Here is a 55901-nt window from a genome sequence, read left to right as displayed (position 1 = left end):
GTAAACGCCTACTTGGGGGGATGGGACGGAACGGCGCTGGTCGAACTGCCACAGGGTGCGCTAATCAGCATGCAGGCCGACCCCTTGTTTGGCCACCTGGTGGTGCACCGGCCAGACCCGCCTGCTTATCTGTGCCTGGAGCCTGTCAGCCATGTGGCAGACGGCTTCAACCTCGCGGCCCGCGGGGTGGCAGACACCGGCACGCATCTGTTGGAACCTGGCGGCAGCCTGAGCGGCGAGATACGCTTTGCGACCCTGCCAAATCGCCCCTGAAAGGATATTGGAATGAGCCTGTCGACCACCCGCATCGTGGCGGCCCGTGTGACCCCCATCGCGTTCCGTGACCCACCGCTGCTGAATGTGGCCGGCGTGCATGAACCCTGGGCACTGCGCAGCATCATCGAGCTTGAAACCGCCGATGGCCGCGTGGGCCTGGGCGAAAGCTATGGCAATCTGGAAACACTGGAGCACCTGGCAAAGATCGCGCCCCAGCTCGTGGGGCTGGACCCTTTTGACCTCAACGCCCTGACCCGCGTGGTCTACGGCCTGGTGGGCAACAACCCCGATACCGGCGCTAGCTTCGCACCCGAAGGCGACAAGGCGCGCGCCAGTGCGCTGGCCGCATTTGAGGTGCCCTTCCTCGACCTGCAGGGCCAGATTCTGGACCGCCCCTTGTACCAGGTGCTGGGGGGAGCGGTGCGCCCCCACGTAGCCTATAGCGCCTATCTGTTTTACAAGTTTGCCCAGCACAAGGAAGACCCCGGTTACCCGGCCGACGACTGGGGCGAGGCACTCACGCCAGTGCAGTTGGTACAGCAAGCCCGCCGCATGATCGACAGCTACGGCTTTGGCTCCATAAAGCTCAAGGCCGGCGTGTTTCCACCCGAAGAAGAAATTGCCGGCCTGAAGGCCTTGCGGGCCGCTTTCCCGGGTTACCCCTTGCGGATCGACCCCAATGGAGGCTGGTCGGTGGCGACCACGCGCCGCATCATGCCCTTGCTGGCTGCCGAAGGCTTGCTGGAATACCTGGAAGACCCCGTCAGCACGCTGGAGGAAATGGGCGAAGTGGCTCAGTTCTCGCCCATGCCCCTGGCGACCAATATGGTGACCGTGGCTTTTGGCCACATCCCCAAAACGGTTCAGCTGGATGCTGTGCAGGTGATCTTGTCCGACCACCACTACTGGGGCGGCCTGCGGGCCACCCAGCACTTGGCGACCCTCTGCCGCACTTTCGGCATCGGCATTTCCATGCACTCGAATTCGCATATGGGCATCAGCTTGGCCGCCATGACCCATGTCGGCGTCACGCTGCCCAACCTCAGCTATGCCTGCGATACCCACTACCCCTGGCAGGAAGACGAAGTGATTGCAGGTGGCAAGCTGTCTATCCGCAACGGCGTGCTGGCACCGCCGCCAGGCCCGGGACTGGGCGTCACCCTGGACCGCCAGGCCCTGGCCCGACTGCACCAGAACTACCTGGACTGCGGCATCCGCAAGCGCGACGATGCGAAAGAAATGCGCAAGCACCAACCCGACTTCAACCCCCAGTGCCCCCGGTTCTAGCCTAACCGTCCCGCATGTAGTAGCCGGCTAACACCCAGCACGTGCGCCGCAGGCCAACAATGGACTCCCAACCACCCTTGAGGAGACGAATATGGCGGCGAAAAAGATACTCATGCTGTGCGGTGACTACTGCGAAGACTACGAGACCATGGTGCCGTTCCAGGCGCTGCTGGCCGTAGGTCACACGGTGCACGCGGTGTGCCCGGACAAGAAGGCCGGCGACCACATCAAGACAGCGATCCACGATTTCGAGGGCGCGCAGACCTACAGCGAAAAACCCGGCCACAACTTCACCCTGAACGCCACCTTTGCTGGCCTGGATGTGGCCAGCTACGATGCGCTGGTGATCCCCGGCGGCCGCGGCCCCGAGTACCTGCGCACTTACCCGGCCGTGGTGTCGGCGGTCAAGCATTTCTTCGAGGCCAACAAGCCGGTGGCGGCCGTCTGCCATGGCGCGCAGCTGCTGGCCGGCGCCGGCGTGCTGAAAGGCCGTACCTGCTCGGCCTACCCGGCCTGCCGCGCCGAAGTGGAGATCGCCGGCGGTACTTATGCCGAGATCGCCATCGATGCAGCGGTGACCGAGGGCAACCTGGTCTCGGCCCCGGCCTGGCCCGCGCACCCGGCCTGGATTGCGCAGTTCCTGGCCCTGCTGGGCACGCGTATCAGTTTGTGACCAGGCATTGACGCTGGGTATGCAGCCTCCGATGATGTGGGGCTGCATCCAGGAAATCCACCATGTGCCAAGTCTTCATCAGCGCCGACCCTACCTTGTACGACAGCCGCGCCCGCTCGGTGCGCCTGCATGGGGTGGCGACCAGCATCAAGCTGGAAAACCTGTTCTGGCAGGTGCTGGATGAAATCGCCCAGCGCGACGGCATGGGCGTGCCCCAGCTCTGCGCCAAGCTTTACGACGAACTGGTGGCCGAGCGCGGCGAGGTCGACAACTTCGCCTCTTTCCTGCGCGTCAGCTGCGGCCGCTACCTGGCTTTGCAGCTGTCCGGCGGCATCCCGCAAGACGCCAGCATCTCCATCCGCAGCCTGAATGCCCAGCAGGTGCTGGCGACAGAAGGGCACCGCAGCCTGCTGGCGCGGGCGGCCTGAGTTGACAATCGCTCTGCTATTGAATTAAGAGCTGTTAGCGAAGGTATCTCCTGCGCTACAGGCCTTTTTTATCTAAAAACTACTGCACCGCCCACCCGAGGCGTTTCAGATGGATCTTGGTCCAGCCATCGTCGAGTCGGCCGTTCTTGATCTCGCAGGCCGCAGGTTTGCTGGTGTAGCCGCCCAGCGCGTTCTTGGCGTACAGCTCCATCGACAGCACCGTGCCCTCTTTTTGCAGGTTGCGGTAGTAGGGGCTGCCGGGGTCCTTCAGCAGCGGCTTCAGGTATTCCAGGCAGATATCGGCTTCTGGCTCCAGGCCGCTGCGGCCTGCGCCCATGGGGACGGGCACGGGCAGGTCGGCTGGCGAGGGGGTGAGCGCGGGCGAAGGGTCTTTTTCCATCGACAGCGTGGCCGGGTCGATGGTGACGATGCGCGGGCGCGGAAAGTTGTGCATGGGCTGCGGCTGCGCGCTGTTGGGGCACACGGCCTGCTGGTAGCTGATCTTGCCGTCGGCGCCCACGCACTTCACCACCGCCAGCGCCGGGCCGGCGGCCAGGGCCAGCAGCGCGGCCAACAGAGGGAGCTTGGGGGCGGGCATGGGAGGCGGGCCTAGTTCAGCACCATGCTCAGCCGGCGCCGGTAGGTGGCGATCAGCTGGGCCTGCGGGTCCTGGGCGGTGACGGAATTGCCCGACAGCTCGATGCCGCCCGCCGACTTGGTGCCGGCGTCCGCGCTGGCCTTGGGCTTGGGCGGGGTCAGCAGTTCCAGGATGGCGACGAAGAGCTTGCGCGGGGCTTCATCGTTCCATTTCTTGTCGCGCATGATGATTTCCAGCAGCTCGTCCATGGCGGCGGTCCAGTCGCCCTGTGCCATCAGGATCTGGGACTTGGCGAAGCGCGCGTCGAAGTCGCGTTTGTTGGTGCTGATTTTGGTGTCAAAACCGGCGATGCCGCTGGCCTGTGCTACGTCAGAAGCTGCGAAATTGAGAGCATTAATCCATTGCGACAGGGCTTCGAAGCGCAGCTGCAGCGGGATGTATTTGAGAGTGGGCTGCAGTGCGGCCTCGGCTTCTTCGAGGTTGCCGGTTTCGACCAGCAGGCGCACATAGTCATAGCGGGCGTCGTCGTTGGCCGGGTCCAGCGCCAGGGCTTCGTGCAGCTTGTGCAGGGCGGCGTCGGTGTCGCCGGATTCCAGCAGGGCCTGGGCTTGCTCGGTTTCCGTGGGTTCTGTGTCCAGCGGCTCGCTTTCAGGCACATGCTTATTCAGGAATTCCTTGATCTGGCCTTCGGGAATCGCACCCTGGAAGCCGTCCACCGGCTGGCCGTTGATCAGCAGGATGCAGGTGGGGATGCTGCGGATGCCAAAGGCGGCGGCCAGCTGCTGCTCCTGGTCGGAGTCGATCTTGACCAGCTTGAAGCGGCCGCCGTATTCGGCCTCGACCTTTTCCAGCAGCGGGCCTATGACCTTGCAGGGGCCGCACCAGGGGGCCCAAAAGTCCACCAGCACCGGGGTGGTCATGGAGGCGGCAATGACCTCGGTTTCAAAGTTTTCGACGGTGACGTTGATCATGGTGGGGTCCCTGGGGGCAAAAAGTAAAATCGAGGTTTTGGCGCCCATCGTGGGCGCTCTTAGAACAAAGCCCTATGACTTCCATTCAAATTGGTGTGGTGATGGGTTCCAGCTCCGACTGGGACACCATGCAGCACGCGGTGCAGATTCTCCAACAGTTTGGCATCAGCTTCGAGGCCAAGGTGGTTTCCGCCCACCGCATGCCCGATGATATGTTCGCCTACGCCGAGGCCGCCGCTGGCCGTGGGCTCAAAGCCATCATCGCAGGCGCCGGTGGCGCCGCCCACCTGCCCGGCATGCTGGCCGCCAAGACCACGGTGCCGGTGCTGGGTGTTCCGGTGGCCAGCCGCCATCTGCAGGGCGTGGATTCGCTGCACAGCATCGTGCAGATGCCCAAGGGCATCCCCGTGGCCACCTTTGCCATCGGCACGGCCGGTGCGGCCAACGCGGCGCTGTTCGCCGTGGCCCTGCTTGCCAACGAGAGCCCGGCGCTGCGCACGCAGCTGGAGGCCTTCCGTGCCGCCCAGACCGAAGTGGCGCGCAATATGACCCTGCCACCCGCGCCCCACGCCCTATGAGCCAGGTCCTACTACCCGGTGCCACGCTGGGCGTGATGGGCGGCGGCCAGTTGGGCCGCATGTTCATCCACGCGGCCCAACGCATGGGCTATTTCACCGCCGTACTGGACCCCGATGCCCACAGTCCAGCCGGCCGTGTGAGCCACCACCACATCGCCACCGACTACATGGACGCCCCCGGCCTGGGCCAGTTGGCCGAGACCTGCGACGCCATCACCACCGAGTTCGAGAACGTGCCAGCGCCGGCCCTGGCCCGTCTGGCGGTGTACACCACGGTGTCGCCCGCGGCCGCGTCCGTCGCCATCGCCCAGGACCGTGCGCAGGAGAAAGCCCACTTTGTGGCCTGCGGCGTGCCTTGCGCACCCTATGCGGTGATTGAAACTGCGGCCCAGCTGGCCGCCGTGACCGACGAGCTGCTGCCCGGCATCCTGAAAACCGCCCGCATGGGCTACGACGGCAAGGGCCAGGTGCGCGTTTCCAGCTACGCCGAGCTGGCCCAGGCCTGGCTGGACCTGAAGGGCGTGCCCTGCGTGCTAGAAAAGATGCTGCCGCTGGCCGTAGAGTGCTCGGTCATCGTGGCGCGCGGCGCCGATGGCCAGATAGTCAACTTGCCAGTGCAGCGCAACCTGCACCGCGACGGGATTCTGGCCGTCACCGAAGTTTATGAAGAAAACATGCCTGCAGCGCAAGCAGAACAAGCGCTGACAGCTGCGAAATCCATAGCAAACGGCCTGAACTACGTAGGCGTGTTGTGCGTGGAGTTCTTCGTGCTGGACGACGGCAGCCTGGTGGTCAACGAGATCGCGCCGCGCCCACATAACAGCGGCCACGCCAGCATGGACTGCTGCGATGTGTCGCAGTTCGAGCTGCAGGTGCGCACCCTGGCTGGCCTGCCCCTGGTGCAGCCGCGCCAGCACAGCCCGGCGCTGATGCTGAATCTGCTGGGCGACCTGTGGTTTGTGCGCTCTGAAAAAGCCGCCACGCCCCCCTGGGCTGAAATTTTGGCCCTGCCCGGCGCGCATCTGCACCTGTACGGCAAGTCCGACGCCAAGCGTGGCCGCAAGATGGGCCACCTGACCATCACCGGCGCTTCGGTGGAAGCAGTGCGTGCCACCGCCTTGCAGGCAGCGGCGCTGCTGGGCATAGAAGCGTTTTGACCATGCTTTTGGACGGACGCGACCCGACCGCCATCCAGCAAGCTGCACAGACGCTGGCCGATGGCGAATTGCTGGGCCTGCCCACCGAGACGGTGTATGGGCTGGCGGCCGATGCGTCGAACGACGCTGCGGTGTCCAAGATATTCGCCGCCAAGGGCCGGCCTAGCGACCACCCGCTGATCGTGCACATCGCGCCCGACGGCCCTGGCGTGGCGCATTTCGCCAGCCAGGTGCCAGCCTTTGCCCAGCAGCTGATGGACGCGTTTTGGCCCGGGCCGCTGACGCTGATCCTGCCGCGCCGTGAAGGAGTGGGTACGGCAGCTGCGGGCGGGCAGGATTCGATCGGCTTGCGCTGCCCTTCGCACCCGGTGGCGCAAGCGGTGTTCCGCGCCGCTGCGGCCCTGGGTGTGGCCGGCGTAGCAGCGCCCAGCGCCAACAAGTTTGGCCGCGTCAGCCCGACCACGGCGGCCCATGTGCAGTCCGAGTTTGAAGACGGCCTGCTGGTGCTGGACGGCGGGCCCTGCGCCATGGGGATTGAGTCCACCATCGTGGACTGCACCCGTGGCGTGCCGGTATTGCTGCGCCCCGGCAGCATCAGCCGCGACCAGATTGAGCAGGCCTGCGGCCAGCCGCTGCGCTCCAAGGAAGACCTGGCAGCGCCCGATCCGCGTGCGTCGGGTACGCTGGAGGCGCATTACGCACCCAGCGCCAAGGTGCGGCTGATGGACACCAAGGTGCTGCAGACCGCGCTGGACCTGCTGGGCCAGGTGCAGGATGGCGTGCCCGGCTCGATCGGTGTGTATGCGCGCAGCGCGTTGCACAACCATTCGCGCCAGGCTCTGCTGCGTTCCATGCCGGACGACGCGGCGGCGGCGGCGCAAGAGCTGTTTGCCGCGCTGCGCAATTTCGATGCACAAGGCGTGCGGCTGATCTGGATAGAAACCCCGCCAGATACCCCGGAATGGGAAGGCGTGCGCGACCGTTTACAGCGTGCCGCAGCGGCTTGACCTGTCTTTACGCTCCGTTACCCGTGCCTCGTTAAACTACCCGATTGATTTTTGGAGTCCTCATGGCTATTTCTAGTTTGCGCCGGGCCCTTGTGTGGCTGGCATGTGCCTCAGCAACGCTGCTGACCGCCTGCGGTTCCAGCACGGTGGAGTCGCAACTCACGCCATCACGCATCATCGGCTTTGGCGACGCTTTCAGCGTGGTCACTTCCGGTGCCAGCTATACCGTGAATGATTCGGCCACCAATACCTGGCTGGCGCAATTCGCCGCTAGTTATGGCAAGACGCTGGACACTTCCCTGGTGTATGCGCAGGGCAATGCCCGCATCAGCGCCACACCCGATGCGGCTGGCAGCACCAGCACCTTGACGGTGACGCAGCAGATCGACAGCTTCCTGGCCAGCAACAGCCTGGGTTCGGACGACGTGGTGGTGATCAACGGCGGCATCAGCGATCTGGTGGTCGAAATGGCGGCCGTCACTGCGGGTACGGAGACCTCCGACACGATGCTGGCCAACGCCAAGCAATACGGTAAAGACCTGGGCGCGCAAGTGCGGCGCCTGGTGACCGCCGGCGGCAAGCACGTGGTGGTGGTCGGCCCTTACAACCTGGGTGTCAGCCCCTGGGCGACGGCGATTGGTCAGAATAGCTTGTTGAAGAGCGTTAGCAGCGCCTTCAATGAGGCCATGCTGGTGTCCATCGTGGATCTGGGCGAAACAGTGCTGTACGTGGATGCGGCCTATTACTTCAACCTGGTGCAGGCCACGCCCTCGTCGTACGGGCTGTCCAATAGCACCGACTTGGCGTGTACCTCTACGGATTCGGGTGCTGGCATTGGCACCGGCACGGGCCAGGTCAATTCATCCCTGTGCACCACCTCCACGATTGCTGCGATCACGGCCAATTCGGCGGGCACGACCTACGATCTGTATATGTTCGCTGACCGCCTGTACGTCACCCCGACCGTGCAGCGTCTGTTCGGTGTGTATGCCTATGGCAAGGTGCACGCACGCTGGTAAGCTTGCAGATAATCCAGACGTAAAAAAGCCGACCCTAGGGTCGGCTTTTTGTTGGGCTCAGCTATTTAAAACTTGTAGCCGACGGCGACCGCGACGGTCACCGGGTTCAGCGTCACGTCGATGGTCTGGCCGGTAGACAGCGTGCCGCGGGTCTTCACGAAGGTCTTGGCAATCATGCCGTCGATGAACCAGCGTTCATTCAAGGTCACCGTGCCACCCACCTGCACTGTCAGTCCCAGCTTGGATTCCAGCGACAGGGTCGTGGGGTTGCTGGACGAACCACCCGTGATGGCGGTCAGCACAGCCGTGCCCTTTTCCTTGTAGAACTTGGCATAGGTGGGGCCGCCGCCGATGTAAGGTCGGAACTGGGCGTTGGGTTCACCAAAGCGGTACTGGCCAAACAAAGACATGGGCAGCGCCTTGGTCTCACCGATCTTGCCGGCACCGGAGATGGCGCCTGCGCCATACAGATTGTGTGTGAATGGTGTCGCCAGAGGCAGATCCACGGCCCAGTGGTCGTCCACCATGTAGGTAATGCCACCACCCAGCTGGGTGTTGCCATTGGAGTCGATCTTGGTATGGGGCAGGCTGGAGGCCGACAGATCGCCGCTGTCTACAGCCGGTGTGATGTTGGTAATGCCGCCGCGCACCATCCAGGTACCTGCGGTTTGGGCTTGGGCTGCGCCAGCCATCAGCAGCAAGGCTGCTGCTAGGCAGGTGGTTTGGAATTTCATGGGGTTGTCCTTCTATCTTGACGGGTTACAGCCAGCCAGCGGCGGCCAATTTCAGGGCGACGAAGCGGTTCAGCAGCTTGTAGCCCGCGGGTGTGGGGTGCACGTCGTCGGCAAACTGGTAGGTGCTGACGTCTACGCCTGAAGTCAGGTTGCTGGAATTGCACACCAAGGAGGAGCCGGCCAATATGTTGCCGGTGGCAGAGCAGGTGGGGGTGGTGACATTGGTCAGACCGTACTGCGTTGGGTTGGCGTATTGGTCCATACCTTGGGTGTAAGCATCTGCCAGCACCACGCTGCTGGGCAGGGCGGCCTTGAGGGCGCTGTTGTAGGTGGTGACCATGGTGCCCAGCAGAGTTTGGCCCGAAGCGGTCAGGCTTTGGCCTCTGGGTGTTTGCACAATGTTGGGCACATTCACTACCACCACGTATTTGGCGCCCTTGCCCACCACCGAGGTTGTGATGTAGCCGGCCAATTCTGCTGCGGCAGTGGCCATGCCGGTGACGGCTTCGGTCGGTGCGGCCGAGGCGACAGCGGCGGCGGTGCCGCTTTGGATGGTGGCCTGCATGGTGGTGGACCAGCCCGCGGCAATCGCGGCGCCCAGGGCGGCCGTACGGGTGGTCGTGTTGTCGGTAGTGAGTAGCGTGGTGGCGGCCGAGACAGCGTTCAGGTGCATGAAGGCGTCATTCGCACCGGCCAGCACGGTGACCAGCTCGGTGCCCGAGAACTGGGTGACGCGCGACAAATGGTTGGCGATCTGGGTCTTGACTGGTACGGCTAGCAGGCCCACCGTGGAGACGCCCAGGCTTTGCAGGCCGACGCTGCTGGGGGCAAAGGTGGACGTTACCCGGGCACTGCCTTGTGCGTAGTTGGTGCAGCTGGTGTGTTCAGTGACGGCGACCGAAACAATGCCCGCTGTGACAAAAGCGGAGCTCGGCAATATGCCGGTTTCTGCTGCGCAAGGCGCGCTCAGGTTTAGTTGGCCAGCCAGGAATTCGGTCCAGTTCCGCGACGCGGTGGACGTGTTGTCGTTGACGGTCCACTTGCCACCGCCTACGGCCGCAATGGTGCCCACTTTGTACGTGCCCACATCGCTCAGGCTGTCGCCGAAGGACACCAAGGACGTGAAGGTAACTTTGGTGCTGGTTTCACTGCCGCCGCCGCCGCAAGCGGACAAGAGCAGGGCCGCGGTCAGGGCGGCAAGTTTTGTGGGATTCCAATGCATTGGGGGGCTCCTGTGGTAAAAAAGAACGGTCGTTCGTTTGTGTCGGATGTTACGCGGGTCGCTTGAATTTCCACAAAGGGTTAGTACGGATAAATCGGGTATCCATATGTGATTTATTCCTCTTTCACTGCCCATTCGACCAGCGCATCCAATGCCGGACGAGCGGCGGCCGCGTTGGCGTGGTTGACGATGCCCACTACCACATAGCGCCGCCCGCTGCGTCCGGTGGCATAGCCGGCTACCGAAGCGACGCCGTCCAGCGTGCCGGTTTTCAGCTGGGCGCGGCCCATGGCTTCAGGGGCCAGGCCGCGCTCGCGCATGCGCAGCGTGGTGCCGTCCACCCCGGCGATGGACAGGGATTGGGCCAACACCGCTCCATTCGGATGGCTGGCCGCGCGGCGCAGCAGCTGGCCCAGGGCGCGGGCGCTGGTGCGCTCTTCGCGGCTCAGGCCGGAGCCGTTCTCCAATGTGGGCGCGGGCACCTCACGGCCGATGGCGCGCGGCCACCAGGCGGCGATGACCGCGCGGGAAGCTGCAAAACTGCCGGGCTGGTCGTCGTGCGCGCCCAGGGTCAGAAAGACCTGTTGCGCCATCACGTTGTTGCTGAACTTGTTGACGTCGGCGATCAGCTCGCCTAGTGGTTGAGACGGTGCGTCCATCAGCCACTCGGCGGTGGGCGGCGTGCGGCCGTCGCGCACCATGCCGTCCAGCGTGCCGCCGGCACCCAGGTACAGGGCCTGCAGCACCCGGCGCGCAAAGCTGGCCGGGTCGCTGTAGGCCACGGGCCAGCTGCGTTCGCCGCAGCGCACCGGGTAGCTGCCCAGAAAGCGCACCTGGTTGGGGTCGGAAAAGTCGGCCTGCAGACTGCCGCGCCAGTCGCCGCAGACCTGGCTGTCCAGCGGCACCTGCGCGTCTATGCTCACGCCGGCCATCGGGGGCTCGCTGCGCACCTGCGCCGTGCGGCTGCCGGGCTCGGGCGTAAAGCTCAGGATCAGCGACTTGAAGTTGACCAGCAGTCCGTCCGGCGTGGCGTTGTAGGGGCTGAGGGCCTGGCCGTCAAAGGCCGCCGGGTCGCGCGCCACCGGCTCGAAAAAGCTGTGGTCCAGCACGATGTCGCCGCGCACCTTCTGTACGCCGCGCGCCTGCAGGGCCTGGAACATGGCGGTGATGCGTTCCAGCACCAGCTTGGGGTCGCCGCCACCCCGGATGTAGAGGTTGCCGTACAGCACGCCGTCGCGCACCGGGCCATCGGCGTAGAAGCGGGTCTTCCAGGTGTAGTCGGGCCCCAGCAGGTCCAGTGCGGCAAAGGTGGTGACCAGTTTCATCACCGAGGCCGGGTTGACGGATACCTCGGCCCGGTGGCTCAGGCGCGGCCGGGCATTGCCGTCGGCGGCCTGTACCAGCAGGCTGACGGCATCGGGCGATACCTTGGCACGCGCCAGGGCTGTGGCGATGTCGGGCGGCAGGCGCTGCGCCTGGCTGGGCAGGGCCAGCAGCGCGCTGTAGGCCAAGGCCGCCAGGGCGGCTCTAATAGGGGTGAAAATAGCCATGGTTCCGATCTGCAGATATTTCTCAAAATAGCTATAGAAATAGTAGCAGCTTGCGCAGGATAATCCTGCGCCGCACACCTGTTTCTTGTGTAACTTATTGCCCATGCCGCTTCTTGCCTTTGACACCAGCACCGACACCCTTTCCATCGCCGTGGGCGATGGCGCGCAGGTGTGGCTGCACAGCGGCGCGGGCGGCGCCCAGGCATCGACCACGCTGATCCCGGCCATCCTGGCGTTGCTGGCCCAGGCCGGGCTGCGGCTGGACCAGCTCGATGCCATCGTTTTTGGCAGCGGCCCGGGCTCGTTCACCGGTCTGCGTACCGCCTGCTCGGTGGCGCAAGGTCTGGCTTTTGGCGCCGGCAAGCCGGTGCTGCCCATAGACACGCTGATGGCCGTGGCCGAAGAGGCCCGCGTGCAGCACGGCGTGGAGCAGGTGCAGGCCCTGTTGGACGCGCGCATGGACGAGATCTACACCGGCTTCTATGCCTATGCGCAAGGCCGCTGGCAGCAGCGTGCCGACTTCCAGCTGCTGTGGCCAGAAGCCGTGGTGCAGGAGGAGGGCTGGGCCCTGGCCGGCAATGCGCTGGCGGTGTATGCCGACCGCATTCCTGCCGCTACCGCCTCCAGTGGCCTGCGCTGTGCGGCCCTGCCCACGGCCAGCGCCATGCTGCGCCTGGCCCCAGCGCTGCTGGCTGCCGGCCAGGCCGTGGCCGCCGACCGGGCCTTGCCACGCTATATCCGCGACAAAGTGGCCCAGACCACCGACGAGCGCATGGCCGCCAAGGCGGCGGCCGGGGCGTTGCTGTCATGAGCGCCCAACTGCAAGTGCCACAAGCGCCGGAGCCGACCGAGGTCAGCTTCGAGCCTTTGACCGAGCTGTGGCTGGACGAGATCGTGCGCATAGAGCAGACCGCCTATGCCCACCCCTGGTCACTCACCAATTTCAAGGACACGTTGGCCGCCGGCTATGAATGCCAAATTTTGCTGGCCGGGCGCACCGTACTGGGTTACTTCGTGGCCATGAAAGGGGTGGATGAGGTGCATCTGCTGAACATCACCGTGGCCCCCCCTTACCTGCGCCAGGGCTGGTCGCACCTGATGCTGGACGCGCTGGCCCTGTGGTCGCGCGGCCAGGGCGCGCAGTGGCTGTGGCTGGAGGCGCGCGTCAGCAATCTGCGGGCACTGCATGTGTACACCCAGTTCGGCTTCAGCCGCGTCGGCCTACGCAAGGACTACTACCCCAACGGGCCGGGCCAGCGCGAGCACGCGGTGGTGATGAGCTTGCCGCTATGAGCCTGGACCTGGACGCCCGCCAGCGCGCCATGCTGGCTGAAATGCAGGTGCCGGTCTGGTGGCCGGCCGCAGAAGTGCCCGTTGCCGCAGCACCGGCGCGGGCAGCGCCGCCTGTAGCGGTGGCCGCCCCCACTCCGGAGGCACCGGCACCCGCCCGCAGCGGCATGCACAGCCTGGCCGAGGCTATGCAGAATGCTCCTGAATTAATAGCTGCCCGCGCAGGTATTACCAGTGCTGGAGCCGGAAAAGACTCAGAATCTTCTGGCGCCGATCTGGGCGATTCCGACATGTCGGCCCTGCGTGCCGCCTGGAGCGCATGCCAAGCCAGCCGCGCGCTGGGGGCTGCGGTCGGCGCGTCACCCGACTGGCTGGTGTTGGGCGAGGCGCTGGCCATCAGCGACGACCCTGCCAGCGCGCCGTTTGTGGGCGATGCCGGCGTGCTGCTCGACAGCATGCTGCGTGCGGTGGGCATCCGCGCCCAGACGCCACTGCGCTCGGCCCAGCTGACCAGCGTGGTGAAAATGCGCCCTGCGGAGCAGCCTGATGCCGACCCCCTGGCCTTCAATGCGCCTTACCTGGAGCGCCATGTGCGCCTGCTGCAGCCCCGGTTGATTCTGGCCCTGGGCCCGTTCGCAGCCCAGTTGCTGCTGCGCGACGCCACGCCTTTGGGGCAGCTGCGCGGCCGGGTGCACCGTTACCAAGGGGTGCCGGTGGTGGTGTCTTACGCTCCGGCCACCTTGTTGCGCAATCCCGCTGAAAAGGCCAAGGCCTGGGCCGACCTGTGCCTGGCGATGTCGGCTTCAGCGTAAATACGTTCTAACGTCGGCCCGTAAAATCGGAGCATGACCTTTCTAGACATGCTCCAAAACGCTGGGCAGCGCAATGCCTCCATGCTCTGCGTGGGGCTCGACCCCGATCCGGCCCGCTTTCCGGGCGCATGGCGTGGCGACGCCAGCAAGATTGCCGACTTTTGCAACCGCATCGTGGACGCCACGGCCGACCTGGCCATCGCCTTCAAGCCGCAGATCGCCTACTTTGCCGCGCACCGCGCCGAAGACCAGCTGGAACGTGTGGTGGCCCATATCCGCCGTGTCGCGCCGCATGTGCCCATCATCCTGGACGCCAAGCGCGGCGACATTGGCTCCACTGCCGAGCAGTACGCCGTTGAAGCCTTCGAGCGCTACCAGGCCGACGCTGTCACCCTGTCGCCTTTCATGGGCTTTGACTCGGTGCAGCCCTATTTGAAATACCCCGGCAAGGGCGCTTTCCTGCTGTGCCGCACCTCCAACCCCGGTGGTGACGACCTGCAAAACCAGCGCCTGGCCAGCGTGCCCGGCCAGCCCTTGTTGTACGAGCACATCGCCCAATTGGCCCAAGGCCCGTGGAACCTGAACGGCCAGCTCGGCTTGGTGGTGGGAGCGACCTACCCGGCGGAAATCGCCCGTGTGCGCGCCTTGGCACCTACTGTGCCGCTGCTGGTGCCCGGCGTGGGTGCACAGGGCGGCGATGCCCATGCCACGGTGCGAGCCGGCTGGACCGCCAACGGCCCGCTCATCGTCAACTCTTCGCGTGCCGTGCTGTACGCATCGTCCGGCGACGACTTCGCCGATGCCGCACGCAGTGCCGCGCAACAGACCCGTGACCAGTTGCAGGCCGCACGGTTACTATAAAAAGAATAGCTTCTTGCGCAGATAACGCCTGCGCTAGAGGCGGTTTTTGTTCCAAGCTCAGGGTGTGGCTTGGAAGCTGATGTCGTTGGCCAGCATGAACCACAGGATCAGGGTGGGGATGACCACAGGCAGCGACAGGGCGCAAAACATCAGCGTGGTCATGGCGAACGCGGCAATGTCATTCCACCACTGCAGCAGTAGTACGCGCAGGTCTACTTCCCAAAATCGTTCCGGCGGTCTGTTTGGCATAGGGGGCCTCTTCTTTTGCGAAGTGTAGTGCGCTGCCGGCAATTTTTCAGCGGTTTGTGCTGAGCTGTTTTAAAGTGGTGAGCACCATGCAGGGCATCAGCGAATCCTCCCGCAAGATCAGCGAAATCATCGGTGTCATCGACAGCATCGCTTTTCAGACCAATCTCCTGGCGTTCAATGCGGCGGTCGAAGCAGCGCGCGCGGGCGAGCAAGGTACGGCACTGGTCGATAAGGCCGGTGCCACCAGGACCGAGGTGATGGGCGAAATCAGTGCCGCGAACAACGAGCAAAGTGCCGGCGCGTCTCAAATCGGCGAAGCCGTTACCCAGATGGACAATGCCACTCAGCAGCATGAAGGTTCAGGCGGACGAACTGGTGGCCGCCGTGTCTGTTTTCAAGTTGGGGCAAGGCGTGACACAGCATGTACTGTCGTCGGTGGCAGCCCATGTACGGCTGGCCTTTTTCTGCCCGCCATTGACTCCGAAAAGACGGCTGCCAAGCCTGGTTTATCCAGGCCGCGAAGCTTCAGGAAAACCCTTCCTCAATATGGAGGATGCTGCCGTGGGCTCACGCTTTACAGCATTTGCGTAGCGGGCGCATGCTTTGAAAATTCCATGTAACAGGCATCGTGGTCGTTGGGAAATATTGAAAGGACATTTGATGAGCTTCAACAATATGACGGTCAAAAGCCAGCTGTCCTGGGCGTTTGGATTGTTGGTCGCCCTGGTGCTGGTGGTGGCTGCCGTAGGGCTCAGTTCACTTGATAGCGCCCACGACAAATTCACGCACTACAACAACGATGTGGTGACGCAAAACAAGTTGGTGGACCAGCTCCGGGCCGCCATCAGCGCCCGGGCGATCGCGGCGCGCAACCTGGTGCTGGCAAGCACCCCGGAAGACAAGGACCTGGAATACAAGGAAGTGGTCAAGTCGCACCAAGCCACCCAGGAATTCATGGCCAAGCTCCATGACGCCATCCGGAGCAACCCAAGCCCAGACCCTGACGATGTCCGCATGGTGGCCGAAATGACCCGTATTGAAGGTTTGTACGGACCCGTGGCTTTGAAAATCACCCAGTTGGCGGTAGACGGAAAGACCGAAGAGGCGATTGCCATGATCAACAAGGAATGCCGCCCGCTGCTAGTGGCTTTGGTGAAAGCCAGCCAGGGCGGCAGCACAGGAGGCCTGGACGAAGGCAGCGGCTATACCCGTGCACGCACCCTGCTCTTGCTGGCCGGTGCTTTGGCGATTGCGGCCGCCCTGAGCATGGGCTTTTTCATTACCCGCAGCCTGGTCCGCGCACTGGGTGGTGAGCCCGGTGTTGCCGCCAACCTGGCCCGCGCTGTGGCGCAGGGTGATTTGACGGTGCCCATTCATCTCAGGGATGGCGATAGCACGAGCCTGATGGCCCAGTTGCAGCGCATGCAGCAAAGCTTGGCCAGTGTTGTCAGCACGGTACGCCAGGGCTCCGATGGGGTGGCGACCGCCAGCGCCGAAATATCCCAGGGCAACCATGATTTGAGCGACCGCACCGAGCGGCAGGCCAGCGCCTTGCAGCAAACCGCGGCCTCCATGGACGAGCTGGGCTCCACCGTACGGCAAAACGCCGATAACGCGCAGCAGGCCAATCAGCTGGCTTTGAGTGCGAGCAAGGTGGCTATGCAAGGTGGCGACGTGGTGGCCGAGGTGGTGAGCACCATGAAGGGCATCAACGAAAGCTCCCGCAAGATCAGTGACATCATCGGCGTCATTGATGGCATTGCCTTCCAGACCAATATCCTGGCGCTGAACGCTGCCGTGGAAGCCGCCCGGGCTGGCGAACAAGGCCGGGGCTTCGCGGTGGTTGCGGGCGAGGTGCGCAGCCTGGCCGGGCGCAGCGCCGACGCGGCCAAGGAAATCAAGCAACTGATTTCTACCAGCGTGGAGCGCGTGGAGCAGGGCACGGCGTTAGTCGACAAGGCCGGTATTACCATGACCGAGGTGGTGAGTTCCATCCGCCGCGTGACCGACATCGTGGGCGAAATCAGCGCCGCCAGCAGCGAACAGAGTCAGGGAGTCTCTCAGGTGGGAGAGGCGGTGTCGCAGATGGATCACACGACCCAGCAGAACGCCGCGCTGGTGGAGCAGATGGCAGCGGCAGCCAACAGCATGCGGACCCAGGCCGAAGAGCTGGTGTCGGCAGTTTCGGTCTTCAAGCTGGGGCATGGCGTGCACGGGCGGCCTGCAGCAGTGTCTGCACCTGACGAGAGGGTTATGGAAGGCGCCAGGCCGCTACGTATTGCCTGAGGCCTACGGTAAAGTGTTTCAAAATGTCATAAGGCGCTTGTGATTGTCGGATTTGCCCTTACCAATCTGATAACCTTTATTCGTACAACCTACTTGAAAGAACCGCCATGGCTAAAACCAGCATCGAATCCCAAGAGCAACTGGTCAGTGATATCAAGTCGGTCATCTCAGACGCTGAAGACATGCTCAGCGCGACTGCCGACCAGACCGGTGAGAAGCTCGCCAGCCTGCGTGCCCGGGTCAAGGCCCGCCTGAGCGACGCCCGTGAACGGCTGATCGACGCTGAAGCGGCTTTGCGCCACAACACCAAGGTAGCGGCCCGTGCCGCCGACGACTACGTGCATGAGTCCCCCTGGACGGCCGTGGGCGTGGCCGCTGGTGTAGGCCTGCTGGTTGGTCTCATCATTGGCCGCCGCTGAATCCCGGCCCGCTGTGGGCCTGGATTTCCATGCGTAACGTGTTCGGCGGCGGGCTGTACGCCGCTTTGAAAGGTATTCCGGTCACCTTGCTGACCGTAGTACGAACGCGTCTGCAGCTGTTCGGCAACGAGCTGCAGACCGCCAAACTCCATGTATTGCGTGAGCTCAGTCTGGTGCTGGCCATGGTGGCCTTTGCGGGTCTGGGCATCGTGTTGGCCGTGGTGTTGGTACTGAGCTTGCTGTGGGACCAGCGGGTGATCGTGCTGTCTTGCTTGTCCGTGTTGTTTGTGGGGCTGGCGGTGGCCTGTTATGCCATGCTGCGCCGCTCTACCGTGGTGTCCGACAATATGTTTGCAGCCAGCCTGGCCGAACTGCAGGAAGACCTGCGCCAACTCAAAGCCGAAGCGGGCCATGGGCAAGACCCACACTGAGCTGGCTTACGAGCGCGGGCGCTTGCTGGAACGTATCCAGTACCAGCGCAGCTTGCTGGCGCGCGAGTGTGCTCCGCTGCAGCGCGTGGCCCAGAAGGGGGATCATCTGGCGGGGCTGGCGGCCGAGTTGTTGTCTTTTGCGCGGCAGAACCCATTGACCCTGGGGGCTATCGCTGCCGTCGTGCTGGTGTTCAAGCCGCGCATGGCTTGGCGTTGGGCCAAACGCGGTTTCGCCATCTGGCGTGGCTGGCGTGTGGTGCAACAGTGGCAGCCCGGCACTTTGCTGCAGCTGCTGCGCCGCTTCATCTAACCTTCTTTTGCTATTAAATAAATAGCTGCCAGCGCAGGTGTTACTTGCGCTGGGGGCATTTTTTATCTATAAGATGCGCGCCAGGTACTTGCCAGTATGGCTGGCGGGATTGGCGGCTATCTGCTCCGGCGTGCCCACGCCCACCACGGTGCCGCCACCGGCACCGCCTTCGGGCCCCATGTCGATCAGCCAGTCGGCAGTCTTGATCACGTCCAGGTTGTGCTCGATCACCACGATGGTGTTGCCCGCGCTGCGCAGTTGGTGCAGCACTTTCAGCAGCAGGGCGATATCGGCAAAGTGCAGGCCGGTGGTGGGTTCGTCCAGGATGTACAGCGTGCGGCCGGTATCGCGCTTGCTGAGTTCCAGCGCCAGCTTGACGCGCTGGGCCTCGCCGCCCGATAAGGTGGTGGCCGACTGGCCCAGCTTGATATAGCTTAGACCCACGTCCAGCAGGGTGTGCAGTTTGCGGGCGATGGTGGGCACGGCCTTCAGGAATTCGTACGCAGCCTCGACCGTCAGCTCCAGGATCTGCGCAATGTTTTTGCCCTTGTACTGCACCTCCAAGGTCTCCCGGTTGTAACGCTGGCCTTTGCACACGTCGCAGGGCACGTACACATCGGGCAGAAAGTGCATCTCCACCTTGACCATGCCGTCGCCCTGGCAGGCTTCGCAGCGGCCGCCGGCTACGTTGAAGCTGAAGCGGCCTGCGCCGTAGCCGCGTTCACGCGCCATGGGCACTTCGGCCATCAGCTCGCGGATGGGCGTGAACAGGCCGGTATAGGTGGCTGGATTCGAGCGCGGGGTGCGGCCAATCGGCGACTGGTCCACGTTGATGACCTTGTCGAACTGCTCGATGCCGATGATTTCCTCGTGCTCGGCGGGTTCGTTGTGCGCGCGGTAGAGCTGGCGCGCCACCGCTGTGTAGAGCGTGTCGTTGACCAGGGTGGATTTGCCCGAGCCCGACACACCGGTCACGCAGGTCAGCAGCCCTACCGGGAAGTCCACGTTGACGCCCTTGAGGTTGTGCCCCTTGGCACCCACGATGGACAGCCAGCCTTCGCCTGGGGCGGGCTGCTTCTGTGTGTGGCGCTCGGTAGGCACCTCGATCTTCAGCGTGCCCGCCAGGTACTGGCCGGTCAGTGAATCCGGGTTGGCCTTGACTTCGTCAAACGTGCCCTGGGCCATGATGCGGCCGCCGTGCACGCCCGCACCGGGGCCGAGGTCGATCACATGGTCGGCGGCGCGCATCATGTCTTCGTCGTGCTCGACTACCAGCACGCTGTTGCCGATGTCGCGCAGGTGCTGCAGCGTGGCAATGAGACGGTCGTTGTCACGCTGGTGCAGGCCGATGCTGGGCTCGTCCAGCACGTACATCACGCCTGTCAGCCCCGAGCCGATCTGCGAGGCCAGGCGGATGCGCTGCGACTCGCCGCCGCTGAGGGTTTCGGCGCTGCGGTCCAGGCTCAGGTAGTTCAGGCCTACGTCGTTCAGGAACTTCAGGCGCAGACCGATTTCACGCACGATCTTGCCGGCAATCTCGCCCTTGGCGCCGCCCATGGTCAGTTGCTTGAAGTACTCGAAGCTTTCGCGCAGCGTGGTGTGGCTGATCTCAAATATCGCGCGTGCTTGCGTGCCTTCACCCACTTTGACGTGGCGCGCTTCGCGGCGCAGGCGCGAGCCATTGCAGCCGGCGCAGGGTTGGCTGGTGCGGTAGCGGGCCAGGTCTTCGCGCACCAGGTTGGAGTCGGTCTCGCGGTAGCGCCGCTGCATGTTCGGGATGATGCCTTCGAACGGGTGCTTCTTGCTGACCTTCTTGCCCTGAGAAGCGCCCGAGTCCATCACATAGCTGAACTTGATGTCCTCTTCGCCCGAGCCGTACAACAGGGCTTGCTGTACGGGTGCGGGCAGGGATTCAAAAGCCGCTTCGATGTCGAATTGGTAGTGCTTGGCCAGGCTTTCCAGCATGGCGAAGTAATAGCCGTTGCGCCGGTCCCAGCCCTTGATGGCGCCACTGGCCAGGCTCAGCGACGGGAAGGCCACGACCCGTGTCGGGTCGAACAGCTCTTGCATGCCCAGCCCGTCACAGGTAGGGCAGGCTCCGACGGGCGAGTTGAACGAGAACAGGCGCGGCTCCAGCTCGGCGATGGAGTAGTTGCACACCGGGCAGGCGAACTTGGCGTTGAACAGGTGTTCCTGGCCGGATGCCATCTCCACCACGATGGCCTTGCCCTCGGCCAGGCGCAGCGAGGCTTCGAAGCTTTCGGCCAGGCGCTGGCGCTGGGCGGCTACGGCCTGGGGCTCGCTGTCCCCATGCACTTTGACGCGGTCTATCACCACGTCGATGTTGTGCTTCTCGGTCTTTTTCAGCTTGGGCAGCTGGTCGAACTCGAAGGTTTCGCCATCCACCCGGAAGCGCACATAGCCCTGGGCCTGCATCTCGGTAAACACGTCGGCGTATTCGCCCTTGCGCTCGCGCGCAATCGGGGCCACCACCATCAGCCGGGTGTCCACCGGCAGCGCCAGCACTGCGTCCACCATCTGGCTCACCGTTTGGGCCTGCAGTGGCAGGTCGTGGTCAGGGCAGTAGGGTGTGCCGGCGCGGGCGAACAGCAGGCGCAGGTAGTCGTGGATCTCGGTCACCGTACCCACGGTGGAGCGCGGGTTGTGGCTGGTGGCCTTTTGCTCAATGGAGATGGCCGGGCTCAGGCCTTCGATCAGGTCCACATCCGGCTTGTCCATCAGCTGCAGGAACTGGCGGGCGTAGGTGCTCAGGCTCTCCACATAGCGGCGCTGGCCTTCGGCGTACAGCGTATCGAAGGCCAGGCTGGACTTGCCCGAGCCGCTCAGACCGGTGATCACCACCAGCTGGTTGCGGGGGATGTCCAGGTCGATGTTCTTCAGGTTGTGCGTGCGGGCACCACGGATGCTGATGCGCTGCAGTTGCAGGGCATTGCGCAAATAAGTGCCTTCAGACGAGGCTTCGGGGTGAGCTGGGTTCAAAGTGGGCCGGCCTTGGGAGAGATCAGTTGCAGGCCAGGGCTTGCGCCCATGGAGCCTGAGAGCGAGAGTAAACCCGCCATGATAGTGAAGATCAGGGAGAATCGCACACTTCGTGCTTGCTCTTGTCCATGGTGTCTTGCGTGTCCCAGCCTTCTGCTTCCATTTCTCCTTCTGTTTCAACGTCTGCTGCGTCTGCAGCCATGACACCGCTGGAGCGGCGTGCCAGTGTGTCGTTGGCATGCATTTTTGGCTTGCGCATGCTGGGTCTGTTTCTGGTGCTGCCGGTATTTGCCTTGGAAGCCGCCAAGTTCCCCGGTGGCGATGACCCTGCCCGGGTGGGCATGGCCATGGGGATTTACGGGCTGACCCAGGGTTTGCTGCAGTTGCCGTTTGGCATGGCGTCGGACCGCTTTGGCCGCAAGCGTGTGATCGTGTTGGGGCTGTTGCTGTTTGCCGCCGGTAGTTTTGTCGCCGCCTGGGCCGATAGCCTGACCGCGTTGACGCTGGGCCGAGCTCTGCAGGGTGCGGGGGCTATCTCGGCCGCCGTAACCGCCTTGCTGGCCGACCAGACCCGTGACGTGGTGCGCACCAAGGCCATGGCCCTGGTCGGCGGCAGTATTGCGCTGGTGTTTGCGCTGTCTTTGGTGCTGGCGCCGGCGCTAGATGCGGTGATTGGCTTGGGTGGGCTATTTGTCTTGACGGGTTGCCTGGCACTGATCGGCACAGCGGTGGTGTTGTGGGTCGTGCCGCCAGAGCCTTTGCAGCATGCATTGCAGCCGCGCGGCAGATTGTCTGAAGTGTTGTCGCATGCGGGCTTGCTGCGCTTGGATGCGGGGGTATTCATCTTGCATGCGGTGCAGCTGGCCATGTGGATGGCGGTGCCGGCTTTGCTGGTGCAGGCCGGGCTGGGCAAGGTGCACCATTGGTGGGTATATCTGCCAGCGGTGCTGGGCTCGTTCGTGGTCATGGGGGGCGGGCTGTTTCCCCTGGAACGGCGTGGTTATCTGCGGGCCGTGTTTTTGCTGGCGATTGGCCTGATTGCGTTGGTACAGCTTGGCTTGCTGTGGGCGGCTCAGGCGCCGCAGGTCAGCAGCCTGGCGACTTTATTGTTTCTGTTTTTCTGTGGTTTCAATGTGCTGGAGGCCAGCCAACCCAGCCTGGCGTCACGTTTGGCGCCGGCCCATGTGCGTGGCACTGCATTGGGGGTGTACAACACGTTGCAATCTCTCGGTTTTTTTGTCGGAGGACTGGCGGGCGGCGCCTTGCTCAAGCACGCCGGGCCCCAGGGCTTGTTTGCGGTTTGCTGCGTGGCTATGCTGGTCTGGTTGCTGCTTGCCTGGCCTATGCAGGCTCCTGGCAAAGCATAATCTACCCCCTTAGAGGAAATCACCATGGCATCCGTCAACAAAGTCATCATCGTCGGCAATTTGGGTCGAGACCCCGAAGTGCGCACCTTCCCCAGTGGCGACCGGGTCGCCAACGTCACCATTGCCACCACCGAAACCTGGAAAGACAAGCAAACCGGCGAACGCCGCGAGGCTACCGAATGGCACCGTGTGGTGTTCCGTGGCGGTTTGGCCGGCATCGTGGAGCAATATCTGCGCAAGGGTTCGCAGGTGTATGTCGAAGGCTCTATCCGCAGCCGCAAGTACAACGACGCCTCTGGCATGGAGAAGTCAATCACTGAAATCATCGCCAACGAAATGACCATGCTGGGCAGTCGCCAGGGCATGGGTGGCCCCCAAGGTGGTGGCAATGATGGCGGCTATGACGACGGTGGCTATGACAACAGCCCACCGCCAGCTCCGGCCCGTCGCCCAATGGCACCCGCCGCCCGCCCTGCCATGGCTCCTCCGTCACGTCCACCCGCGCCAGCACCCGCTGCGCGCTCTTCGAGCGGATTCGATGACATGGACGACGATATCCCGTTCTAACCAGTTCTGTTGCGGCACCCAAGCTCAACTTTTAATCGCCCGTGTGCTCATAGCGTACGGGCATTTTTTTTGTGTGTTTATTTTTGCATCTGTCCCACAAATGGTGGATGTTTAAACTTAGCGCAGAGCACGGTATTACATCCCTGATTGTGCGGGTGTGGTGGAGGCGATAGCATGAAGTTAATGGCACCTTCTACACCCCGCTTGCTTTCACGACGTGTGGCCTTTGAATGGCGCTCCTTGGTGGTGGTGCTGGGCTTGGTCGGCATTTTCATTGCCTATATCTATACAGCCGAAGCAGACCGCGTCAATGCGACGGAGCGTGAGCGCTTACGCACGCAGGCCAATGTGGTCGCCAATGACATCCAGGGCAATTTGACGGTGGCTAGCCTTGCTCTGCAAGAGGTTATCAAGGACTACATGACGGGGCCTGGGCCAGTGCGTAGTCAAGAGCTTGCTATGCGTTTGCGGGCCTTGGTTGACGCCATGCCGGGCGTTCGATCCATGGTGGTACTGGATGCCAGCGGCATGTCCATTGCGGCCCACCGCACTGAGTACGTGGGCATGGATCTCAGCCACCGGGATTTTTTCAAGACTGTGCGCGACCAACCCAGTGTATCTACGCTATATGTCTCAGCGCCGTTCGTGTCCGTCCAGAAAGAGGTGGTGATCACTCTGGCTCGTATGGTGCCGAATGCCGAGGGGCAGTTCATGGGCGTGGTTTTTGCTACCCTGGACCCGGCTTACTTTGCAGGCATTTTTCGGCCGATCATGTATGCCCCGGATGTGTTGTCTTTTGTAATTCACGGCGGTGGCCTGCCTTTGCTCAGCTACCCGCCTGTAAAGAGTTTTCAAAGCTCGAATTTCACCTCAGCGGGCAGTCTCTTCAGCCAGCACTTGCAGAGTGGCCATATCAGCAGTGAGTTGACTGGTGCCTTGTTTCCAGGGGGCGGGGAGCGGCAGGTCGCCACCTATACCGTGCAACCGGCGGTGCTGGATATGGACAAGCCTTTGGTCGTCGGCGTCAGCCGTGAGTTGGCGGTGATCGCACAACCGCTAAGGCGCCAGGCCATCGTCTATGGTGTGTTTTATGCTGCCCTGGTTTTTTTGTGCAGCATGGCGCTGTATTGGACCCAGCTGCGTAGAGCGCGTATAGAAACGATGGAGGCCGAGCGTGACCGTGAACGCCTGGAGGCGGCCGATAGGTTGAAGCTGGCCTTGCGCGGGGCAAACTTGGGGCTATGGAGTTTCCATGTGCCTACCTCCGCACGTACTTTTGATGCGAACTCCTTTGCCATGTTGGGGCACTCTCCACAGGACATGGAGAAGGACCCGGACTTTTGGCGCAGCCGCATTTGTGAAGAGGATTTGCCGGCCTATATGGCTGCGAAGGAGCGCTGCATTGACGGCAGCGTGCCCTTTTTTGAGGTGACTTACCGTATCCGGCACAAGCTGGGTCACTGGGTTTGGGTGATGTGCCGGGCCCAGGCGATTGCACGGGACGGTGATGGCCGGGCCATCACCATCATGGGAACGCACATGGACGTCACGGCGGCCAAGCTTGCCGAGCAAGAGGTCTTGCGCACCCGCAATGAATTACAGGCCGTGTTCGAAAACATGGCCGATGCTGTGTATGTCTTGGATCGCCAGCACCAACTGGTGCGCAGCAACCGCGCGGCGCGTTCGCTGTGGGGTCTATTTGACGAGGACACGCCATTTGAAGAGCTGATTACGAGCATTGACGTATTCCTGCCCAACGGCGACATACTTTCTCCAGAAGAGTGGCCCAGCCATCGCGGCCTCCATGGTGAGTACGTGCAGGATTTCCAGATGAAAATTCAGCGCAAAGGCTCGGACAAAGCGATCTACATGGAGCTGAATTCGGCGCCTATCCTGGACGAGGCGAAGCAAATTGACCAGCTCATACTGACCTGCCACGACACAACGGAACGTCGGCTGACCAATGCCCTGCGGGAGAGCGAGGCAAGGTTCCGAACCTTGATTGAAGATGCGCCACTGGCGATTGCGATTCTTCGGGCAGGTCGCTTTATCTACGCGAATCCGCGTTACCGCCGTTTGCATGGCTACGAGGATTCGGACAACCTTGTCGGCTCTATGTGGAGCACCATGATTGCTCCGAAATCGCGGGCTGACCTGCTGGTCGAGGAAGCCCGCGTCAACGAGGACTCGCCCATAGAGCAGATGTTTGAGGCAATGAGCCTGGGTAAGGACGGGCGGTTGGTATCGGTATTCAAGACCACAACCCGCGTTGACCTGGCCGATGGGCCGGCCACGCTGGTGTTCGCCCAGGATATTTCGGCCCAGAAACAGGCGGAGGCAGCACTGTTGCAGGCCCGCGATGTGGCAGAGGCGGCAAACCGCAGCAAGGCTGAATTCCTGGCAAATATGAGCCATGAAATACGGTCGCCGCTGAATGCGATCCTGGGCCTGGCCTACCTGCTGGAGCAGGGGCGGCTGGAGCGGGACGCGCTGGACATGGTGCGCAAGATACGCGGCTCCGGGCGCTCGCTGCTGGGCATCATCAACGACATCCTGGACGTCTCCAAAATCGATGCCGGCCATATGGTGATTGAGCAAACGCCATTCCGGTTGGGTGACGTGATGGACAACCTGGCCGGCACCATGGGCATCAATGCCGGGGACAAAAATATCGAATTGGTGATTCAGCCGCTGCCTCCTGGCGTATCTGTCGTCAAAGGCGATGCCTTGCGGCTGGAGCAGGTGCTAACCAACCTGACCAGTAACGCCATCAAATTCACCCATGCGGGCAGGGTCGAGGTGCGTACCGAGTTGTTGTCCATGTATGACAACAAGCTCGTCCTGCATTTTTGCGTCAAGGACACCGGCATAGGCATTGCGCCGGCATTGCAAAAAGACGTTTTCTCTGCCTTCACCCAGGCCGATAGCTCCACTACGCGCCGCTACGGCGGTACTGGATTGGGGCTGACCATCTGCCGCCAACTGGTGGGCTTGATGGGTGGCGAGATTGGGCTGACCAGCACGCCAGGGGAGGGCAGTGAATTCTGGTTCACATTACCTATGCAGCAGGTGCCCCATACCGACTTTTCGTCGCCCGACATGGTGCGCATAGATGCCCTGGTGGCGGATGACAGCGAGATCGCCTTGCAGGCCGTGGTGGCGATTGCCCAGGGCCTTGGCTGGCAGGTGGATGCGATGGACTCTGGCGAGGCCGTGCTGTCGCAGGTGCTGGAGCGCAAGAGTGGCAAGCTTCCCCATGTGGTGGTCTTGGACTGGAAGATGCCGGGTCTGGACGGGCTGGCCACTGCGCGCGCCATACGGGCCAGCGTGCCGCCCGACGAATGCCCCATTGTGATCATGGCCACCGCCTACTCTCTGTCCAGTCTGGCCAGCCAACCGGGAGCAGAACTGGTGGATGCGATCCTGAACAAGCCAGTGACTACCTCGACCCTGTACAACGCCGTCATCGAAGCGCAGCGCCGGCGGGCTGCCACAGTGGGCATACCGCATGCGATGCAGCAGGCGGAAGGGCGCAATCTGGTGGACGTGCGGGTGCTGGTGGTGGACGACAGTGACATCAACCGCGAGGTCGCGCAGCGCATTCTGGCGGACCAGGGTGCCATCGTGGCATTGGCCGAAGACGGCGAGGAAGCGTTGAAGTGGCTCATGGCACACCCTGACGAGGTGGATCTGGTGCTGATGGACGTGCAAATGCCCGTCATGGACGGGATCGAAGCTACACGCAGGCTGCGCCGTGTTCCCCATTTCAAGGACTTGCCGGTGGTGGCGCTGACGGCGGGAGCCTTCAAATCGCAGCAGGAAGCGGCATTTGCTGCGGGTATGACAGAGTTCATCAGCAAGCCCTTTGACGTACCGTCCACCATTGCCTTGATCCAGCGGCTGCGTCGCCGCCCGCAGTCGCGCAAGCCTGCTGATACCGATGCCGCAGCAGTTCCTCTGCTTGTGCATACCGAAATGCCCGCACCTGCGATTTTGAATGTGATGGATGTTGCCCAGGGTCTGCAGCTCTGGTCTGACGTCAATATTTACCGGGGCTACCTGCGGCGTTTTGTGGACAGCTATGGTGGCGCTGTTGCCGTGATGAATTCCAGCCTGGCAATTGCGGACCGTTCCGCCGCCGCCGCTCTGGCGCACAAACTGATGGGGGCGGCGGCGAACATGGCGTTGCCCGAAACCGCCCGTCTGGCAGGTGAGGCCGAGCGCGTACTGTCCGCTGGCTATGACCCCACCCACGTGCTGGCCCGCCTGGACGAGGCGATCAAAGACGCGGTGTATGCGATTGGCCGCTTTGTACCGCCTGTGGTGCCGGCCAAGATCGTGCCGCCGGCCGCAGCATCGGCGGCGGGCGAGCTCAATCTGAAAGATATGTTCCGGGCAATATTGGTGGCACTGGATGCTGATGACCCCACGCCGGTGGAGCCGTTGCTGGCGCAATTGGCGCAACAAATGCCAGCCCATGCGCTGGAAGAAATCCAGGCCTGCGTGCAGGGATTCGATTTTCGAGGAGCCGAGGCCGCCGTCTACACCTTGGCCCGGGTACAGGGTATTCCTTTGAAGGAGTAGGCCATGCTTTTACCCACCATTCTGGTTGTGGATGACGAACCCGGCAATTTGGCCGTGATGCGCGATATCCTGGCCAGCAGCTACAAGCTGGTGTTTGCACGCAATGGAATGGAGACCCTGGCGGCGGTGCAAAAACACCTGCCCGCCATGGTGTTGCTGGACGTGGGTTTGCCGGATACCAATGGCTACGACCTGTGTCGGCAGATCAAGCAAACCGACCCCACCCATGCGGTGCAGGTGATTTTTGTTACGGGCTATACCGATGTGGCGCACGAGGCTGCAGGCTTTGATGCCGGTGGCGTGGACTACATCGTGAAGCCGGTATCGCCGCCGATTGTGCGAGCCCGTGTGGCCGCACATTTGTCTTTGGTGCGGGCTACTGCGCTGGAAAAGAGCTACCGCGAAGCCGTATTGATGCTGGGCCAGGCCGGGCATTACAACGACACCGATACTGGCTCCCATATCTGGCGTATGGCGGCGTACGCCCGTGCCTTGGCCCAGGCCGTGGGCTGGGATACCGAAAGCAGCATGCAGCTGGAATTGGCTGCGCCCATGCACGACACAGGCAAGCTGGGTATACCGCATTCCATCCTGCGAAAACCTGGACCGCTGAGCAACGAGGAATGGGAGGTCATGAAGACCCATCCCCAGATTGGTTACGACATCCTCAGTAAAAGCGACGCGCCGGTGTTCCAGCTGGCATCCGAGGTGGCATTGCGGCACCATGAAAAATGGGACGGCAGCGGCTACCCCGGCGGCTTGCGCGGGCGTGAAATTCCCCAGTCCGCGCGCATTGTTGCCCTGGCCGACGTGTTCGATGCCTTGTGCATGCGTCGTCCCTACAAAGAAGCCTGGACGGTGGAGCAGATCCTGGACTACATCCATGCCGATGCCGAATGCCACTTTGACCCGGAGATCGTGCGGGCTTTCAAGAGCGTTCTCCCAGAGCTGCTGGACATTCGGGCCCATTGGATGCGGGTCGAGGCTGGTTAATTTACGTGGCGCGTGCACCCGGGCGGTGCAATGGATGGCTAGAAACTGGCACAAAACTAGCTTAAACCCCAAGAAGCTGACCGTTTGGTTAGCTTTATAGTGGGTTCCCATGTCCATCCATCAGTTAGCCACGTATCCATGAAGCCATCTGATCCTTCCGTCGGCGTTGCCGTCCTGCCCGCCGTCGAGGTGCGTAAGGCGAACGTGGTTTATCCCGCCGCCGATGCGCCGGTGCATGCCTTGCAGGACATCGACCTGACGGTGCGCCAGGGGGAATTTGTCTCCTTGATTGGCCCCTCCGGCTGCGGCAAGACAACCTTGCTGCGTGCCATTGCAGACCTGGAGCCTATCAGTTCCGGCACCATGCTGGTGAACGGCGTCAGCCCGCATGATGCGCGCCTGGCCCGCTCCTATGGCTATGTGTTCCAGGCCCCGGCGTTGTTCCCATGGCGCACGGTGCTGGCCAATGTGGTGCTGCCGCTGCAGATCCAGGGTCGCGGCAAGGCCGAGAGCCAGCGCATCGCGCTGGAGCAACTGGAGCGCGTGGGCTTGAAAGGCTTTGAGAAGAAATACCCCTGGCAGCTCTCTGGCGGTATGCAGCAGCGCGTGTCCATCGCCCGTGCGCTGGCTTTCGAGCCACGTATCCTGATGATGGACGAGCCCTTTGGCGCATTGGATGAAATCACCCGTGACCGGCTCAACGAGCAGCTGCAGCAGCTTTGGCAGCGCGAGCGCCGAACCGTGGTGTTCGTTACCCATTCGATTGCCGAGGCGGTGTACCTGTCGACCCGCATCGTGGTCATGTCGCCGCGGCCAGGGCGCATCGTGAAGGTGATCGAATCCACCCTGCCCGATGCACGCCACCTGGGCTTGCGCGACACGCCGGAATTCATGGCCTTGGCGCACGCCGTGCGGGAGTCGTTGGCAGATGGTCACCATTAAACGCCGCTCCGCTTTCGATAGCGGCATACCCATTGCCACCGTGCTGCTGGCGGTGATCTTGCTTTGGTACGCAGGCGCCGTGTGGTTGAACGCACCCGGTGCCATCGAGCGCGTCATCACACCGCGCCTGGCGCCCGGCGCCAGCTGGACCTGGACCGATCTGGTGCAGACCACGTTGTCCATGCAGCGCCCGGTGCTGCCGTCGCCGCAGCAGGTGGCGCTGGACTTCTGGTCCAGCCTGGTTGATTGGCCGGTGGATTCGCCGCGCAATCTGCTGTACCACGTGGCCGTCACCGCCCAGTCCAGCCTGCTGGGCTTTGTGATGGGCACGTTGTTTGGCTTGCTGTTATCGGCTGGCATCGTGCATTCGCGTACGCTGGACAAGGCCCTGATGCCCTGGATCGTGGCTTCGCAAACCATTCCGGTGCTGGCGATTGCGCCCATCGTGCTGATCATTCTGGGCAGCCTGGGTTTCTCCGGCGTCTGGCCCAAGGCGGTGATTGCCATGTACCTGTGCTTCTTCCCGGTCACGGTGGCCATGGTGCAGGGCCTGCGCTCGCCGCAGAAGATCGACACCGAGCTGCTGTATACCTATGCGGCTTCGCCCTGGCAGGCCTTCTGGCTGCTGCGCGTGCCTGCGGCTTTGCCGTTCTTGTTTCCCGCGCTGCGCGTGGGCATCGCTGCAGGTCTGGTGGGTGCCATGGTCGCCGAGCTGCCTACCGGGGCGCAGGCCGGCCTGGGGGCCAAGCTGCTGCTGGGCTCCTACTACGGCAACACGGTGGCCATCTGGTCGGCCCTGTTGATGTCGGCCTTGCTCGGCCTGGGTTTGACTGCTGCCGTGCTGGGCGTGGAGCGCCTGGTGTTGCGCCGCCACGGTGTGCGGACGGGGGCTGCAGCATGAAGGCGCGCAGCCCGGTGGCCGTGGCTGGCCTGGTGCTCGTTAGTGCTGTGCTTGCTTCTATTTTTATAGCTACTAGCGCAGGTAAATCAAGCGCTGGCGGCCTTTTTTATCCTGGACTTTTGTTGGTGCTGGTATTGTCTGTGTGGACGGTGCGAGCCTGTGCCGCGTTGGATGGACGGGCCATTTACGGGATGCTGACGGCCGGCCTGTTCGGTCTGTGGCTGTTGTACTTCTGGCAGCTGCTGGTGACGGCATTCGAGGTGCCGCGTGTGCTGCTGCCCGCGCCCTGGTTCATTGCCCAGGCTATGGCCGATCAGTGGCCGGTGCTGTGGACAGACTTTGTGCAGACCGTGCTGAAGTCGGTGTTGACGGGCTGGCTGCTGGGCTGCGCCCTGGGCTTTGCCGTGGCGGTGGCGATAGACCGCCTGCCGTTTCTGCAGCGCGGCTTGCTGCCCATCGCCTCGCTGACCAGCACCGTGCCTCTGGTGGGTGTGGCGCCGATCGCGGTGATGTGGTTTGGCTTTGACTGGCAGTCCAAGGCAGCGGTGGTGGTGCTGATGACCTTCTTCCCCATGCTGGTGTCTACTCTGGCCGGCCTGAAGGCCGCGGGCAAGCTGGAGCGCGAGCTGATGTACAGCTATGCCGCCGGCTACGGCCAGACCCTGCTGGCACTGCGTCTGCCCAGCGCAATGCCCTTCATCTTCGGCGCGCTGAAGGTGAATGCCACTTTGGCGCTGATCGGTGCCATCGTGGCCGAGTTCTTTGGCTCGCCCACCGCGGGCCTGGGCTTTCGCATTTCCACCGAGGCGGCCAAGATGCATATGCCGTTGGTGTGGGGCGCGATTGTGGTTGCCGCCATCACCGGGTCGGCGGCCTATGCGTTGTTGGTGCAGCTGGAGCGGCACTTTGCGTTCTGGCATCCATCGGTTCGGTCTCGATAAATAACTTTCCCCACCTAGGAGTATTTGATGCAAAAACTGTCCAAGTTGAGTCAATGCCTGCTGGCCGCCGCGTTTGCGGTTGGCAGCCTTGCCGCCCAGGCACAAGAGAAGGTCACCGTGCAGCTCAAATGGGTGCCGCAAGCCCAGTTTGCCGGCTACTACGTGGCGGCCGCCAAGGGGTACTACAAGGCCGAGGGGCTGGACGTGACCATCAAGCCCGGTGGCCCGGATATTTCGCCGGTGCAGGTGATTGCCGGCAATAGCGCCGACGTCATCGTCAACTGGATGCCCGACGCGCTGGCCGCGCGCGAAGCCGGTGTGCCGCTGGTCAACATCGCCCAGGTGTTCAACCGCTCGGGCCTGATGCTGACCTGCAAAAAGGCCAGCGGCGTCAGCAGCCCGAAAGACCTGAAGGGCAAGACCCTGGGCGTCTGGTATGGCGGCAATGAATACCCGTTCCTGAACTGGATGGGCAAGCTGGGCTACAAGCCCGATACCGACATCAAGGTGCTGAAGCAAGGCTTCAACGTCGACCCGCTGCTGCAGAACCAGGCCGCCTGCGTGTCCACCATGATTTACAACGAGTACTGGCAGATCATCGACGCCGGCGTGAAAGAGAGCGACCTGGTCACCTTCTTCTACGAAGACCAGGGTGTGGCCTCGCTGGAAGACGGCTTGTATGTGCTCGAATCCAAGCTCAAAGACCCGGCCTTCGTAGCCCGCATGGGCAAGTTCCTGAAGGCCACCTTCAAGGGCTGGAACGACGCAGTGAAGAACCCCGAGGAGGCGGCCAAGATCGTGGTGGCCAATGACATGTCCGGTAGCGCCACCCTGGCCGTGCAAAAGCGCCAGATGGAGAACGTGGCCAAGCTGATCACCACCGCCAACACGGCGAAGATGGGCTATCTGGAACCCGCTGCCTATGAGCGCACCGTTAAAGTTCTGATGTCGGGCGGCAGCGCTCCGGTCATCAAGAAAGACCCGGGCGCCGCTGCCATGAGCCACGTGGTGTGGGACGCGGCCACCAAAAAGTAGTTGTCGGCCCACCTCCACTGCTTCCATCCGTTATGGTGTCCATTTTGCTTGCCGCAGCCCAGCATGGCCTGGGCTGGCGCACCAGATATCGTAGGGAAGTGGACAGGGAATGAGTCGATTGACAACCAGCACGGCGGATACCAAGGGCCAGATCCGCCAGGCCAATGAAGAGCTGATACTCGCCGCGGCAGAACGCGTGTTTGCCGGGGCGGGTTTCAGCGGCGCCACCATGGCGCAGATTGCCGAAGAATCCGGCCTGCCCAAGGCCAATTTGCACTATTACTTTGGCAACAAGGAGGCGCTGTACCGCGCGGTGCTGGCCCGCATCCTTGAGGACTGGCTGGCGCCCACCCACGGCATCACCCCCGAGGCTGACCCGAGCCAGGCGATAGGTGCTTACATCCGCAGCAAGATGGCACTGTCTGCTGCGCGGCCGCATGCGTCCAAGGTCTGGGCCAATGAGCTGCTGCACGGCGCCACCGTGGTGCGGCAGTTGCTGGCTACCGAGCTGCGCGCCACCGTGCGCGCCAAGGCCGCCGTCATCGACCAGTGGATTGCCGAGGGCAAGATGGCCCCGGTGGACAGCACGCACCTGTTCTTCACCATCTGGGCAGCCACCCAGACTTATGCCGACTTCGATATCCAGGTCAGCGCCGTGCTGGGTAAGCCGGCCCTGACCCGCAACGACCACAGCCGCGCCACTACCCATGTGCTGTCCTTGATACTGCGCGGTTGCGGCCTGAACCCGGACCCTGCGCCATGAGTTATATGGTGGCCGTAGGCGCATCGAATATGGACATTGCCGGCCACAGCAGTCAGGCCGTGGTGCTGGGCGACTCCAATCCTGGCCATATCGCTTTGGCCCCTGGCGGCGTGGCACGCAATGTGGCCGAAAACCTGGCGCGCCTGGGTAACCGCACGCGGCTGGTCAGCGCGGTGGGCGACGACACGCCAGGCCGCAGCCTGCTGAATGCCACCGCCGCTGCCGGCGTGGATCTGTGCGCCTGCTGGGTGCTGCCGGGGGAGGCTACCTCCAGCTATTTGTCATTGCACGGGCCGGACGGCGATATGGCCATGGCCGTGAACGATATGCGCATCGTGGCGCGTATCACGCCCGAGCGGCTGGCGCCCCTGGCCGCCGATATCGCCGCCGCCCAGGCCCTGCTGCTGGACTGCAATCTGACCGATGCGGCCTTGGCCTGGTTATGCACGCACAGCGCCGGTACGCCGATTTTTGTGGATACCGTATCCACCCACAAATGCCAGCGCATTGCCCCCTGGCTGCAGTATGTGCACCTGCTTAAGCCCAACCGGCTTGAAGCCCAGGCCCTGACGGGCTTGCCGCTGGACAGTCTGACCGACGCGCCCGCCGTGGCGGCCTGGCTGCACCGCAAGGGCGTGCGGCAGGTGGTGCTGAGCTTTGGTGTGCAAGGCGTGTTCTGGAGCGATGCGGATGGCAGCCAGGGTCTGCAGAGTGCGCCGCATGTCGCGGTGGTCAATGCCACCGGCGCGGGCGACGCGCTCATGGCCGGGCTGATGCATGCGCATGCCCAGGGTCAAACTCTGTCGGAAGCGGTGGACTTTGGCTCTGCCTGTGCGGCCCTGACGCTGGGCGTACAGGGTGCCAACCACCCCCAGCTGTCGCTGGCGCTGGTGCAACAATGGCTGTGCACGACCTGAATATGTGACCTAGAAAGATTTTGATGACGGCTATTCCTTTTCTCGACATCCATCCCGAAGTAGCGGCTGCCCTGGCCGCCAAGCACCCTGTGGTGGCGCTGGAGTCCACCATCATTGCCCATGGCATGCCCTACCCAAACAATGTGGCGACGGCGCTGCAGGTAGAGGCCGAGGTGCGCGCCCATGGCGCCGTGCCGGCCACCATCGCCATCGTGCAGGGACGTTTGAAAGTCGGCCTCAGCCCGGCGGAAATTGAACAACTGGGGCGTGGCGGCCGTGACGTCGTCAAGGTCAGCCGCCGCGACATGGCGTTCATCGTGGCCGCAGGCCAGACCGGTGCCACCACCGTCGCCTCGACCATGCTGATTGCGGCCATGGCCGGTATCCGCGTATTTGCCACCGGCGGCATCGGCGGCGTGCACCGGGGTGCGGCGCAGAGCTTTGATATTTCTGCAGACCTGCTGGAGCTGGCCCAGACTCCAGTTGCCGTGGTGTGCGCCGGCATCAAGTCGATTCTGGACCTGGGGCTGACGCTGGAATACCTGGAAACCCATGGTGTGCCCGTGGTGGGCTACCAGACCAATAATCTGCCGGCTTTCTACACCCGCGAAAGCGGCTTCAAGGTGGACTACCGGCTGGACACGCCCGACGCCATCGCCGGCGCCATGCAGGCCCAGTGGGCCATGGGGCTGCAGGGTGGCATGGTGGTGTCCAACCCGATTCCCGAGGCCTATGCCATGCCGCGCGCGACCATTGACGCAGCCATCGAGCAGGCGCTGCAGGAGGCCCGTGCCCAGGGCGTGGCGGGCAAGCAATCCACGCCGTTTTTGCTGGCCCGCGTCAGCGAGATCACTGGTGGCAACAGCCTGGCTTCCAACATCCAGCTGGTGTTGAACAATGCCCGGTTGGCGGCGGGAATCGCAGTCGCCTACCAACAGCGGGTGGCCTGAGCACCATGGTCTACCGCACGGTGCTGGACGACGCGCAGGGCCTCTCCATCGAGGCCCAGGCCGCCTATGCGCGCGACGGCGTGTTGGTGCTGGAAGACTTTGTGTCTGCGGCCCAGTGCCAGGCCTTGCAGACCCGTGCTTTGGAGCTGGTGGCCGAGCATGCGCCGCGTGCGCCCGGCACCGTTTTTTCCGCCCGCGACCAGCGCCATGCCAAGGACGCGTACTTTGCCGCCTCGGCCCGCGGCATAGGCGCGTTCTTTGAAGAGGGCGCGTTCGATGAGCAGGGCCAGCTGCAGGTGCCACTGGAGCGCGCCATCAACAAGCTGGGCCATGCCATGCATGACCTGGACCCGGTGTTCCAGGCCTTCTCGCGTGGCCCGCGTTTGCAGGCCGTGGCGGATGGTCTGGGCCTGGCAGATGCCCGGCTGCTGCAGTCCATGTACATCTTCAAGCAGCCAGGTATTGGCGGTGAGGTGAACTGCCACCAGGACGCGACCTATCTGTACACCGAGCCGCAGTCGGTGGTGGGCTTCTGGTTTGCGATAGAGGATGCGCACCGCGGCAATGGTTGCCTGGGCGGCGTACCGGGTGGGCACCGCCACGGGTTGAAGGAGGTATTCCGCCGCCAGTCCGATGGCGCTTTGCGGCTGGAGCAGCTGCAAGCCAGCGCGCAATGGGACATGGAGCAGCTGGAGTGGCTGGAGGTGCGCCAGGGCAGCTTGATAGTGTTCAACGGTCTGTTTCCGCACCTGTCAGAGCCCAACCGCTCGGCCCAGTCACGCCACGCCTATACCTTGCATGCGGTGGACGGGCGGGCGCATTATCCAGACAGCAATTGGATACAGCCGCAAGGCATGCCGTTTACCGGCTTTATGTAGGCATGGTTCCACAGGCATAAGGAGGACTGCATAGGCTCTTACACCCGCATACCACTTTTCATATTTTGCCTATAACGGGCACAATTCCTGCTGAATTGAAATGGCGCTACATTCTGCCCACTCAATTACAGCGGGTTCTTCGTCAACCACCACCCTGAAACTTAAACCAACATGAAAAACACACTCAAACTGGGCTTCTTGGCCGCCGCGCTGGTTTCCACCTTCTCCGCCTGGGCCGACCCGGCCATCATTTTTGATATGGGTGGCAAGTTTGACAAATCCTTCAACCAGAGCGCCTACGAAGGCATGGAGCGCTGGAAGAAGGAGACCGGCAAGCCCTACCTGGAATTCGAAGTCGCCAACGAAACCCAGCGCGAGCAAGCCATCCGCCGCATGGCCGAGCGCGGTGCCAGCCCCATCATTGGTATCAGCTTCAGCCAGGCCTCCGCCATGGCCAAGGTGTCCAAGGAATTCCCCAAGCTGCAATTCGCCATCATCGATGACGTGGTGGAAGCGCCCAACGTGCAGTCGGTAGTGTTCAAGGAGCATGAAGGCAGCTTCCTGGTCGGCATGCTGGCCGCTGAAGCCAGCAAGACCGGCAAGGTCGGTTTTGTGGGTGGCATGGACATTCCGCTGATCCGCAAGTTCCAGTGCGGCTATGAACAAGGCGCCAAGTACGCCAACCCCAAGGTAGAAACCTTTGCCAACATGACCGGCACCACCGGTGCCGCCTGGAACGATCCAGGCCGTGGTGGCGAGCTGACCAAGTCCCAGTTTGCCAAGGGCGCCGACGTGGTGTTCGCGGCTGCGGGCGGTACCGGTATCGGTGTTTACCAGGCGGCCAAAGACGCAGGCAAACTCGCCATCGGTGTGGATAGCAACCAGAACTATGTGCAGCCTGGCACCATGCTGTCCTCGATGGTCAAGCGCGTGGACGTGGCGGTGTACAACATCCTGAAGAACTACAAAGCCGGTGTGACCTCCTTGGGCTTGAAGGAAGACGGCGTGGGTTACTCCATGGACGAGTTCAATGCCAAGCTGGTGACGCCCGAGATGAAGAAGAAGGTCGATGCCGCCAAGGCCGACATCATCAGCGGCAAGATCAAGGTCGTGGACTACATGACCGCCAACGCTTGTAAATAGGCTCCCCCCCAGGCTCCACGCTGCGCGTTTCCGCCAACCCCCTGCAGGGGGCGAACCCAGTGGCCCGGCTGAGCCGGTTCCACGGGTTCTCTGGAGGGGCGCGTCGCGCAACCCGGCACCTCGGATTTCCATGACAACCCAACAATCTTCTGTGGTGGATGCGACCGCTGTGCACATGGCGGGCATCAGCAAGCATTTTGGCGCTGTGCGGGCCAATGACGGCGTGGACTTGCGCGTGCGTTCTGGCACGGTGCACGGCATCGTGGGCGAGAACGGCGCTGGCAAAAGCACGCTGATGTCCATCCTGTACGGCTTCTACAGTGCCGACAGCGGCAGCATCGAAGTCTTTGGCCAGCCCGCCCGCATCCGCAATGCGCATGAAGCCATAGCGCTGGGCATTGGCATGGTCCACCAGCACTTCATGCTGGTGGACACGCTGACCGCGCTGGAAAACGTCATGCTGGGTGCCGAGCCTCATGCACTGCTGAGCAAAGCTGAGAGCATCGTGCGCAGCAAGCTGGGTGCGCTGATGCAATCTACCGGCCTGCACGTGAACCTGGACGCCACGGTGGACCAGCTCTCCGTTGGCGACCGCCAGCGCCTGGAAATTCTGAAGGCGCTGTACCGTGGCGCCAAGATACTGATCCTGGATGAGCCCACCGCCGTGCTCACCCCACAGGAAACCGAACAATTGTTCGAGGTGCTGGCGCGTCTGCGCACGCAGGGTACCACCATCTTGCTGATTACCCACAAGCTCAAGGAAGTGATGCGCTTGTGCGACCATGTTACCGTCATGCGCAGTGGGCGCGTGGTGCATGAATGCGCCATTGCCCAGGCCTCGGTGGAGATACTGGCCGAAGCCATGGTGGGCCGCAAAGTGAATATGGGCCGCCAGGGCGATACGGCCGTCGAATTGGGCGCGGTGTTGCTGCAGGCGCGCGGGCTGGTGGTGCGTGACGCGCTGCAGGTGACCCGTTTGCAGGACTTTGACCTGAGCCTGCGCGCTGGCGAAATCGTCGGCGTGGCCGGCGTGGCCGGCAACGGCCAGAGCGAGCTGCTGGAGGTATTGTCCGGTCTGCTGGCCCCCAGCGCGGGCGAGCTGCAGCTGGGTGGTCGCAGCTTCACCCCAGGCCAGTGGCTCACCCCGGGCGTGGCCCGCAGCCTGGGCTTGGCCCATGTGCCCGAAGACCGGCATGCCCGCGCCATGGTGATGAATTTTGCCGCCTGGGAGTCTGCGGTGCTGGGCTATGAGGCTCTGCCCGAATACAGCAGCGCGGGGGGCTGGATGCGCCACGGCGCCATGCGCGCGGCCACGGCGGCCATGATGGAGCGCTTTGACGTGCGCCCGCGCGACCCGGCTTTGGTCAGCTCCAAATTCTCCGGGGGCAACCAGCAGAAGCTGGTGTTGGCGCGTGAGATCGGCCAGGCGCCCAAGGTGCTGCTGGTGGGGCAGCCCACGCGGGGTGTGGACATTGGCGCGATTGAATTCATCCACGCCCAGCTGCGCGCTATGCGCGATGCGGGCTGTGCGGTGTTGGTGGTGTCCAGCGAGTTGGACGAAATTTTGGCCCTGGCCGACCGTGTGCTGGTGCTGAACCAGGGCTGCGTTACGGGCGAGCTGCCGATTGCAGACTGCAGCGAGGCCCGACTGGGCCTGCTCATGGTGGAAACCAAAGAACAAGGATTGAAGGCATGAGCGCGACGAATACGGCCAAGCCCTTGCCGCGATGGGCCGATGTGTTCCTGCTGCCCGCAGTGAATTTGCTGATTGCGTTGCTGGTGGCCGGTGTGGTGGTGGCCCTGGTGGGGCAGAACCCACGCCAGGTGATGGAGGTGCTGGTGCATGGTGCCTTTGGCACGCAGCGGGGCTTAAGCTACACCCTGTACTACGCCACCACCTTCATCTTTGCCGGCTTGGCGGTGTCGGTGGCCTTCCATGGCGGCCTGTTCAATATCGGTGTGGAGGGCCAGGCCGTGGTGGGTGGGTTGGGCACGGGCCTGATTGCGCTGTGGCTGTCGCACAGCCTGCCAGCGGTGGTCATGCTGCCCCTGATGCTCTTGGCCGGCGCGCTGTTTGGCATGCTGTGGGCGGCCATACCTGGCTACCTGCAGGCCTACCGCCACAGCCATGTGGTGATCACCACCATCATGTTCAATTTTTTGGCGACCAGCCTGCTGGCCTATCTGCTGGTGAACCGGCTGAAACCGCCAGGCACCATGTCGGTGGAAAGCGCGCCCTTTGCCGATTCGGCCAAGCTGCCCGGCATGCAGGAGGCGCTGGCCTGGATAGGTATTGACTGGCCTTCGTCGCCGCTCAACGTCAGCTTGTTCCTGGCCCTGGCAGCGGCATTGGGTGTGTACTTTTTGCTTTGGCACAGCCGGGCCGGCTACCGCTTGCGGGCCGTGGGCTCCAGCGAAGGCGCGGCCTCTTATGCGGGCATCAATGCCAAGCACCAGGTGGTGTTTGCCATGGCCCTGTCGGGCGGGCTGTCCGGCATGATCGGCATGAACGAGATCGCTGGCGTCAATGGCAAGTTGCTGCTGGACTTCGTGGCCGGTGCCGGCTTCACCGGCATTGCCGTGGCCTTGATGGGGCGCAACCACCCGTTTGGCATCGTGCTGGCCAGCATCCTGTTTGGTGCGCTGTTCCAGGGCGGTGCCGAGGTGAGTTTTGATGTGCCCGGCTTCAGCCGCGACATGGTGGTGATGCTGCAAGGCTTCATCGTGATGTTTTCGGGCGCCATGGCCTATGTGTTTGCGCCCATGCTGTCGCGCGGCCTGGCCCTGCTGACCCCCAAGACCGCAGGAGCCCAGCATGGATGAAGCCCTGATTGCCGACCTGCTGGCGTCCACGCTGCGCATGGCCACGCCCCTGATCCTGTGCGCCCTGGCTGGCCTGCTGTCCGAGCGCGCCGGCGTCATCGACGTGGGGCTGGAGGGCAAGATGCTGTTTGCCGCCTTCATCGCCGGTGCCAGCGGCGCCGCCTTTGGCTCGGTCACGATCGCCTTGCTGGCCTCCATTGGTATCGCCGTGGCCTTGTCCTGGATGCATGGCTATGCATGTGTCAGCCACCGGGGAGACCAGGTGGTGTCCGGCGTGGCCTTGAACATCATTGCCACGGGACTGACGGTGGTGCTGGGCCTGGCCTGGTTCCACCAGGGCGGGCAAACGCCTTCCGTGGCCGACGGCGTGCGCCTGCATGCGCTGTGGCCCGGTGCGGCAGATGCCTTGCAAGGCATTCCGCTGGTCGGCCAGATCATCGGCCTGGGCCTGCTCAGCCACAACATCATGGTCTACCTGGCACTGGCCTTGGTGGCCGCCGTGTGGTGGCTGGTGTACCGCACGCGCTTTGGTTTGCGTCTGCGCGCCGTGGGCGAGAACGCGCACATGGTGGATGCCGCCGGTGTCTCGGTGCTGCGCCTGCGCTATACCGCACTGACGCTCAACGGCGTCCTATGCGGCTTGGCTGGCAGCTACATGGTGTTGGGGCAGAACGCCTCGTTTGTGCCGCATATGACCGCCGGCCGAGGCTTCATGGCCCTGGCCGCCATGATCTTTGGCAACTGGCGTCCGGTGCGCGCGCTGTGGGCCTGCCTGTTGTTCGGTTTTCTGGACGCCATGGCCATCCGTCTGCAAGGTGTCAGCCTGCCCGGCGTGGGTGAGGTCCCGGTGCAGGCCGTGCAGGCCTTGCCTTACCTGCTGACGGTGGTGCTGCTGGCCGGCTTTATCGGCAAGACGGCGGTGCCCAAGGCGCTGGGCCAGCCCTACGTCAAGGAGCGCTGAACCAGGGCGCTTTCGAGCTGATTCAAAAAGGGGTGTTCGCCAGTGGGGCGGACACCCCTTTTTTCTTGGCGCTGCACCCCATTTTCGTGCGCATAAAGCTGACCATTAGGTCAGATTATTGGCATGACACTTGCGTTGGAGGCTGCCCTTACAACACCTACAGGGAATCCTCGATGAAAGCTACTCCATATCTCGCCGCACTGGCCCTGGCCGCTGCGTTCGCGCCCGCTGCACATGCAGACGACGACTGGTCGTTCAAGGACGTCAGCGTCAACCATCTGGCCTGGACCGACCACACGCTGAACCAGACCGGCAAGGGCCCGTTTGGTGTGAAGAAGGACTTCACCTACCTGGAGCTGGAAGGCGGCATGGGCGGCAAGTGGGGTGATCTGTACGGTTTCTTCGACGTGGAAAACCCCGACAAGGACGCCCACAACGCGGGCGACTCCGCCATGGACCGCCGATACGCCATGAAGGCCGTGGCCCACATCAACATGACCGAGCTGGGCGGCGTGCCCGTGCAGCTATACGCGCACATCTACAACTTTATGGACGACGGCTTCCGCGATCAGAACAATGTGCTGGGCCTGAGTACCGCGTACTACAACGGCGGCTTCTGGATCAAGCCCTTCTTTGGCGCGCACTACGAGACCAAGACCGATCTCGGCACCCAGTTCAACGGCACGATGGCGGGCTGGGTATTCGGCTACAACTTCAAGGCCTGGGACCAGTCCTTCATGGTTTCCAGCTGGCATGAAACCGAGATGGGCCGCAAAGACAGCTACTTGGTCATGGCCCGCGACGGCGGCGTAGTCACCGCCAACAAGACCGCGCAAAACGGTGCCCTGTCGCTGTGGTGGAACGCCACCCCCCATATCACGACCGGCCTGTCCTACCGCTACGCCAAGAACAAGCTGGGTTCGGCTACGCTCCAGGACGCTTTCATCTACACCCTTCGCTACAACTTCTAAGTCAGCCACTTTTGCTATCGAAAAAATAGCTGCTAGCGCAGGTAAATACTGCGCTAGCGGCCTGTTCGGTGTAATGACTCTGTAGGCGCCGGGGGCAAGCCTCGGCGGCAGAGTCATTAAAATCGGCAGATGACAAAAACCACCACGATTGCCACCCACAGTGGCACTTTCCATGCTGACGACGTTTTTGGCGTCGGCGTTTTGATGGGTGTGTTCCCATCCCATTCCCTGCTGCGCACCCGCGATAAGGCCTTGATCGCCACAGCCGACTTTGTGGTCGACGTGGGCGGCACCTGGGACGCGGCGACCGGCCGCTTCGACCACCACCAGCGTGGCTTTGAAGGCGCGCGCCCAGCGCGGCTGGTAGACGGCCAAAGCGTGCCCGGCGTGGGCTATGCCAGTGCCGGCCTGGTCTGGTCGGCATTTGGCGCCGCCTATGTGCAGGCCTGGGCCCAGACCCATGGCCACAGCTTGGACGAGGCCGCCGTGGCCAGCGTGGTGCAGACCATAGACCATTCGCTGGTGCAGTACCTGGACATCGTCGACACCGGCCAGGGCGATGTGGCGCCCGGCATCTTCGGCCTGTCCAGCCTGGTCGCGCAGCTGAACACGCACTGGCTGGAAGAGCAGGGCCTGGACCTGGCCGCCAAGGCCCAGCTGCTGGAAACCCGCTTCCGCGAGGCCATTGCCATCACGCGCAAGTTTCTGGACCACGCGATCAGCAAGAAGGTGGCGCAGATCCGCGCTATGGACATCGTGCGCCAGGCGCCCCGCCTGCTGGGCGGCAAGCTGCTGCATCTGCGCGAGGGCGGCATGCCCTGGACCCGCGTGGTGGTGGACGAAATGCCCGAGGTGATGTTTGTGATCTACCCGGATTCCGATGGCAACCAGTACCAGATCAAGACCGTGCCGCTGGAAGTCGGCTCCTTCGACACCCGCATGGACCTGCCCGCCAGCTGGGCCGGCCTGCGCGACCAGGAACTGGCCGCCGTCACCGGTGTGCCCGACAGCGTGTTCTGCCACCTGAACCTGTTCATCGGCGGGGCCCGGAGTTTTGAGGGGGCGGTGAAGCTGGCGGAGCTGGCGCTGGCCGAACCCGTCTGATGGAAGCCCCGGCTAGGCCCACACCGCTGCAGCAAGTCCGTGCGGCGGTCAAAGCCAATCTGCTGCCTGGCATGGTGCTCTGGGCCGGCCTGGTGGCGCTGACCCTGGCCTACGCCTGGAGCCCGGCGGTGCAGGCGGGGCTGGCGCAGTGGGGGGCGGTCAAGCAGGCCGGGGGCTACCCGATGGCGTTTGCCACCTATGCGGCGTTTGCCGTGCTGGTGCCCGAGCTGCTGGGCATTGCGCTGCTGCGCCAGCCGCTGCGCCGCACGCTGTGGGCCGATATGGCCTACGCCACCCTGGTGTTCGGCTGCATCGGCATCACCGTGGACCTGTTTTATGCGCTGCAGGTCAGCCTGTTTGGCGAAGGCAATGACGGCCTCACCATCGCCAAGAAGATGCTGGTCGACCAGTTCGTCTATTCGCCGATGACCAACTTCGCCGTGATCGCCATGTTCGCCTGGCGCGAAGACGGCTTTCGCGCCAGCGCCTGGCAGCGTATCTTCTCGGCCGACTTTTTAAGCAGCCGTTACCTGCCGCTGCTGGTCGCCTTGTGGTGCGTGTGGATACCCGGTGTGGTGGCCATCTACCTCATGCCCACCGCGCTGCAGTTCCCCGTGGCCTCGCTGATCCTGAGCTTCTGGATACTGGTCTTCAAGTTCATCCGCAAGGGCTGATTGCTATTGAATTGGTAGCTGCTGGCGCAGATGGATATTGCGCTAGTGGCAGATTTCTTGCGTACATCTGCGGCCCAGGCGCCTAGGGGCGCAATGCCTGGACGAAATCGACAAACGCACGCAGCGGCGCGGGCAGCTGGCGGCGGCTGGGGTAGTACAGATAGGGGCCGGAGAAGCTGGGCCACCAGGCTTGCAGCACCGGCTCCAGGGCGCCACTGTCGAGATGGGGGCGCAACCAGTCTTCGAATAGGTAGATGACGCCGCTACCGGCCACGGCGGCGTCCACCGCCAGTTCCACGGCGCCGCCGATCCTGACGATCAGCGGGCCGCTGGTGTCTACCTTGATGGTTTCGCCATTCCGCTCGAATTCCCAGGCCGGCATGGCGCCGCTGGCGAACTTGCCGCGCAGGCAGGCGTGGCCCAGCAGGTCGCGCGGATGTTCGGGGCGGCCGCGCTGGTCCAGGTAGGCGGGCGCGGCGGCGGCGGCAAAGCGCTGCACACGCGGGCCGATGGGGATGGCGACCATGTCCTGCTCCAGTCGCTCCTCGTAGCGTATGCCCGCATCGCAGCCCTCGGCCAGCATGTCGACAAAGCTTTCTTCGGCGATCACCTCCAGCACGATGTCGGGATAGGCGGCCAGAAATGGCGGCACGATGCGCGGCAGCACCAGGCGGGCCGCGCTGAGCGGCACATTCAGCCGTAGCGTACCGGCGGGCCGGTCCCGAAAGCTGTTGGCCACATCCAGTGCGGCCTCTACCTCGACCAGCGCCGGGCCCAGCCGCTCCAGCAGACGGGTGCCGGCCTCGGTCAGCGCGACGCTGCGCGTGCTGCGGTTGAGCAGCCGTACGCCGAGCCGGGTTTCGAGCCGGCGCACGGCTTCGCTGAGGCTGGAGGCGCTGCCGCCATTGGCCATGGCCGCGCCCCGAAAGCCGCCTGCGCGCGCCACCGCCACGAAGGCCGTCAGGTCGGCCAGGTTTGCGGTCATTGTTCGCCTTTCCGCACAAGCTGTGCTGATTCAATCCCCTTATCGTACGCGGTGTTCTTCCCTACATTCGTGGCTCACCACAGGAGAACGAACATGATCGACATTGGCCAGGCAGGAACTTACATACTCGGCGACCGCAGCGTGCAGCGTCTGGGATACGGCGCCATGCAGCTCGCCGGCCCGGGCGTATTCGGGCCGCCGAAGGACCGCAACGCGGCCATCGCCGTGCTGCGCGAGGCCGTGGAAAGCGGCGTCAACCACATCGACACCAGCGACTTTTACGGCCCGCACATCACCAACCAGATCCTCCGCGAGGCGTTGCAGCCTTACCGCGATGGCCTCACCATCGTCACCAAAATCGGCGCCCGGCGCGGCGCGGACGCCTCCTGGAACCCGGCTTTCGCGCGCGAAGAACTGACTCAGGCGGTACACGACAATCTGCGCAATCTGAGCCTGGATGTGCTCGATGTAGTCAACCTGCGCTGCATGTTCGGCATCTACGGGCCGGCCGAAGGCTCGCTGGAAGAACCGCTCAGCGTGCTGGCCGAATTGCAGCAGCAGGGCCTGGTGCGCCACATCGGTTTAAGCAATGCCACGCCCACGCAAATCGCCCAAGGGCGCAGCATCTGCCGCATTGTGTGCGTGCAGAACCTGTACAACCTGGCGCAGCGTGCCGACGACGGCCTGATCGCCGACCTGGCCCGCGCCGGCACGGCCTACGTGCCGTTCTTCCCGCTGGGTGGCTTCAGCCCCTTGCAGTCGGCGGGCCTCTCCGCCGTGGCCGAAGAGCTGGGCGCTACACCCATGCAGGTCGCACTGGCCTGGCTGCTCCAGCGCTCGCCCAATATCCTGCTGATTCCCGGAACCTCGTCGGTCGTGCATCTGCGCGAAAACCTGGCCGCGGCCCAACTGGTGCTGCCGTCCAGCACTGTGGCGCGGCTGGACCAGATCGCGGGCGAAACCCCACCGGCCTGATGCGACGCGGGTCGGCCAGGGCGCTTAAACTTTTGCCATGACCACCGACTCGACTCCTTCCATCGACAAACCCAATGCCCGCACCGAAGCCGCGCTGGCCCGCCTGCACAAGGCCATGCGCGACATCGAGGCCGAGATCGCGGCGCACCAGGGCATCTACCCCTTCAACTTTGGTCGCGTGACCCAGTCCGAACTGTGCCGCCGCGCCGACGTGAAAAAGGCCACCCTGCAAAACCCGGTGCACAAGGACACGACGCGGGTGGAGATCATGGCTTGGCTGGATGGGGTCAGCGCCCAGCTGGCCCAGACCCGCGACGGCACGCGCGAGCGGGTCACCGAAGTGGCGGATGGCCTGGCGGCGGAGGTTCAACGCTTGACGCAGGCGCTGCAGGCGGCCGAGCAGCGCATCGCGCAGCTGGAGGCGGAGAACGCCGCGCTGCGGGGGTAACTGGCAGCTCCCGGTTTGCTCCTAAATAAGGAGCTGCTTGCGCAGGTAATACCTGCGCTACAGGCCTTTTTTCCTTGAATCTCTAGAAGTGCATCGCCAGCCGTACCTGGGCGGTGAGCGGGGCGCTGCTGCGGTTGCGCACCAGGGTCTCGTGGTAGGTGTTGACCCAGAGCGAGGTGTCGCGGCTGATGCGCCACATTAGCCCGGGGCCGATGCCGAGCACGCGTTCTTTCGCGTCGGCAAGCGTGCTGCCGTTGGCCTTGCTATCGCTCAGCTGCTGGAACAGGTAGCCGTTGATGCCCAGGCTGACTTCGGGTGTCACCGCATAGGAGGCGGTGAAATTCACCCAGCTGGCCTGTCCGGCCTGCGTGCTGGTGAGCGGGGCACCGTTGAAGCTTTGCTGCGGGTTGCTGGAGGCCGGCTTGTCGTTCTTGAAGTTGTACAGGTAGTGCAGCCGCCAGCTGATCTCCCAGCGGTCGGCCGGGAACAGCGTGGCCGCCCAGTACGGATTCAACGAGGCGAAGCCCGCGCTCTGGTTGATGTCGGTGTGCTGGTCGTACTTGCCCGTGGGCAGGATGGTGTCTAGGGACAAGCGCTGGACGAAGACGGGCTGGCCTTGCGCCCCCATCACCGGGTCGCTTTGCAAGAACGCGCCCACGGTGATGTCGCCCAGATCGGTGCCGCCATCCGTCATCGACGCTCCCGGGCCAAAGCTGCTGTGGAGGGACACCAGCGGCAGGATGGCGGTAACGCCAGGGTGCCAGCCTCCAAAGCTGGTGGGTGAGGAGTAGCTGAGCTGGTTGGCCCACGAGGTGCTGCTGATCTTGGGGCTGTTGAACGCCGCCACGTTGTTGCCGCTGTTGTCCTTGATGGCGTTCGCCGATGCGTTGCGTAGCCAGCTCAGCCAGGTCCATCCCGGCGCGCCGGAGAAACCGTCGTAGAAGCTGGTGCCGCCCAGGTTCAGGCCGGCGGGCTGGCTCACGGTGGGCACTTGTGCGGTTACGCCGGTGGCCGCCAGGGCGCTTGCCGCAGCGATCAACCAGGTGGCGTGGGTATGTTTGTTTTTCATCAATTGTCTCCTCCAGAACGCGGTAGTTCGAAGCGGGGTGCTCCGATGCCTGAAGGATAAAAATCGAGAGCCGATGCAGCTTGCTTGTGGGTGACACACTTGCCCAGGCATGCCGCGCTGTCGTCGTGGTTAACCCGGGCGCAGGATTTGGGGTCGCATTCTCATATGCTGAGACTGCGGTTTGACGCGCACCAGCGGCATACCGAATATGCTGGAGCAGAAGAAGGAGACATATATGGCGAGTCGCACCCATGTTTCGGTAGATGCCGTCAGTCCGTCCCAGCGGCTACCGGCCTGGCACGCCTTGATCAGCACCCATGTAGGGCGTACGCCAGAGTCGTTTCGCCTGCGCGATGCCAGCCATTGGGAGCCCCTGGTGGGCCAAACATTTTCCGGCAGCCTGGAGTACGGCATGCTGGGCGGCGCGGGCTTTTGCCGACTGACCGCAACGCCACACCGCTTCAGCCGGGCCATGGGTGCCCGGCAAGAAGACATCCCCAGTCCGCTGATGCTGTTGATGCAGCAAAAAGGCTGCGCGCTGCTGGAGCAGGACGGGCGTAGTGCGATGCTGGAGCCGGGCGACTGGTGCATCCTGGACGCCGCCCAGCCCTTTGTGGTGGACCACCCCTATGGATGCGACCAGATCATTCTGACGCCGCCCCGCCCCTCCGACCCTGCACTGGTGGACCTGATTGCGCGCACCCGCGCATCGCGCTGTGACGGGCGCACCGGTTCCTCGCGCCTGGTGCAAACCATGGTCCGTGAGGCCTATGGGCAGTTTGACCGGCTGCCGGCCAGCACCGCCAAAACCCTGGCCGATGCGATCACGGCGCTGGCCTGGCATGCGGTGCAGGAACGCTTTGCGGCCCCGGACAAGGACACGGTGCGCGACACGCAACGCAACAAGTTCAAGGCCTTTATCGACAAGCATCTGGCCGAGCCCGGTCTCTGCGTAGAGATGGTGGCGCAGGGCTGCGGCTGCTCCGTGCGCACGGTGCACCGCGCCTTTGCCGACGATGCCCTGGGCTCCGCCTCCGAATACATCTGGCAGCAGCGGGTGGCCCAATGCGCCAGCGACCTGAAGAACCCGCGCCATGCCTCCCGTTCGTTGACGGACATTGCCATGCAGTGGGGTTTTTCCAGCTCCTCGCATTTCAGCCGGGTGTTCCGCAGCAGCCTGGGGGTCTCCCCCAAGGCTTACCGCGCGGCGCCGTAATTTCAGATCGGATAGTGCCGCGGCGTGGTTTGCACGCTGAGCCAGCGCAGGTCGGTAAACGCGTCGATACCGGCGCGCCCACCAAACCGGCCGACGCCGCTGGCCTTGACGCCGCCGAACGGCATCTGCGGCTCGTCGTGCACCGTAGGGCCGTTGATGTGGCAGATGCCGGATTCAATGCGCTGCGCCACCTGCAGCGCGCGGGCAATATCGCGGCCATAGACGGCGGCCGACAAGCCGTAGGCGTTGTCATTGGCGCAGCGCACGGCTTCTTCCATGCCACGGACCCGAACGATGCCTTTGACCGGGCCAAAGGATTCTTCGCTGTAGATCTTCATGGCGGGTGTGACGTGGTCGATCAGCGTTGGCAGCATGAGTGTGCTGTCTGCGCGGCCACCGCACAGCAGTTGGCCACCGGCCTGCAGCGCGTCGTCCAGCAGCAGATTGCAGCGGTCCACCGTGGTCTGGTCGATGACGGAGCCCAGGGCTGCGCCCGAGCCTGCTGCGCCGGGCGTCAGCGTACGGGCCTTGCGGGCGAGCCGCGCCACAAATTCGTCCGCGATGCGCTCGTCCACGATGATGCGCTCGGTGGACATGCAGATCTGCCCCGAGTTGAGGAATGCGCCAAAGATGGCGCCGTCCACGGCCTGGTCCAGGTCGGCATCGTCGAGCACGACCAGCGGTGCCTTGCCACCCAGCTCCAGCACCACGGGCTTCAGGTGTTCGGCGCATTGGGCGGCGATGATCTTGCCCACCTTGGTGGAGCCCGTGAAGTTGACGCGGCGTACGGCGGGGTGGGCAACCATGGCGGCCACCACGGCGCCCGCATCGGCAGGCGCGTTGCTGATGAAGTTCACCACGCCCGCAGGCACGCCGGCGCGGGTGAACGCATCGGCGATGGCCCGGTGGGTCGCCGGGCAGGATTCCGATGCCTTGAAAACCACGGTGTTCCCGCAGGCCAGGGGCACGGCGATGGCGCGCACGCCCAGAATCAGCGGCGCATTCCAGGGGGCGATGCCGAGTGACACGCCGGCCGGCTGGCGCACGGCCAGCGCCAGGTTGCCGGGTACGTCGGAGGGGATGACTTCGCCGTTGATCTGGGTGGTGAGTGCGGCCGCTTCACGCAGTATGCCCACGGCGGTGACGGCGTTGAAGCCAGCCCAGAGTTCGCTGGCACCGGTTTCGCTCACCATGGTCGCAATAAGCGACGCTTGGTGGCGTTCCAATTCGTCAGCCGCTTTGGTCAGCATCGAGCGCCTCTCGGCAGGACCGGTTTGCGACCACGCCGCAAAGGCCTGCTGTGCCGCGACTACGGCCGCCACGGCGTCGGCCGGGCTGGCCGCCGCAGCCGTGGTAACCACCTCATGGGAGACCGGGTTGCGGCGCTCGAATGTGGCGCCCGAGCGGGCATCGGCAGATTCGCCTTGGATCAAAAGCTGGACAGTGTTCATGGGGATCTCCTAAATGGTTTGGGGGTGCGAGGGCGCCCAGTCGCCGTGAAAGGCATCGCGCAACCGCATGGGTAGCTTGATCTGCGCGATGGGGCCGGCTGTGATGTCGGCGGCGTTCAACACCACCACGGAGGCCAGCCCCGTGTCGTGGTGGTCCACCACGGCCAGCAGCAGGCCTTCCGCGCCGGGAACCGGCACCAGCTGTGGCTCCTGGAAGGTGGTGGTGTCCGATAGAAACAGGGCGGTGACGCCACCCGTTTTTGTGTCAACACGCACCAGGTGGTTCGAGCCCAGGCCGATGGGGCCCGCCACGAGCTGGCTTTTGCTGGGGTCGATGCCGCCGTAGTAGATGAAGCGGTGCGGGTGCATGGACACGCGGTCGTCGATCCGCGGTAGCTCTCCCGGTATCGGGCTCAATACGCGGGAGGTGAACGAGGATTCCGGGCTGTCCGCGTCGAAGCTCCAGCGCGTGAGGTAGGGCGCATTGGCCTCCGGGTCGTGCGCGCTGCCGTCCCGCGCCGGCACATAGGGAAAGACATTGCGCGCCGAGACGCACAGGTCGATGGTGATCTGGCTGCCGGTATTGAAGGCGTTGGCCACGTGGTAGGAATAGCAGGCCGGCCGGCGGAACCAGCGCATGTCTTTGACCGAGCCGTCTCGGCGCATCACGCCTATCCAGGTGTCCAGAGCGCCGTCCCACATCCAGTGCGTGCCGCCGGCTTTCATGCGGTCCAGATCGCAGACCGTGGGGAAGACGGAGAAGATGACGTAGTCGCGCGTTACCGCGAAATCGTGCTGCATGGCGGCGTAGGGCGCTTCGAACCACTCTTCGCGCACCAGTGCGCCGTGTTTGTCGGCAACGCAGAAGGCCACGTCCTTGCTGGCATCGCCGGCTGCCTCGTAGCCAAAGAACAGCCATTCGCCGGTCTCCGGGTCGCGCTTGGGGTGGGCGGTGACGGTGCGCGAACGCAGTTGGCCGTCGAAGTCGTGCCTACCCTTGGTCTCCAGTGTCACCGGGTCCAGCTCGTAGGGCAGGCTATCTTCCTTGAGTGCGAACAAGCGCCCTGCATGCACGAAGGCCGTGGTGTTGGCCGTACCACGGTCCAGCCCGCGCACCGAAGCATGGTCGGTAAACGGGTTGCGGTACAAGCCGAACAGGGATCGGTGGGCCGCACGCTCGGCTTCAAAACGCTGCGTGCGCACGTAGCGCATCGTGAAATCCACCCGGCCATTGGCGAAGCTGAATGCGCTCACTGCACCGTCGCCATTGATGTAGATATCGTCGCCCAGCATGGGTGGGTATTTGGGGTCGGGGCCACACCGGTACCAGGTGCCTTGCAGTGCCTGGGGCAGCTCGCCCACGACTTCCAGGTCTTTGATGTGGCATTCGATGCGCGAGGGCGCATTCATTCCGCTGAATTGCGGCAGGGCTGGGAAGTTACGGCTAGGGCTTGAATCGGTAGGCATGGCTAAGGATGGTTAAGTGGAAAGAGACAGTGGGTGCTTGCAACTTCATGTGGGGCTGAGCGGCAAAGCGCTGCGGCGATGGCTGCCGTGCGCATGGCGCGAGGTCACCACCACAGACAAGGCCAGCGCGATGGCGTAGACCAGGGCGGCTGCCCAGCCCACGTTGCGGAAGCTGCCGGCCCCGACGGCGAAGGCGCCGATTGCGGGGCCCAGTGCCTGGCCCATGAAGATCGCCGCATTGGCCAGGCCGGGCAAGCGGCCCGTGGGGTCCATATCGGCCGACAGGGTCAGCAGATAGGTCAGTCCGAAGAACCACACCAGCATGATGACGCAGGCGGTAAGCGCATACACCGCCACGTTGTTGCCGTAGACCATGAGCAGCGTCGCCACCAGGGAGCCCGCAAACCCCAGCAGTTGGGCGCTACGGTGGCTAATGCGTTGCCCCAGCATGCCTGCCACCGCTGCGCCCGCCGCACCTGACAGAACGCTGAGTCCGAGGATCATGCCGATGTGATCGGGCGCGATGCCGATGGCTTTGCCGATGCGCTCCTGGTAGATCCACAGGGCACCATGTCCGGCGAAGAGCAGCACCACCAGCACCAGCAGCAGTATGTGGTTCAGCTGCAGGGGGCTGGATGCGATAGCGCCCGCACCGCTGTTTACCGCCGCTGGCGCATGGGCAGGAATGCGTCCGCACACCAGCAGGCTCACCACACACATCACAGCGAAGCCAGCAAACACGGCGGGAATGCCGTGCGCCGCAATTACCGGCGGCAATATGCCCAGTGAGATCGCACCCCACAGCAGGACGCAGATGTTGAGCGTGGCAAAGGTTTTGTCTTTGTGGGTACGCAAGGTGGTGCTGGCGTAGACCACGGCCTGCGCCACGCCGCCTGCAGCGCCCGACAGCAAACGGGCCGCGCAAAACAGGGTGAAGCTATCGGCCACCATGCTCCAGGCGTTGGAGGCCAACAGAACCACCAGGGCGATGCGCATCAGATGCTGCCGGTTCTGCCGGTGCGCGCCAAAGGCCGTGATGGTGCAGGCCAACGCCATGGACACCAATTCGATGCCGAAAAGCATGCCCATTTGCTGCAGGCTGATGCCCATGCGGTCCACCAGGGCGCCGCCCAGCACGGGCTGCATCTGTATGGTTCCCATGGCGGTCACCATGCAAAGGGCCAGCGCGAACATGGTGGTCTTGCTGTCGATTTTTGTCATTGCGTGCATAGCACTGTCTCCGTAGATAGGGTCCGGCAAGAATAGGAAATACGGCTGCATGCATCTGGCATCAGCGCGCCGGGATTGACTGAGCGTGTCAGCGCCATCTCAGGGATTTCCCTGGCGCCATGTAGCCGGCCCATGGCTGCGTATTTCAAGGCCAGGTCCGATGTGGAGAATGTGCTTTCAAATCTCACCTGTTGAGACTTTGCGTTGACGGTCTTGGGAATGGCGGCGACAGTCGCTGCACTGCTTCATCACCTTGATTGCCGCTATGCACAACACGACAGACCTGCAGGCCGCCCTGTACACCATCAGCTTGTATTCGCCCGATCCGCTGGCCATGGCCCGCTTCTACAGCGCTGCGTATGGCATGTCGCTGGAGGCGGTGGAGGGTGGTTATGCGTGCCGCGGCCCGGGCCGCCAGGTGCAGATCACCACCGGCCCGGCCAACCAGCTGGGCTATGCCCAGTTCGCCCTGCACACGCCGGCTGCCTGGCAGCATCTGCGCCAACGCATCCAGGCCATGGAAGCCCAGGCCGTGCCTGCCAATTGCCCCGTCGGGGCCGTCGCCGTGCGTGACCCCGATGGCAACCGGATCGTCTTTATTGCGCCGCACGACGCCCCTTTGGCCGGCGGCCATGCCGAACTGCCGGCCGCTACGCTGCAGCATTTCGCCTTGCGCACGCAGCAGCTGCCGGAGATGCTGGCCTTCTATACCGAGCAGCTGGGCTTTGTGCTGTCCGACGCGGTGCGCGATGCCGAAGGCCAGCTGCGGGCCTGCTTTCTGCGCAGCGACCATCTGCACCATGCGCTGGCGCTGTTCTTTGCGCCGGTCTCCTGTTTCGACCACCAATCGTTTGAAGCGCCCGACTGGGCCAGCATGAAGGCCTGGGGCGACCATATGGCCAGCCTACGCGAGCCCATCGTCTGGGGCATAGGCCGCCATGGGCCCGGCAACGACGTGTTCTTCATGGTGCGCGACCCGGACGGCAACCTGGCCGAAATTTCCGCTGAGATCGAGCACTGCGAACCCGGCCGCCCAGCGGGGGAGTGGACCCACGAGGAGCGCACGCTCAACCTCTGGGGCAAGGCCATTTTGCGAAGCTGAGCACACCATGCCCAGTACCAACCGTATGTTGCGCATCCTTGGCCTGTTTGGCCTGGACCGCCCTGTGATATCGCCCGAATGGCTGATCGAAGAACTCGGCGTATCACGCGCCAGCGTGTACCGCGACCTGGGTCAGCTGACCCGTGCCGGCATGCTGGAACGCGTGGCCGACCGGGGCTATGTACTCGGCCCCATGGTGGTCGAGCTGGACCGGCAGATACGCCTGACCGATCCGCTGCTGGAAGCCGCGCAGGAACTGCCCGGCAAGCTGGCCCATGAGACCGGTGGCACTATTTTGTTGTGCCGCTTCCACGGCAACAAGGTGATGTGCATCCACCAGGTCAATGGTCAGAACCCGGCCTTGTCGGTGAGCTACGAGCGCGGCCGCGCCATGCCGCTGTACCGCGGCGCCACGTCCAAGATCATTCTTGCCTGTCTGCCGGCCGCCCAGCTGAAGCAGCTGTGGGCCAGCGAACGCCAAACCCTGGTAGCGGCCGGTCTGCCCGATGACTATGCCCAGCTGCTTGAAGTGCTGGCCGCGTTGCGCCAGACCGGCTACTGCATAACCCAGGGCGAGGTGGACCCCGACGCCGTGGGTTTCGCCGTGGCGCTGCGTGACGGTGAGCAACTGCTGGGCAGCCTCAGCGTGGTGATGCCCGCCGCCCGGATGACTGCTGTATTGCGTCAATCCACGCTGAGTCGCCTGCAAAGCGCGGCAGGCCGCATTGAAGGCCGGCTGCAAGACCAGCGCGACAAGGCGCGTGCCCACAAAAGCAAAACGGAGACCCCATGAACGCAGCCCTGCCTATGTCGGCTATTCCCCCTGGTATGGCTGACGAGACGCCCGACGAGACATCTTTCCCCGTGGTCATCGTCGGTGCCGGCCCCACCGGGCTGGTGCTGGCCAACCTGCTCGGCCAGCAGGGCATCCGTACGCTGGTGATCGAACGCAGCACCAATACGGTCGGCGAGCCGCGCGCCGTCACCATCGATGACGAGAGCTTGCGCACTGTGCAGGCCGCCGGATTGATCGGGGAGGTGCTACCGCAAGTAGTGCAGGGCTATGGCGTGCACTACTACTCGTGGCGCGACAAGGAATTCGCCCGCATCGAGCCACAGAGCCAGGAGTACGGATTTCCCAAGCGCAATGCGTTTCGCCAGCAGCTGCTGGTGGGCCAGCTGCGCGATGGTCTGCAGCGCTTTGCGCACACTGCCATCTGGTTTGGCCACGAGCTGGTGCAGTTCCGCGACGAGGGCGAAGATGGCCAGGCCGTGCACCTGCAGCTCAACCACGGCGGCGAGACCAAGCACATCAGCTGCCAATGGCTGGTGGCCTGCGACGGCGGCCGCAGTCCGGTGCGTGAGCAGCTGGGCATCCAGCTCACGGGCAGCACCTATGACGAGAAATGGCTGATCGTCGACCTGCTGGAACGCGACTCGGCTTTTCGCCACACTCGCACCTATTGCGACCCGGCACGGCCTGCGATCCGTCTGCCCGGGCCGCAGGGTACGCTGCGCTACGAGTTCATGCTGCATGCAGGCGAAGACCCGGACCAGGTGCTGGACGAGTCGAACGTGCGGGCCTGGATACGCGCACGCAACCCGGCCGATGCGGAACTGGCCATTGCCCGCAAGGTGGTCTACGCCTTCCACGCGCGGGTGGCCGAGCGTTGGCAAACGGGCCGGGTGTTCCTGGCGGGCGATGCGGCCCACCTCACGCCACCGTTTGCCGGCCAGGGTATGAACAGCGGCGTGCGCGATGCCGCCAACCTGGCCTGGAAGCTGGCCGCCGTGGTGCGCGGCGACATGGCACCCAGCCTGCTGTCTACCTACGCGCAGGAGCGCAAGCCCCATGCCTGGTCCCTGATCCGTATGGCGGTGCGCATTGGTACCTTCATGCAGCCCAAGTCGGTACTGGCGGCCATGCTGACGCAGGGCGCGCTGAAGTTGTGCAGCCTGTATAGGCCGGTGCGCGACTATGTGCTGCACCTCAAGTTCAAACCCAAGCCGCGCTTTTTTGAAGGCTTCTTTGTGTCTGGCGAACATGCCGATGCACTGGTGCCCGCGGGCCAACTGCTACCCCAGCCGCAGGTGGAGCTGCCCGGTGGCGCCCACGTGCCGCTGGACGACCTGCTGGGCCACGGCTTTGTATGGCTGGGCCTGGCCGATGCCCCGTTGCCTACTGGTTTTCACCTGCCCTGCCGCACCTTGCGCGTGGTGGCGCAGCAGGACGACTTTCTGCCCGCCGTTGACGGCGTGGACGCCGTGCTGCGCGACGTGGAGGGC

The 55901-nt window shown here is 63.6% G+C and carries 54 protein-coding genes and 1 pseudogene (2 of these 55 cut by a window edge); 42 read left to right on the top strand and 13 right to left on the bottom strand.

Annotated elements, in window-relative coordinates; genetic code table 11:
- The 4 genes from AC07R0_RS12380 to AC07R0_RS12365 all read left to right on the top strand — a co-directional run.
- Positions 1-273: the 3' end of an aldose 1-epimerase gene (locus tag AC07R0_RS12380; RefSeq protein ID WP_495105040.1), read on the top strand. Its footprint begins 648 nt before the window's first position; the window shows 273 of its 921 coding nt (coding positions 649-921); its start codon lies off the left edge, out of view; its stop codon occupies positions 271-273.
- Between the two features lie 12 nt (positions 274-285).
- Positions 286-1563, top strand: a complete 1278-nt coding sequence (locus AC07R0_RS12375) for a glucarate dehydratase family protein (RefSeq protein ID WP_495105039.1) — start codon at positions 286-288, stop codon at positions 1561-1563.
- Between the two features lie 91 nt (positions 1564-1654).
- Positions 1655-2236 carry a DJ-1/PfpI family protein gene (locus AC07R0_RS12370; RefSeq protein ID WP_092757456.1) on the top strand — a complete coding sequence of 194 codons (582 nt, stop codon included), beginning with the start codon at positions 1655-1657 and terminating at the stop codon, positions 2234-2236.
- 62 nt (positions 2237-2298) lie between these two features.
- On the top strand, positions 2299-2664 hold the full coding sequence (locus tag AC07R0_RS12365) for a ribbon-helix-helix domain-containing protein (protein ID WP_495105038.1): 366 nt from the start codon (positions 2299-2301) through the stop codon (positions 2662-2664).
- A 79-nt stretch (positions 2665-2743) separates the two neighbouring features.
- Here the strand turns inward: AC07R0_RS12365 and AC07R0_RS12360 are convergent, their stop codons facing one another.
- On the bottom strand, positions 2744-3262 hold the full coding sequence (locus AC07R0_RS12360; protein ID WP_495105037.1) for a hypothetical protein: 519 nt from the start codon (positions 3260-3262) through the stop codon (positions 2744-2746).
- Positions 3263-3273: 11 nt separating this feature from the next.
- Positions 3274-4233 (bottom strand): thioredoxin, encoded by a 960-nt coding sequence (gene trxA / locus AC07R0_RS12355; RefSeq protein WP_495105036.1) that lies wholly within the window; start codon positions 4231-4233, stop codon positions 3274-3276.
- 74 nt (positions 4234-4307) lie between these two features.
- Here trxA and purE point away from each other — a divergent pair, with 74 nt between their 5' ends.
- The 4 genes from purE to AC07R0_RS12335 all read left to right on the top strand — a co-directional run bounded on the left by purE (position 4308) and on the right by AC07R0_RS12335 (position 7994).
- Positions 4308-4811, top strand: coding sequence for a 5-(carboxyamino)imidazole ribonucleotide mutase (gene purE, locus AC07R0_RS12350; RefSeq protein ID WP_495105035.1), 504 nt, complete (start codon positions 4308-4310; stop codon positions 4809-4811).
- Positions 4808-5968, top strand: a complete 1161-nt coding sequence (locus tag AC07R0_RS12345; RefSeq protein ID WP_495105034.1) for a 5-(carboxyamino)imidazole ribonucleotide synthase — start codon at positions 4808-4810, stop codon at positions 5966-5968. The genes purE and AC07R0_RS12345 overlap by 4 nt, the downstream gene beginning before the upstream one ends.
- 2 nt (positions 5969-5970) lie before the next feature.
- Positions 5971-6975 (top strand): L-threonylcarbamoyladenylate synthase, encoded by a 1005-nt coding sequence (locus AC07R0_RS12340; RefSeq protein ID WP_495105033.1) that lies wholly within the window; start codon positions 5971-5973, stop codon positions 6973-6975.
- Between the two features lie 62 nt (positions 6976-7037).
- Positions 7038-7994: an SGNH/GDSL hydrolase family protein gene (locus AC07R0_RS12335; protein WP_495105032.1), complete on the top strand. Its 957-nt coding sequence runs from the start codon at positions 7038-7040 to the stop codon at positions 7992-7994.
- 65 nt (positions 7995-8059) lie between these two features.
- Here the strand turns inward: AC07R0_RS12335 and AC07R0_RS12330 are convergent, their stop codons facing one another.
- The 3 genes from AC07R0_RS12330 to dacB all read right to left on the bottom strand — a co-directional run bounded on the left by AC07R0_RS12330 (position 8060) and on the right by dacB (position 11500).
- Positions 8060-8728, bottom strand: coding sequence for an OmpW/AlkL family protein (locus tag AC07R0_RS12330; protein WP_495105031.1), 669 nt, complete (start codon positions 8726-8728; stop codon positions 8060-8062).
- Positions 8729-8753: 25 nt separating this feature from the next.
- The gene (locus AC07R0_RS12325) at positions 8754-9950 is read right to left on the bottom strand and encodes an SGNH/GDSL hydrolase family protein (RefSeq protein ID WP_495105030.1); all 1197 of its coding nucleotides are present in this window, start codon (positions 9948-9950) and stop codon (positions 8754-8756) included.
- Positions 9951-10063: 113 nt separating this feature from the next.
- Entirely contained in the window at positions 10064-11500 is a 1437-nt protein-coding gene (dacB, locus tag AC07R0_RS12320) for a D-alanyl-D-alanine carboxypeptidase/D-alanyl-D-alanine endopeptidase (protein ID WP_495105029.1), read from the bottom strand.
- 103 nt (positions 11501-11603) lie between these two features.
- On the opposite strand from dacB, the gene tsaB reads away from it, so the two are divergent.
- Genes tsaB through pyrF form a run of 4 tightly spaced genes read left to right on the top strand, consistent with a single transcriptional unit; the run spans position 11604 to position 14463 of the window.
- Positions 11604-12311 (top strand): tRNA (adenosine(37)-N6)-threonylcarbamoyltransferase complex dimerization subunit type 1 TsaB, encoded by a 708-nt coding sequence (gene tsaB / locus AC07R0_RS12315; protein ID WP_495105028.1) that lies wholly within the window; start codon positions 11604-11606, stop codon positions 12309-12311.
- The gene (gene rimI / locus AC07R0_RS12310; RefSeq protein WP_495096249.1) at positions 12308-12793 is read left to right on the top strand and encodes a ribosomal protein S18-alanine N-acetyltransferase; all 486 of its coding nucleotides are present in this window, start codon (positions 12308-12310) and stop codon (positions 12791-12793) included. Before tsaB ends, rimI begins: the two co-directional genes overlap by 4 nt.
- Complete coding sequence (locus AC07R0_RS12305) at positions 12790-13602, top strand: uracil-DNA glycosylase (RefSeq protein WP_495105027.1); 813 nt, start codon at positions 12790-12792, stop codon at positions 13600-13602. The genes rimI and AC07R0_RS12305 overlap by 4 nt, the downstream gene beginning before the upstream one ends.
- Before the next feature lie 33 nt (positions 13603-13635).
- Positions 13636-14463 carry an orotidine-5'-phosphate decarboxylase gene (gene pyrF / locus AC07R0_RS12300; protein ID WP_495075695.1) on the top strand — a complete coding sequence of 276 codons (828 nt, stop codon included), beginning with the start codon at positions 13636-13638 and terminating at the stop codon, positions 14461-14463.
- A 57-nt stretch (positions 14464-14520) separates the two neighbouring features.
- Here pyrF and AC07R0_RS12295 read toward each other — a convergent pair whose 3' ends face one another.
- Complete coding sequence (locus AC07R0_RS12295) at positions 14521-14712, bottom strand: hypothetical protein (RefSeq protein WP_495075696.1); 192 nt, start codon at positions 14710-14712, stop codon at positions 14521-14523.
- A 71-nt stretch (positions 14713-14783) separates the two neighbouring features.
- On the opposite strand from AC07R0_RS12295, the pseudogene AC07R0_RS12290 reads away from it, so the two are divergent.
- From AC07R0_RS12290 to AC07R0_RS12270, 5 genes and pseudogenes are all read left to right on the top strand, one after another.
- A pseudogene (locus AC07R0_RS12290) lies at positions 14784-15303 on the top strand (methyl-accepting chemotaxis protein); the annotation flags it as partial.
- A 69-nt stretch (positions 15304-15372) separates the two neighbouring features.
- On the top strand, positions 15373-16998 hold the full coding sequence (locus AC07R0_RS12285; RefSeq protein WP_495105026.1) for a methyl-accepting chemotaxis protein: 1626 nt from the start codon (positions 15373-15375) through the stop codon (positions 16996-16998).
- Between the two features lie 107 nt (positions 16999-17105).
- The gene (locus tag AC07R0_RS12280; protein ID WP_490591984.1) at positions 17106-17417 is read left to right on the top strand and encodes an ElaB/YgaM/YqjD family protein; all 312 of its coding nucleotides are present in this window, start codon (positions 17106-17108) and stop codon (positions 17415-17417) included.
- A 29-nt stretch (positions 17418-17446) separates the two neighbouring features.
- Positions 17447-17848, top strand: a complete 402-nt coding sequence (locus tag AC07R0_RS12275; protein WP_495075698.1) for a phage holin family protein — start codon at positions 17447-17449, stop codon at positions 17846-17848.
- A complete protein-coding gene (locus AC07R0_RS12270; RefSeq protein WP_495105025.1) occupies positions 17829-18158 on the top strand; it encodes a YqjK family protein in 330 nt (109 codons plus the stop codon). The genes AC07R0_RS12275 and AC07R0_RS12270 overlap by 20 nt, the downstream gene beginning before the upstream one ends.
- 66 nt (positions 18159-18224) lie before the next feature.
- Here the strand turns inward: AC07R0_RS12270 and uvrA are convergent, their stop codons facing one another.
- Positions 18225-21158 carry an excinuclease ABC subunit UvrA gene (gene uvrA / locus AC07R0_RS12265; RefSeq protein ID WP_495105024.1) on the bottom strand — a complete coding sequence of 978 codons (2934 nt, stop codon included), beginning with the start codon at positions 21156-21158 and terminating at the stop codon, positions 18225-18227.
- A gap of 91 nt (positions 21159-21249) precedes the next feature.
- A complete protein-coding gene (locus AC07R0_RS12260; protein ID WP_495105147.1) occupies positions 21250-21417 on the bottom strand; it encodes a hypothetical protein in 168 nt (55 codons plus the stop codon).
- Between AC07R0_RS12260 and AC07R0_RS12255 the strand changes: the two genes are divergently transcribed.
- From AC07R0_RS12255 to AC07R0_RS12165, 19 genes are all read left to right on the top strand, one after another.
- Entirely contained in the window at positions 21359-22525 is a 1167-nt protein-coding gene (locus AC07R0_RS12255) for an MFS transporter (protein WP_495075701.1), read from the top strand. The two genes, AC07R0_RS12260 and AC07R0_RS12255, sit on opposite strands and share 59 nt — an antisense overlap.
- Before the next feature lie 24 nt (positions 22526-22549).
- Positions 22550-23092 carry a single-stranded DNA-binding protein gene (ssb, locus tag AC07R0_RS12250; RefSeq protein ID WP_495075702.1) on the top strand — a complete coding sequence of 181 codons (543 nt, stop codon included), beginning with the start codon at positions 22550-22552 and terminating at the stop codon, positions 23090-23092.
- Positions 23093-23266: 174 nt separating this feature from the next.
- On the top strand, positions 23267-27676 hold the full coding sequence (locus tag AC07R0_RS12245; protein WP_495105023.1) for a response regulator: 4410 nt from the start codon (positions 23267-23269) through the stop codon (positions 27674-27676).
- Positions 27677-27679: 3 nt separating this feature from the next.
- Complete coding sequence (locus AC07R0_RS12240) at positions 27680-28669, top strand: response regulator (protein WP_495075704.1); 990 nt, start codon at positions 27680-27682, stop codon at positions 28667-28669.
- Between the two features lie 138 nt (positions 28670-28807).
- Complete coding sequence (locus tag AC07R0_RS12235) at positions 28808-29611, top strand: ABC transporter ATP-binding protein (protein WP_495075705.1); 804 nt, start codon at positions 28808-28810, stop codon at positions 29609-29611.
- The gene (locus AC07R0_RS12230) at positions 29598-30512 is read left to right on the top strand and encodes an ABC transporter permease (RefSeq protein WP_495105022.1); all 915 of its coding nucleotides are present in this window, start codon (positions 29598-29600) and stop codon (positions 30510-30512) included. The genes AC07R0_RS12235 and AC07R0_RS12230 overlap by 14 nt, the downstream gene beginning before the upstream one ends.
- Positions 30513-30637: 125 nt before the next feature.
- Positions 30638-31453 (top strand): ABC transporter permease, encoded by an 816-nt coding sequence (locus tag AC07R0_RS12225; protein WP_495105021.1) that lies wholly within the window; start codon positions 30638-30640, stop codon positions 31451-31453.
- Between the two features lie 27 nt (positions 31454-31480).
- Positions 31481-32488 (top strand): ABC transporter substrate-binding protein, encoded by a 1008-nt coding sequence (locus AC07R0_RS12220; protein WP_495105020.1) that lies wholly within the window; start codon positions 31481-31483, stop codon positions 32486-32488.
- A 109-nt stretch (positions 32489-32597) separates the two neighbouring features.
- A complete protein-coding gene (locus AC07R0_RS12215) occupies positions 32598-33251 on the top strand; it encodes a TetR/AcrR family transcriptional regulator (protein WP_495105019.1) in 654 nt (217 codons plus the stop codon).
- Entirely contained in the window at positions 33248-34168 is a 921-nt protein-coding gene (locus AC07R0_RS12210; protein WP_495105018.1) for a PfkB family carbohydrate kinase, read from the top strand. Before AC07R0_RS12215 ends, AC07R0_RS12210 begins: the two co-directional genes overlap by 4 nt.
- 23 nt (positions 34169-34191) lie before the next feature.
- Positions 34192-35118, top strand: a complete 927-nt coding sequence (locus AC07R0_RS12205) for a pseudouridine-5'-phosphate glycosidase (protein ID WP_495105017.1) — start codon at positions 34192-34194, stop codon at positions 35116-35118.
- 5 nt (positions 35119-35123) lie between these two features.
- A complete protein-coding gene (locus AC07R0_RS12200; RefSeq protein WP_495105016.1) occupies positions 35124-35996 on the top strand; it encodes a phytanoyl-CoA dioxygenase family protein in 873 nt (290 codons plus the stop codon).
- Positions 35997-36167: 171 nt separating this feature from the next.
- A complete protein-coding gene (locus tag AC07R0_RS12195) occupies positions 36168-37139 on the top strand; it encodes a BMP family lipoprotein (protein ID WP_495075713.1) in 972 nt (323 codons plus the stop codon).
- Between the two features lie 130 nt (positions 37140-37269).
- On the top strand, positions 37270-38835 hold the full coding sequence (locus AC07R0_RS12190) for an ABC transporter ATP-binding protein (RefSeq protein WP_495096235.1): 1566 nt from the start codon (positions 37270-37272) through the stop codon (positions 38833-38835).
- A complete protein-coding gene (locus tag AC07R0_RS12185; protein ID WP_495105015.1) occupies positions 38832-39962 on the top strand; it encodes an ABC transporter permease in 1131 nt (376 codons plus the stop codon). Before AC07R0_RS12190 ends, AC07R0_RS12185 begins: the two co-directional genes overlap by 4 nt.
- The gene (locus AC07R0_RS12180) at positions 39955-40923 is read left to right on the top strand and encodes an ABC transporter permease (RefSeq protein ID WP_495096233.1); all 969 of its coding nucleotides are present in this window, start codon (positions 39955-39957) and stop codon (positions 40921-40923) included. The genes AC07R0_RS12185 and AC07R0_RS12180 overlap by 8 nt, the downstream gene beginning before the upstream one ends.
- Positions 40924-41096: 173 nt before the next feature.
- Positions 41097-41894: an outer membrane protein OmpK gene (locus AC07R0_RS12175; protein ID WP_495105014.1), complete on the top strand. Its 798-nt coding sequence runs from the start codon at positions 41097-41099 to the stop codon at positions 41892-41894.
- A 129-nt stretch (positions 41895-42023) separates the two neighbouring features.
- The gene (locus AC07R0_RS12170; protein WP_495105013.1) at positions 42024-42998 is read left to right on the top strand and encodes an MYG1 family protein; all 975 of its coding nucleotides are present in this window, start codon (positions 42024-42026) and stop codon (positions 42996-42998) included.
- Positions 42998-43672, top strand: coding sequence for a hypothetical protein (locus AC07R0_RS12165; protein ID WP_495105012.1), 675 nt, complete (start codon positions 42998-43000; stop codon positions 43670-43672). Before AC07R0_RS12170 ends, AC07R0_RS12165 begins: the two co-directional genes overlap by 1 nt.
- 82 nt (positions 43673-43754) lie before the next feature.
- On the opposite strand, the gene AC07R0_RS12160 is transcribed toward AC07R0_RS12165, so the two are convergent.
- Entirely contained in the window at positions 43755-44657 is a 903-nt protein-coding gene (locus AC07R0_RS12160; RefSeq protein ID WP_495105011.1) for a LysR family transcriptional regulator, read from the bottom strand.
- A 93-nt stretch (positions 44658-44750) separates the two neighbouring features.
- On the opposite strand from AC07R0_RS12160, the gene AC07R0_RS12155 reads away from it, so the two are divergent.
- The gene (locus AC07R0_RS12155; protein ID WP_495105010.1) at positions 44751-45632 is read left to right on the top strand and encodes an aldo/keto reductase family oxidoreductase; all 882 of its coding nucleotides are present in this window, start codon (positions 44751-44753) and stop codon (positions 45630-45632) included.
- A gap of 37 nt (positions 45633-45669) precedes the next feature.
- Positions 45670-46080, top strand: coding sequence for a hypothetical protein (locus AC07R0_RS12150; protein ID WP_495075722.1), 411 nt, complete (start codon positions 45670-45672; stop codon positions 46078-46080).
- A gap of 82 nt (positions 46081-46162) precedes the next feature.
- Here the strand turns inward: AC07R0_RS12150 and AC07R0_RS12145 are convergent, their stop codons facing one another.
- On the bottom strand, positions 46163-47149 hold the full coding sequence (locus AC07R0_RS12145) for a SphA family protein (protein ID WP_495105009.1): 987 nt from the start codon (positions 47147-47149) through the stop codon (positions 46163-46165).
- Positions 47150-47384: 235 nt separating this feature from the next.
- On the opposite strand from AC07R0_RS12145, the gene AC07R0_RS12140 reads away from it, so the two are divergent.
- Complete coding sequence (locus AC07R0_RS12140) at positions 47385-48365, top strand: helix-turn-helix domain-containing protein (protein WP_495096225.1); 981 nt, start codon at positions 47385-47387, stop codon at positions 48363-48365.
- A 2-nt stretch (positions 48366-48367) separates the two neighbouring features.
- Here AC07R0_RS12140 and AC07R0_RS12135 read toward each other — a convergent pair whose 3' ends face one another.
- The 3 genes from AC07R0_RS12135 to AC07R0_RS12125 are packed head-to-tail and all read right to left on the bottom strand — an operon-like array spanning position 48368 to position 52513.
- Complete coding sequence (locus AC07R0_RS12135) at positions 48368-49816, bottom strand: aldehyde dehydrogenase (protein ID WP_495105008.1); 1449 nt, start codon at positions 49814-49816, stop codon at positions 48368-48370.
- Between the two features lie 9 nt (positions 49817-49825).
- Positions 49826-51283, bottom strand: a complete 1458-nt coding sequence (locus AC07R0_RS12130; RefSeq protein WP_495105007.1) for a carotenoid oxygenase family protein — start codon at positions 51281-51283, stop codon at positions 49826-49828.
- Between the two features lie 45 nt (positions 51284-51328).
- Positions 51329-52513, bottom strand: coding sequence for an MFS transporter (locus AC07R0_RS12125; RefSeq protein ID WP_495105006.1), 1185 nt, complete (start codon positions 52511-52513; stop codon positions 51329-51331).
- A 265-nt stretch (positions 52514-52778) separates the two neighbouring features.
- Here AC07R0_RS12125 and AC07R0_RS12120 point away from each other — a divergent pair, with 265 nt between their 5' ends.
- The 3 genes in view from AC07R0_RS12120 to AC07R0_RS12110 are tightly spaced (at most 7 nt apart) and all read left to right on the top strand, a layout consistent with a single transcriptional unit that may run on beyond the window.
- Positions 52779-53615 (top strand): VOC family protein, encoded by an 837-nt coding sequence (locus AC07R0_RS12120; RefSeq protein ID WP_495105005.1) that lies wholly within the window; start codon positions 52779-52781, stop codon positions 53613-53615.
- Positions 53616-53622: 7 nt separating this feature from the next.
- Complete coding sequence (locus AC07R0_RS12115; protein ID WP_495105004.1) at positions 53623-54408, top strand: IclR family transcriptional regulator; 786 nt, start codon at positions 53623-53625, stop codon at positions 54406-54408.
- Positions 54405-55901, top strand: the 5' portion of a protein-coding gene (locus AC07R0_RS12110) for a bifunctional 3-(3-hydroxy-phenyl)propionate/3-hydroxycinnamic acid hydroxylase (protein ID WP_495105003.1). 168 nt of this gene lie beyond the right edge of the window; the window shows 1497 of its 1665 coding nt (coding positions 1-1497); it begins with the start codon at positions 54405-54407; the stop codon falls past the right edge of the window. The genes AC07R0_RS12115 and AC07R0_RS12110 overlap by 4 nt, the downstream gene beginning before the upstream one ends.

It is taken from the genome of Rhodoferax sp. GW821-FHT07F03, assembly GCF_059418745.1.
Note: the sequence above shows the minus strand (reverse complement) of the source record. Positions and strands in the feature narration are given on the sequence as shown.

Bases quoted from the DNA above. Each gene is read 5' to 3' on its own strand.
- AC07R0_RS12255 (WP_495075701.1), top strand. From the start codon at position 21,359: ATGACACCGCTGGAGCGGCGTGCCAGTGTGTCGTTGGCATGCATTTTT.
- AC07R0_RS12140 (WP_495096225.1), top strand. From the start codon at position 47,385: ATGGCGAGTCGCACCCATGTTTCGGTAGATGCCGTCAGTCCGTCCCAG.
- AC07R0_RS12170 (WP_495105013.1), top strand. From the start codon at position 42,024: ATGACAAAAACCACCACGATTGCCACCCACAGTGGCACTTTCCATGCT.
- AC07R0_RS12240 (WP_495075704.1), top strand. From the start codon at position 27,680: ATGCTTTTACCCACCATTCTGGTTGTGGATGACGAACCCGGCAATTTG.
- dacB (WP_495105029.1), bottom strand. From the start codon at position 11,500: ATGGCTATTTTCACCCCTATTAGAGCCGCCCTGGCGGCCTTGGCCTAC.
- AC07R0_RS12205 (WP_495105017.1), top strand. From the start codon at position 34,192: ATGACGGCTATTCCTTTTCTCGACATCCATCCCGAAGTAGCGGCTGCC.
- AC07R0_RS12190 (WP_495096235.1), top strand. From the start codon at position 37,270: ATGACAACCCAACAATCTTCTGTGGTGGATGCGACCGCTGTGCACATG.
- AC07R0_RS12305 (WP_495105027.1), top strand. From the start codon at position 12,790: ATGAGCCTGGACCTGGACGCCCGCCAGCGCGCCATGCTGGCTGAAATG.
- AC07R0_RS12340 (WP_495105033.1), top strand. From the start codon at position 5,971: ATGCTTTTGGACGGACGCGACCCGACCGCCATCCAGCAAGCTGCACAG.
- AC07R0_RS12235 (WP_495075705.1), top strand. From the start codon at position 28,808: ATGAAGCCATCTGATCCTTCCGTCGGCGTTGCCGTCCTGCCCGCCGTC.
- ssb (WP_495075702.1), top strand. From the start codon at position 22,550: ATGGCATCCGTCAACAAAGTCATCATCGTCGGCAATTTGGGTCGAGAC.
- rimI (WP_495096249.1), top strand. From the start codon at position 12,308: ATGAGCGCCCAACTGCAAGTGCCACAAGCGCCGGAGCCGACCGAGGTC.
- AC07R0_RS12295 (WP_495075696.1), bottom strand. From the start codon at position 14,712: ATGCCAAACAGACCGCCGGAACGATTTTGGGAAGTAGACCTGCGCGTA.
- AC07R0_RS12180 (WP_495096233.1), top strand. From the start codon at position 39,955: ATGGATGAAGCCCTGATTGCCGACCTGCTGGCGTCCACGCTGCGCATG.
- AC07R0_RS12145 (WP_495105009.1), bottom strand. From the start codon at position 47,149: ATGAAAAACAAACATACCCACGCCACCTGGTTGATCGCTGCGGCAAGC.
- AC07R0_RS12175 (WP_495105014.1), top strand. From the start codon at position 41,097: ATGAAAGCTACTCCATATCTCGCCGCACTGGCCCTGGCCGCTGCGTTC.
- AC07R0_RS12330 (WP_495105031.1), bottom strand. From the start codon at position 8,728: ATGAAATTCCAAACCACCTGCCTAGCAGCAGCCTTGCTGCTGATGGCT.
- AC07R0_RS12115 (WP_495105004.1), top strand. From the start codon at position 53,623: ATGCCCAGTACCAACCGTATGTTGCGCATCCTTGGCCTGTTTGGCCTG.
- AC07R0_RS12335 (WP_495105032.1), top strand. From the start codon at position 7,038: ATGGCTATTTCTAGTTTGCGCCGGGCCCTTGTGTGGCTGGCATGTGCC.
- AC07R0_RS12245 (WP_495105023.1), top strand. From the start codon at position 23,267: ATGAAGTTAATGGCACCTTCTACACCCCGCTTGCTTTCACGACGTGTG.
- AC07R0_RS12275 (WP_495075698.1), top strand. From the start codon at position 17,447: ATGCGTAACGTGTTCGGCGGCGGGCTGTACGCCGCTTTGAAAGGTATT.
- trxA (WP_495105036.1), bottom strand. From the start codon at position 4,233: ATGATCAACGTCACCGTCGAAAACTTTGAAACCGAGGTCATTGCCGCC.
- AC07R0_RS12120 (WP_495105005.1), top strand. From the start codon at position 52,779: ATGCACAACACGACAGACCTGCAGGCCGCCCTGTACACCATCAGCTTG.
- AC07R0_RS12360 (WP_495105037.1), bottom strand. From the start codon at position 3,262: ATGCCCGCCCCCAAGCTCCCTCTGTTGGCCGCGCTGCTGGCCCTGGCC.
- AC07R0_RS12125 (WP_495105006.1), bottom strand. From the start codon at position 52,513: ATGCACGCAATGACAAAAATCGACAGCAAGACCACCATGTTCGCGCTG.
- AC07R0_RS12370 (WP_092757456.1), top strand. From the start codon at position 1,655: ATGGCGGCGAAAAAGATACTCATGCTGTGCGGTGACTACTGCGAAGAC.
- AC07R0_RS12130 (WP_495105007.1), bottom strand. From the start codon at position 51,283: ATGCCTACCGATTCAAGCCCTAGCCGTAACTTCCCAGCCCTGCCGCAA.
- AC07R0_RS12150 (WP_495075722.1), top strand. From the start codon at position 45,670: ATGACCACCGACTCGACTCCTTCCATCGACAAACCCAATGCCCGCACC.
- AC07R0_RS12345 (WP_495105034.1), top strand. From the start codon at position 4,808: ATGAGCCAGGTCCTACTACCCGGTGCCACGCTGGGCGTGATGGGCGGC.
- AC07R0_RS12280 (WP_490591984.1), top strand. From the start codon at position 17,106: ATGGCTAAAACCAGCATCGAATCCCAAGAGCAACTGGTCAGTGATATC.
- AC07R0_RS12230 (WP_495105022.1), top strand. From the start codon at position 29,598: ATGGTCACCATTAAACGCCGCTCCGCTTTCGATAGCGGCATACCCATT.
- pyrF (WP_495075695.1), top strand. From the start codon at position 13,636: ATGACCTTTCTAGACATGCTCCAAAACGCTGGGCAGCGCAATGCCTCC.
- AC07R0_RS12215 (WP_495105019.1), top strand. From the start codon at position 32,598: ATGAGTCGATTGACAACCAGCACGGCGGATACCAAGGGCCAGATCCGC.
- AC07R0_RS12260 (WP_495105147.1), bottom strand. From the start codon at position 21,417: ATGCGCAAGCCAAAAATGCATGCCAACGACACACTGGCACGCCGCTCC.
- AC07R0_RS12200 (WP_495105016.1), top strand. From the start codon at position 35,124: ATGGTCTACCGCACGGTGCTGGACGACGCGCAGGGCCTCTCCATCGAG.
- AC07R0_RS12160 (WP_495105011.1), bottom strand. From the start codon at position 44,657: ATGACCGCAAACCTGGCCGACCTGACGGCCTTCGTGGCGGTGGCGCGC.
- purE (WP_495105035.1), top strand. From the start codon at position 4,308: ATGACTTCCATTCAAATTGGTGTGGTGATGGGTTCCAGCTCCGACTGG.
- AC07R0_RS12165 (WP_495105012.1), top strand. From the start codon at position 42,998: ATGGAAGCCCCGGCTAGGCCCACACCGCTGCAGCAAGTCCGTGCGGCG.
- AC07R0_RS12155 (WP_495105010.1), top strand. From the start codon at position 44,751: ATGATCGACATTGGCCAGGCAGGAACTTACATACTCGGCGACCGCAGC.
- AC07R0_RS12185 (WP_495105015.1), top strand. From the start codon at position 38,832: ATGAGCGCGACGAATACGGCCAAGCCCTTGCCGCGATGGGCCGATGTG.
- AC07R0_RS12325 (WP_495105030.1), bottom strand. From the start codon at position 9,950: ATGCATTGGAATCCCACAAAACTTGCCGCCCTGACCGCGGCCCTGCTC.
- AC07R0_RS12210 (WP_495105018.1), top strand. From the start codon at position 33,248: ATGAGTTATATGGTGGCCGTAGGCGCATCGAATATGGACATTGCCGGC.
- AC07R0_RS12365 (WP_495105038.1), top strand. From the start codon at position 2,299: ATGTGCCAAGTCTTCATCAGCGCCGACCCTACCTTGTACGACAGCCGC.
- AC07R0_RS12195 (WP_495075713.1), top strand. From the start codon at position 36,168: ATGAAAAACACACTCAAACTGGGCTTCTTGGCCGCCGCGCTGGTTTCC.
- AC07R0_RS12375 (WP_495105039.1), top strand. From the start codon at position 286: ATGAGCCTGTCGACCACCCGCATCGTGGCGGCCCGTGTGACCCCCATC.
- AC07R0_RS12285 (WP_495105026.1), top strand. From the start codon at position 15,373: ATGAGCTTCAACAATATGACGGTCAAAAGCCAGCTGTCCTGGGCGTTT.
- AC07R0_RS12220 (WP_495105020.1), top strand. From the start codon at position 31,481: ATGCAAAAACTGTCCAAGTTGAGTCAATGCCTGCTGGCCGCCGCGTTT.
- AC07R0_RS12135 (WP_495105008.1), bottom strand. From the start codon at position 49,816: ATGAACACTGTCCAGCTTTTGATCCAAGGCGAATCTGCCGATGCCCGC.
- tsaB (WP_495105028.1), top strand. From the start codon at position 11,604: ATGCCGCTTCTTGCCTTTGACACCAGCACCGACACCCTTTCCATCGCC.
- AC07R0_RS12270 (WP_495105025.1), top strand. From the start codon at position 17,829: ATGGGCAAGACCCACACTGAGCTGGCTTACGAGCGCGGGCGCTTGCTG.